Raw genomic sequence first — 56,657 nt, forward strand, 5'->3', positions numbered from 1 at the left:
AAGAATTGCTTGGACTGCTCCGCCCAGTGGCCGATGAACAGGCCACGCACGCAGACGAAGAGGAACAGGCCGACGGTGGCCATGGCACCGATCAGGCCCAGCTCTTCGGCGAGTACGGCGAAGAGGAAGTCGGTATGGGCTTCGGGCAGGTAGAACTGCTTCTGGATGCTGTTGCCCAGCCCCAGGCCGGTCCAGCCGCCACGACCGAAGGCGATCAGCGCCTGGGTCAACTGGTAACCGGAACCGAACTGGTCGGCCCAGGGATCGGTGAAGGTGATCAGGCGCTGCATCCGGTAGGACTGGGTCTGCACCAGGACGAACACCGCCAGCACCGCCAGGGCGACCATCAGCAGGAAGCGGAACAGGCCGACACCACCGAGGAACAGCATGGCGCCGGCAGCGCCCATCATCACTACGGTGGCACCGAAGTCTGGTTCGCGCAGCAGCAGCATGGCCATGGGCAGCAGCACGATGAAGGGCTTGAAGAAGCCCGCCCAGGTGTGGCGCACCTCGTGCTGGCGACGGACCAGGTAGCCGGCCAGGTAGAGCACCACGAAGACCTTGGCGACCTCGGACGGCTGCACGTTGAAGAAGCCGAAGCCGATCCAGCGCAGGGAACCGTTCACCTCGCGGCCGATGCCAGGCACCAGCACTGCCACCAGCAGCAGGAAGGCGATGATCAGCAGCGGAAAGCCGAAACGCTGCCAGGTGGCCATGGGAATCAGCATCACCACGCCACAGGAGACGAAGCCGATGGCCAGGTAGATGAGGTGGCGGTACATGAAGTACAGCGGGTTGCCGGACTGGGCGGCGGCGACCTCGGACGAGGCCGAGGTGACCATCACCAGGCCCAGGCCGAGCAGCAGCAGGCAGCCGGCCAGCAACGGGAAGTCGAGGTCGATACCGTGGCGACTGGCCAGTGGCGAGGGATAGGGACGCAGCAGGCTGAGGATCATGCCAAGTCCCCCACGGCCTGGGCGAACAGGCGTCCACGCTCTTCGAAATTGCGGAACATGTCGAGGCTGGCGCAGGCCGGCGACAGCAGCACGGCATCGCCCGGCCGGCTCAGGGCGCGGCTCTCGCGTACCGCTTCCTCCAGGCTGGCGACCCGCACCTGGTGCACGTCCGCCGGCAGGATCTCGGCGATGCGCTGGGCGTCACGACCCAGCAGCACCACGGCGCGGCAATGACGGCCGATGGGCTCGCGCAGGGCACTGAAATCGGCGCCCTTGCCGTCGCCACCGGCGATCAGCACCAACTGGCCGGCGATGTCGTCGCCCAGGCCTTCGACGGCGGCCAGGGCGGCGCCGACGTTGGTTGCCTTGGAGTCATTGTAATAGTTGACGCCATCCACCTCGCCCACCCACTGGCAGCGGTGCTCCAGGCCAGGAAAGGCGCGCAGGGCGTCCAGCATGGGTTCCAGCGGCAGTCCGGCGGCCTGGCCCAGCGCCAGCGCAGCCAGGGCATTGCTGTGGTTGTGGGTCCCGCGGATCTTGAGTTCCTCGACATCCAACAGGTTGTCGAAGGCCAGCGCCAGGTGGCGGCGGCCCTCCTCCTCGCGAATACCGAAGGCGCGGAAATCCGGGCGTCCCAGGCCGAAGGTCAGGCAGGGCACGCCATCGGCGATCAAGGGCCGCGACAGCGGATCGTCGCGATTCACCACCACCTGGCGAGCCCCGCGGAAGATACGGTGCTTGGCCTGGTGATAAGCCGGCATGCCGGTATAGCGGTCCATGTGGTCTTCGCTGACATTGAGCACCGTGGCCACCTCGGCGTTCAGGCGCTCGCAGGTTTCCAGTTGGAAGCTCGACAGCTCCAGGACGTAGAGTTCGACGTCATCGGCCAGCAGATCCAGCGCCGGGGTGCCGAGGTTGCCGCCAACGGCCACGCGCTTGCCGGCTCGTTGAGCCATGTCGCCCACCAGGGTGGTGACGGTGCTCTTGGCATTGGAACCGGTGATGGCGACCAGGGGCGCCTTGGCATGACGCACGAACAGATCGATATCGCCCGACAGGCGCACGCCACGGGCAGCGGCCTGCTGCAGGGCCGGCGTTTCCAGGGCCAGGCCGGGACTCACGTAGAGTTCGGCGGCGCGGCAGAGGAAGTCGACATCCAGCTCACCGCAACGCACCTCGACCTGGGGATACTGAGTACGCAGGGTCGCGAGTTCCGGCGGCTGTTCCCGCGTGTCGGCCACGGCAAAGGGCACGCCGCGGCGCGCGAGGAAGCGCACCAGCGACATGCCACTCTTGCCGAGGCCGACGACGATACGGAACTGGTCGGAAGCGATGAGCACTGTGATTACCTCAGCTTCAGGGTGGCGAGACCGAACAGCACCAGGATCACGGTGATGATCCAGAAGCGCACGATGACCCGGGGTTCGGGCCAGCCCTTCAATTCGAAGTGGTGATGGATCGGCGCCATGCGGAAGACGCGCTTGCCCGTCAACTTGAACGAGGCGACCTGGATGACCACCGAGAGGGTCTCCATGACGAAGACGCCCCCCATGATGAACAACACCACTTCCTGGCGAACGATGACGGCGATGGTGCCGAGGGCGGCGCCCAGCGCCAGGGCGCCGACGTCGCCCATGAAGACCATGGCCGGATAGGTGTTGAACCAGAGGAAGCCCAGGCCCGCGCCGATCAGGGCACCGCAGAAGACGATCAGCTCGCCGGAGCCTTCCACATAGGGGATCAGCAGGTAGTCGGCGAATTTCACGTTGCCCGACAGGTAGCAGAAGATGCCCAGGGCGCCGCCGACCATTACGGTGGGCATGATCGCCAGGCCGTCGAGGCCGTCGGTGAGGTTGACCGCGTTGCTCGAGCCGACGATGACGAAGTAGGTCAGCACAACGAAGAAAATCCCCAGCGGGATTTCGATGTTCTTCAGCAGCGGCAGGATCAGTGTCGTTTCGATCGGCGCCTTCGCCGTCATGTAGAGGAAGATCGCCGCCCCCAGGCCGAACACCGATTGCCAGAAGTATTTCCAGCGGCTGGGCAGGCCCCGGGAGTTCTTCTCGATCACCTTGCGATAGTCATCGACCCAACCGATGGCGCCGAACAGGAAGGTCACTGCCAGCACGGTCCAGACATAGCGGTTGTGCAGATCGGCCCACAGCAGGGTGCTGATGCCGATGGTGGTCAGGATCAGGGCGCCGCCCATGGTGGGGGTGCCTGATTTGGACAGGTGCGACTGGGGACCATCGTTGCGTACGGCCTGGCCGATCTGGCGGATCTGCAGGGTGCGGATCATCCAGGGGCCGAGCCACAACGACAGCAACAGGGCGGTGAGCACGCCCAGGATGCCGCGCAGGCTGAGGTATTGAAAGACGGCGAAGCCTTTGTAGAACTGTTGCAGGAACTCCGCCAACAGCAGCAGCATCAGTGTTTCTCCTCGGTATTGATGGCGCAGAGCGCCGCGACGACCTTGTCCATCGCGGCACTGCGGGATCCCTTGATCAGCAGGGTGGTTCCGGCCCGGTCCTCGTCCGCCAAGGCCTCGATCAGCTGTTCGCGATCGGCGAAATGCCGGGCCTCGGCACCATAGGCGCGGGCCGCATGGGCCATCGAGGGACCGACGCTGTAGAAGGCGTCCACCTTGCCGCGAGCATGCTCGCCCACCTCGCGGTGCCCCTCTTCGGTCCACTCGCCCAGCTCGGCGATGTCGCCCAGCACCACCACCCGACGGCCCGGCAGGGCGGCCAGCAGGTCGATACCGGCCTTCACCGACGCGGGGTTGGCGTTGTAGCTGTCGTCAATGACCTGGGCGCCGCGCTGGCTGGTCCGGGTCAGGGTGCGGCCCTGGACCGGCGCTGCCTCGGCAAGGCCGTGGGCGACGGTGGGCAGGTCGAGGCCCAGGCTGAGGGCCGCCGCGGCGGCCGCCAGGGCATTGCCGACGTTGTGGGCACCCAGCAGTTGCAGGGTGATGCGCGCCTCGCCTTGGGCGGTGTGCAGGGTGAAGCTCGGACGGCCTTGGCTATCCAGGCTCACCTCGGTGGCCCGGACATCGGCGCGGGCATCCAGGCCGAAGGCGACGACCTTGCGGCCGGCGGCGCGGCGCTGCCAGGTCGCGAAGGCGGCGTCATCGCGATTGAGCACCACGGTGCCCGCCTCGCCCACGCCCTCGATGATCTCGCCCTTGGCCTCGACGATGCGGTCCACGCCACCGAACTCACCCACATGGGCTTGGCCAGCGTTGGTAATGATAACGACATCCGGGCGTGTCAGGCTCACGGTATAGGCGATGTCCCCGACGTGCGAAGCGCCCAGCTCGATGACGCCATAGGCGTGCTCGGCGGCCAGTTGCAGTAGGGTCAGGGGCGCGCCGAGGTCGTTGTTCAGGTTGCCCTGGGTGGCCAGGGTCGGACCCCGCTGACGCAGGACCGCAGCCAGCAGTTCCTTGACCGTGGTCTTGCCACTGGAACCGGTCACGGCGGCAACCTGGCCATGGAAGAGATCACGGTTGAAGGCGCCCAACCGGCCCAGTGCGAGACGCGTATCGGCCACCACCAGTTGGGGCAGATGAACCTCGGGCACCGCGCGTTCGACCAGGGCCGCGGCAGCACCCTGGGCAGCGACGTCCGCCAGGTAGGCGTGACCATCGAAGCGTGGGCCAGTCAGGGCGACGAACAGCTGCCCGGCGACGGCCTTGCGGCTGTCGGTGCCGACGCCGTCGAACAGGGCATCGGCCCCCAGCAGATTGCCGGTCAGCGCCTCGGCCACTTCGGTGAGGGTAAAGGATCTAAGCATGCTGGCACTCCCAGGCGGTCAGGGCCCGCTCGGCCTGGTCGAGATCGGAGAAGGGATGGCGGACGCCAGCGATTTCCTGGTAGGGCTCATGGCCCTTGCCCGCCAGCACCACGACGTCTTGCGGCTTGGCCTCGGCGATCGCCAGGGCGATGGCGGCCTCGCGGCGGCCGGCGAAAAGCACCTGTTCGGGTTGCCGGAAGCCGGCGCGGATATCGGCAACGATGACGGCCGGATCTTCGGTGCGCGGGTTGTCGTCGGTCACCACCACCTGGTCGGCCAGGCGCTCGGCGACGGCAGCCATTTCCGGGCGCTTGCCGCGATCGCGATCGCCACCGCAACCGAAGACGCAGACCAGTCGGCCGGCGGCACCCACATGGGGGCGCAGCGCGGTGAGTACCTTGTCCAGGGCATCGGGGGTATGGGCGTAGTCCACCACTACCAGCGGCCGACCGGCGCCACCCAGGCGCTGCATGCGCCCGGCGGGGCCCTGCAGCTGCGGGAGGATGGCGAGGATGTCATCGAGCCGATGACCCAGCCCCAGCAGAGCACCGATGGCAGCCAGCAGGTTGCTCAGGTTGAAGCGACCGATCAGTTGGCTGCGCAACTCGCCTTCGCCTTGGGCGGTGACCAGCCGGGCACGGACGCCATGGTCATCGAACAGCAGATGCTGGCAATGCAGGTCGGCTTTGGGATTGTCCAGGCTATAGGTCAGGGTCCGCGCCGGACTAGGACAAGTCGCCAGCTCGCGGCCGAAGGCATCGTCAAGGTTGAGGACGCGGGTCCCGAGCGTCGGCCAGGCGAACAGCTGGGCCTTGGCTTCGCCATAGGCGGCCATGGTGCCATGGTAATCGAGGTGATCGCGGGACAGGTTGGTGAACACCGCGACCTTGAAGGCTAGCGCTGCCACCCGGCCCTGGGCCAGGCCATGGGAGGAAACTTCCATGGCCACGCTGGCGGCACCAACCGCGGCCAGCTCGGCCAGGGTCGCCTGCAGCTTGAGCGCGTCCGGCGTGGTGTGGCGGCCTTCGGCGAGGGCGCCATAAAAGCCATTGCCCAGGGTACCGACGATGCCGCAACGCTGTCCCAGCAGGTCACAGGCCTGGGCGATCAGTTGGCTGACGCTGGTCTTGCCATTGGTACCGGTGACGCCAACCAGGGCCAGGCGCCGACTGGGTTCGCCATGGAAACGACCGGCGATGGCGGACAGCTGCCCGGCCAACCCCAGGACGGCAACGAGAGGAATATCCAGCGCCGGCAGCTCAGGCGCATTTTCCGCCTCGTAGGCGATGGCCGCGGCTCCCTGCTCGGCCGCAGCGGCGATATGGGCACGACCGTCGCTGTGCAGCCCGGGGATGGCGAGGAACAGGAAGCCCGGCTGGACCTCGCGGCTGTCCAGCGCCAGACCGACGATGTCGACGGCGGCGGTGGCGCCTGGCAGCAGATCGGGCAGCAGACGGCTCATCGATCACGCTCCCCGACCAGCAAGGTCTTGGCGGCCACCTGGGCCTGCTGCTGTTGCACCGGCAGCGGCTGGAGGTTGTCCGGTTGGATGTTCATCAGGCGCAGGGCGCCGGACATCACCCGGCTGAACACCGGCGCCGAGACCACGCCACCGTAGTAGCCGCCCTTGCTGGGGCGATCGATCACCACCACCGCGACCAGGCGCGGGTTGCTGGTGGGGCCGAAGCCGGCGAACAGCGAGCGATAGGAATTCTCGGCATAGCCGCGAGTACCGGTGCTGGTCTTGCGCGCAGTACCGCTCTTGCCGGCGACGTGATAGCCCGGTACCTGGGCGCGGAAGGCACCACCGGGGGCCTCCACCACCTGTTGCAGCATGCCCTGCAGGGTCTTGGCGACGCGCGCTTCCACCACTTGGTCGCTGGCAGGGGCCTTGTCCAAGCGGACCATGGACAGCGGCACCGAACGGCCATCATTGGCCAGCACCGAATAGGCATGGGCCAGCTGCACGGCGGTCACCGCCAGGCCGTAGCCATAGGACAGGGTCGCCGTCTCGGCCGGACGCCAGGTGCGATGGTTGGGCAGGTTGCCGACGCGCTCGCCGGGGAAGCCCAGGCCGGTATCCTGGCCCAGGCCCACGGCGCGCATGGCGTTGTAGATGTTCTCGCCACCGACGTCGAAGGCGATCTTGCTCATGCCGACGTTACTGGACTTGATGAGGATGCCGGTCAGGTCCAGGGCGCCGTCGCTGTGGGAGACGTCCTTGATGGTGTAGCGACCGATCTGCAGCGAGCCGGGATAGACGTTCACCTTGTCGGTGGGCTTCCAGCGACCGCTGGCCAGCGCCGCGGTCATGGAGATCGGCTTCATCACCGAACCGGGCTCCATGACATCGATCATCGCCCGGTTGCGCATGGCGGCCGGTTCGAGGCTGCGACGATTGTTGGGGTTGTAGGTGGGCATGTTGACCATCGCCAGGACCTCACCGGTCTTGACGTCGACGATGGTCAGGCTGCCGGCCTCGGCTTCGAACTGGGTCAGGGCGTTGCGCAATTCGCGAGCCGCCAGGTACTGCAGGCGCAGGTCGATGGACAGCGCCAGGGTGTTGCCCGGCTTGGCGTTCTTGGCGACCTGGACGTCCCGGATCAGCCGACCGCGGCGGTCCTTGACCACCTGGCGCCGGCCCGGCACGCCGGCCAGCCAGTCGTTGAAGGCCAATTCGATGCCTTCGCGGCCGTGGTCGTCGATGTCGGTGAAGCCGACCACATGGGCCGCCACCTCGCCCGCCGGGTAGAAACGACGAAATTCCTCGATGTCGTAGACACCAGGAATCTTGTGCGCCTTGACCTGCGTCATCACCGCCTCGCCCTGCTCGGGTGTCAGCCCCCGGGCGAGGTAGAGGAATTCCTTGTTGGCATTCTGCTCGATGCGCTTGGCCAGCTCCCCCCGAGGTTGCCCGACGGCATCGGCCAGGATCGCCCAACGGTCCTCCGCGCCGATCAACTCCTTGGGATTGATCCACAGGGTGGTGACCGGGGTACTCACGGCCAGCGGCTCGCCGTTGCGGTCGGTGATCAGGCCACGATGTGCGGGAATCGGGATGGTCCGAACGCTACGGGCGTCGCCCTGCCCCTTGAGGAAGGCGCGGTCGATCACGTGCAGGTCGACGATGCGCCAGACGATGGTACCGACCATGGCCAGCAACAGCCCGATGATCAGGCTGAAGCGCCAGGGCAGGCGCGCGATCAGGCCTTTCACGGATTGACCATCCGGATTTCGGTGGGATCGGGAATGCGCATCTGTAGTTGACCGCTGGCCAGGGCCTCGACCCGGCTGTGGGCGGTCCAGGTGCTCTGCTCCAGCAGCAGCCGGCCGTACTCGGCCTGGGCCTTGTCACGGATGGCCATCTCGCCGTAGAGGGTATTGAGCAGTTGGCGATTCCAGTGGGCACTGTAGGCCACCGCCACCGCCGAGAGCAGCACGCCCGCGAAGAGGATCAGCATGACGCTGCTGCCCAAGGGCAGTTTCTTCACGTAGAGGCGGCTCATTTCAGCTTCTCGGCAACGCGCATGACGGCGCTGCGGGCACGGGGATTGGCGGCGAGTTCGCCTTCGCTGGCATAGACCGGCTTGCCCAGCAGACGCAGGGAGGGTTCGAAGACGGTGGCGCGGATGGGTAGGTCGCGCGGCAGTTGGTCGGCCTCGCCCTTGGCCAACCGGCGCATGAATTGCTTGACGATGCGATCTTCCAGCGAATGGAAGCTGATCACCACCAGCCGACCACCCACCGCCAACTGTTCATAGGCAGCCCGCAGGCCCTGCTCCAGATCGCTCAGTTCGCGGTTGATATAGATGCGCAGCCCCTGGAAGGCACGCGTCGCGGGATGCTTGCCCTTTTCCCAGGCCGGATTGGCCTCGGTGAGCACCTTGGCCAGATCGCCGGTACGCTCGAAGGGCTGCACCTCCCGACGCTGCACCACGGCACGGGCCATGCGCTTGGCGAAGCGCTCTTCGCCGAATTCCTTGAACACCTGGGCGATGTCGGCCTCGGGGGCCGTGGCGATCCAGGCCGCGGCGCTCTGGCCACGGGTAGGATCCATGCGCATGTCCAGCGGGCCGTCCTGCATGAAGCTGAAGCCCCGCTCGGGGTCGTCGAGCTGGGGCGAGGAGACGCCAAGGTCCAGCAGCACGCCGTCGACCTGGCCGGACCAGCCGCGAGCGACGAGTTCATCGCCCAGTTCGGCGAAGCTGCGCTGGACGATCTCGAAACGGGGGTCTTCCGCGGCCAGCGCCTGGCCGGCGGCAATTGCCTGGGGATCCTTGTCGAAGCCCAGCAGGCGCCCTTCCCCACCCAGCAGGCGCAGCACGGCCCGGCTGTGACCGCCGCGGCCGAAGGTACCGTCCAGGTAGCGGCCGGCAGGCTGGATCGCCAATGCCTGTACGGCCTCGTCCAGGAGAACGGAGACGTGCTGGAAGACTGGGTTCATGGTCACAGGATCAAATCGCGCATTTCATCCGGCATACCGCCGGGTTCCTTAATTGCCTGGAGATCCGCATCGCACACGGCGCTCCAGGCGTCCTCATCCCATAACTGGAACTTGTTGAGCTGGCCGACCAGCATCACGCGTCGGTCCAGCTTGGCGTAGTCACGCAGACGCGGTGGCACCAGGAAGCGGCCACTGCCGTCGAGTTCCAGGTCCACCGCGTTGCCGATCAGCAAGCGCTGCAAGCGGCGCGTCTCCTCACGTAGCGAGGGCAACTGCCGCAGCTTGCTTTCGATGATTTCCCATTCGGGTAGTGGATAGACGCAGAGGCAGGGGTCGACAGCATCGATCGTCACGATGAGCTGGCCGGCACAACGCTCCATGAGCTCGTCGCGATACCGGCTCGGCATCGCGGCGCGCCCTTTGGCGTCGAGACTGATGGCGTTCGCTCCCCGGAACAATTTCGCGTCCTCTAATAGGCTGTCCTTGCCATTTAATCCCACTTCGCCCCACTTCGTACCACCGGACGCCACTATATTGAGGAGGCCCACTTTCAGTCAAGGTAAGTGAAGGGGTTCCCAGGCCGCGTGGGACGCGGATTTCAAGCAAATTGCACGAGTTCACGGCCAAGACGGACGACATCGATTTCCGACAAACGGAAATGAAGTCAATCAATTGGCGTAATTGATTAAAGTGATGTGTGAAGAGGGAGTTTTGACGCCAGGCGCAGGGGCCTGGGGAGAGGGAGTGCGAGAGCCGACCTGTAAGCCGGGTTCTGTCGAGGACAGTCATTCCTCTGGGACAACCATCGCTGGTTGCCTCTAGCGACCTACCCGAATCCAGCGCGGGCCACGCCTATGGATTCCTATTTGGTCTTGCTCCAGGTGGGGTTTACCTAGCCACGAACTGTTGCCAGCCGTGCGGTGCGCTCTTACCGCACCTTTTCACCCTTACCGGCGCTTGCGCGCTTAGGCGGTTATTTTCTGTGGCACTTTCCGTAGGCTCACGCCTCCCAGGCGTTACCTGGCACCTCGCCCTATGGAGCCCGGACTTTCCTCCCTCGCGATCCTTGCGGATCACGACAGCGACTGCCCGGTCGGCTCTCGCGGCGCAAGGGTATAGAGACTGGTGCCGGATAACAAGGAAAGATGTCCAGGAAACGCCAGTCACTCGGCTTTGCGTTCCAGGGCCAGTTGGTAGAGCAGGTTCTTGCGCGCGCCGGTGATCTGCGCCGCCAGGGCCGCGGCGCGCTTGATCGGCAGCTCGGCCAGCAGCAGGTCGAGGACCCGCAGCGTCTCGGCATCGACCTCGGCATTCTCGGGCGCCGCCCAGCCAGCCACCAGCAGCACGCATTCGCCGCGCTGCTGATCCAGGTCCTGGCGAATCCAGGCGAGCAGTTCCTCGGCGGGCAGACCCCGTAGGGTCTCGAAGGTCTTGGTCAGCTCGCGGCCGAGCACGAGGTGCCGGTCGGGGCCGAAGATGGTCGCCATGTCGGCGACGCACTCTTCGAGCCGATGGGGCGCCTCATAGAAGATGAGGGTGCGCGGATCTTCGCGCAGCGCGGCCAGTCGCCCCTGGCGCCCCACCGCCTTGGCCGGCAGGAAGCCCTCGAAGCTGAAGCGATCCGACGGCAGTCCGGCCGCCGACAGCGCCGCGATCAGAGCACAGGCACCCGGTATCGGCGAGACCTTGATGCCCTGGGCACGGGCCGCCCGCACCAGGTGGAAGCCCGGATCGGAGATCAGCGGCGTGCCCGCGTCGGAGATCAGAGCGACATCGTCCCCCGCCTGCAAACGGGTGATGAAGCGTCCGCCGGCATCGCGCTCGTTGTGATCGTGGCAGGCCGCCAGCGGCGTTTCGATGCCGAAATGACGCAGCAAGCGGGACGAATGCCGGGTGTCTTCGGCGGCGATCAAGGCCACTTCGCGCAAGACCTTCAGCGCGCGTGCGGTGATGTCGTCCAGGTTGCCGATGGGGGTGGCAACCACATAAAGAGTACCCGGCGAAATCATGATGAAACCTGATGGACTGGAAATAGCCCAACAGTGTACGCCGCTCTCGCCCTCGGCGTTCGCAGCACCCGGGTGCTGTGAGACAATCGGCCTCTTTCCCGACCCTTGCTCAGGAACCACCGCATGAAGTTCCGCCTGCGTCCGCTGCTCTGCGCCACCGCCTTCGCCCTGCTCGCCGCATGCAGCAGCACGCCCATGACGAGTACTCTCGGAGAGTTGCCTCAGCCGAGCCAGGCCAGCATCGAGCAACTGCTGAACCAGGCCGGCGCGAGCCAGTCCGAGCAGGCCAACCTGCTGCGCCTGACCGCGGCCGACAAGGCCTATGCCCAGCAGAATTCCCGCGAGGCACGGCAGATCCTCGGCTCCATCAATCTGGAAGGCCTCAAGCCGGCGCAGCAGATGTTCGCCCAGACCCTGCTGGCCCAGCTCGACCTGCTGGACAAGCAGCCGGCGCAGGCGCTCAAGCGTTTCGACCACCCGAGCTTCGCCCAACTGGGCGAGTTGCCGGCCCAGCAGCAGATTCGCAGCGGCCTGACCAAGGCCGATGCCCTGGTGGCCAACAACCAGGCGCTGGCCGCGGCCCAGGAACGGATCTTCCTCGGCCCGCTGCTCGACGGCGATGCCGCCCACGACAACCGTGAGCAGATCTGGCAACTGGTCACCAGCCTGCCGGACGCCCAGTTGCGCCAGAGCGTCAAGGACGCCGACCTCAACGGCTGGCTGGCCCTGGCCGCCGCCACCCGCGGCAACCTGGCCCTGGACCAGCAACTGGCCGCCATCGAGGAATGGCAGAAGCAGCATCCCGGCCATCCCGCCGCCCGGCAGTTGCCCGATGACCTGGAGCGCCTGAAGACCCTGGCCCGCGAGCCGCTCAACCGTGTCGCCCTGCTGCTGCCGCTGCAGGGGCAGCTTGCCGGGGTCTCCCGTGCCCTGCAGGACGGCTTCATGGCCGCCCGCTACGAGGCGCTGGCCGCCGGCCAGACCGCACCGGCCGTGACCGTCTACGACAGCTCCCAGATCGGTACCCTGGACAACTTCTATCGCCAGGCCCAGGCGGCGGGCATCCAGCTGGTGGTGGGCCCCTTGGAGAAGAACCTGGTCAAGCAGCTGAGCGATCGTCCGCAGTTGCCGATCAACACCCTGGCTCTGAACTATGGTGACAGCCAGGGCGCCCAGCCACCGCAGCTCTTCCAGTTCGGCCTGGCCGCCGAGGACGAAGCCCGCGAAGCCGCGCGCCGGGCCTGGGCCGATGGCAAGCGCAGTGCCGGCGCCATGGTGCCCCAGGGTGACTGGGGTACCCGCGTGCTGGCCGCCTTCCAGGACGAATGGCAGAAATTGGGTGGGCGCCTGGTCGCCGCCGAGCGGGTCGGCCAGCCGGTGGAGATCGCCAACCGCATCACCAGCCTGCTGCAGATGCGCCAGGGCATGGACTTCATCTTCCTCGCCGCCACGCCGGCCCAGGCACGGCAGATCAAGCCCATCCTGGCCTACCAGAACGCCCGCGACCTGCCGGTGTACGCCACCTCGAACCTCAACAGCGGGGTGAACGAGCCGGGCGTCAACCAGGACCTGAACGGCATCCTGTTCTGCGAAACGCCCTGGCTGCTCGACCCGAGCAATCCGCTGCGTGCCAAGATCACCGCCCAATGGCCCCAGGCCGGCACCAGCATCGGGCGCCTCTACGCCATGGGCGCCGACGCCTACCTGCTGGCGCTGCACCTGCAGCAGCTCAAGGCACTGCCCAACTCCGAACTGCCCGGACTCTCCGGCAACCTCAGCGTCGCGGCCGATCAGCGTGTGGTGCGCCACCTGCCCTGGGCGGAGTTCCGCAACGGCACGGCCCAGCCGCTGCCCGCCGGCACCGCGCCGCTGCCGGCCACCGATGTGCCGCCGTCGCTCAGTACGCCGTGACCGAGGCCCCGCATCTCAAGCGCGGCAGGCAGGGCGAAGAACGCGCCCTGCACTACCTCCAGGCACGCGGCCTGCAACCGATCGCGCGCAACTGGCGCTGGCGTGGCGGTGAGCTCGATCTGGTCATGCTCGACGGCGATACAGTAGTATTCGTCGAGGTACGCGCCCGCAGGCACACCGCCTGGGGCGGCGCCGCGGAAAGCATAGATGCCCGCAAGCGGCAGCGACTGGTCAACAGCGCCGCCCTCTTTCTGCAATCCGAAGCGCGCTGGGCCAAGCGGCCCTGCCGGTTCGACGTGATCGCGATCGGCCCCGCGGCCGGCGCATCCCCTCAGGCTCTCGAATGGATCAAACAGGCCTTCGAGGCCTGAGGCCCTCCACTGCACAGGTCAAAGATATCGCGATGGACACCCACGCCCGCATCCAGAAACTCTTCCGGGACAGCATCGAAACCAAGCGTCAGGCCATGGAAGTCCTGATTCCTCATATCGATCTGGCCAGCCAAGTCATGGTTGCGGCCCTGCTCAACGAAGGCAAGATCCTCACCTGTGGCAATGGTGGCTCAGCCGGCGACGCCCAGCACTTCTCCTCCGAACTGCTGAACCGCTTCGAACGCGAACGCCCCAGCCTGCCCGCCTTGGCGCTGACCACCGATACCTCGACGCTGACGTCCATCGCCAATGACTACAGCTACAACGAGGTGTTCTCCAAGCAGATCCGCGCCCTGGGTCAGCCCGGTGACATCCTCCTGGCCATCTCCACCAGTGGAAATTCGGCCAACGTCATCCAGGCGATCCAGGCCGCCCACGACCGCGAGATGACCGTGGTCGCTCTCACCGGCCGCGACGGCGGTGGCATGGCCTCGCTGCTGCTGCCCGAAGACGTCGAGATCCGCGTGCCGTCCAAGGTCACCGCCCGCATCCAGGAAGTGCACCTGTTGGTGATCCACTGCCTGTGCGACCAGATCGATCAGCAACTGTTCGGAAGCGAAGAATGAAGAAAGCTCCCCTGCTCGCCCTCCTGGCGCTGTCCTTCGTCGTGGCCGGCTGCAGCAACGTGGTCACCGCCAGCCGCGACAAGCCCATCGACGACAACCGCGGCACCCGAACCCTGGGCAGCACCGTGGACGATGCCCTGATCGAGACCAAGGCCTCGGTCAACATATCCAAGGCCAGCCCAGATCTCGCCAGCTCGCACATCGTGGTGGTGAGCTACAACGGCGTGGTGCTGATCGCCGGCCAGACGCCGCGGGCCGACCTCAAGGCCCTGGCCGAGCAGGCGGTGCGCAGCGTGCAGCGGGTCAAAACGGTCCACAACGAACTGCAGGTGACCGCCAACTCCTCGCTGCTGGCGCGTAGCAACGATTCCTGGCTGACCACCCGCATCAAGACCCAGATGTTCGCGGACGAGGACATTCCCGGCTCGCGCATCAAGGTGGTGACGGAAAACGGCATCGTCTACCTGCTGGGCCTGGTGACCCAGCAGGAAGCCAACCACGCCGTGCAGCTGATCCAGAGCGTCTCGGGTGTCCAGCGCATCGTGAAGTTGTTCGAATACATCAACTGAGCTGGTGTAGCCCATGAAAAAGCCCCGCTCTGGCGGGGCTTTTTCATGGGCGGCTGCAGCTATCAGGCAGCCTGCCACTCGCGCTCGGCTTCATCGCGCGTCTTGACCAGGCGTACCTGGGTACCTTCCACCGACTTCACCCAGCTCAGCGGAATGTAGTGATGCTTGCCCTGGGCGTCTTGATCGCGCTTGGTCAGCTTGATGCGATCGGCGCCTTCCAGATGATCGACGGTGCCCACGTGCTGACCGTCCGAACCGACGACTTCCGCATGCTCTTTGATCTGGGTTGCATCTACCATGGTCGTTTCTCCGGCAGTTTGAAGGGAAAGGCCTCTTGCAGAGCGCCTGCAAGATAGGAGGCGCGGAGCGCCACCGGGGTTCGCCTCTTGCCGACGAAAGGCCAATGACATGGTCATAAGCTCAGAACACTTCGAGGATCCTGCCATGAGCGACGAGCCGAGCAAACTGACGCGCTCCAAGGAACGCTGGGCCCAGGAGGGGCGCTTTCTCACTGGCCACAGCGCGCGCCCGGACAGCGAGCGCCTGCCGCCCGGCCAGCACAGGGTCAACAACTGGCCGGTACTGGACCTGGGCGTGCGGCCGGAGGTCAGTCACGCACGCTGGCAACTGGCGGTGACCGGGGCGGTCCAGCAGACGCTGCGCTGGGACTGGGAGACCTTCGCCGCGCGCGCTACCACCCAGGCGGTCAGCGACATGCATTGCGTCACCACCTGGTCCCGCTACGACAATCGCTGGGTCGGCCTGCCGGTCAGCGAATTGCTGGAGGAAGTCCAGCCGCGGAACGAAGCCACCCATGTACTGCTGCACAGCTACGATGGCTACATCACCAACCTGCCGCTGGCGGACTTCGCTGCGCCGGGCGCCATGCTGGTGCGCAGCTGGGAAGGTCAGCCGCTGACCGCCGAGCACGGCGGCCCGGTGCGGGCGCTGATCCCGCATCTCTATCTGTGGAAGAGCGCCAAATGGCTGCGGCGCATCGATTTCCGGGTCGGCGATACGCCAGGCTTCTGGGAGATGCGCGGCTACCACGACCGTGGCGATCCCTGGCAGGAACAGCGCTACTCGGACGACGCCTGACGCCCACCCGGAGCGTCGCGAGCCAGAAAACGAAGAAGGCCTGGGAGCAAACTCCAGGCCTTTCTCGAGGGCGTCTTCGACTAGGCGTTCAGGGCGCCGCCGGAGCCAGTTGCAGTTCCACCGGCTCGCCGGGATTGAGACTGCGGATGCGGAATTCGTCGCGCTTGAGGCTGAGGATCTCAGTCGGGTAGGTGATGCCTTCCTCGATGAGGTTCAGACCCTTCTCGGTACGCGCCCAGCGCCCCAGCGAGGGCTGGCTGCTCGGCGAGGCCATCACCAGGGTGCCGTCGCTGAGGAAGACGTACAGCATGCCCGGCTCGATGCTGTTGCTGGTCTTGATCTGCCATACCTTGTTGACGAAGCTTTCCTGGGCGGTGCCGGACTTGTCACCCCCGCTCTGACCATAGCCGATCAGGCCCGCCACGACGCACAGGGCGCCTATCGCCAGTACCACTACACGCCAGTAGCGGCGCGCCTTGTCCTGCAAACTCATGTCACTCCTTGGGTGTTCTTCAGGCTGGCCAGATAACTGCCCAGCGGTGGCCGCTCCTGGAAGTAGCCGTGCAGGCCGGCGAAGATCGAATCGGCCAGCTGCTTCTGGTGCCGGCTGTCGAGCAGGCGGCGGCAGTCGCGATCATTGGAGATGAATCCCGTCTCGACCAGGATCGAGGGGATGTCCGGCGATTTGAGCACGGCGAAGCCCGCCTGCTCCACTCGTTTCTGGTGCAGGTTGGTGATGCTCGACAATTGCCCCAATACCTTGTGGCCCAGATCCAGGCTCGAGGAGATGGTGGCGTTCATCGACATGTCCAGCAGCACGCCGGCGAGCATGGGGTCGCGCCCCTTGAGGATTTCGTTGGCGCCGATCAGGTCGACGTTGTTCTCGCTGTCGGCGAGGAAGCGCGCCGTGGTGGAGGTCGCACCGCGCTCGGACAGGGCATAGACCGAGGCGCCGTAGGCCGTGCGCCGCGGCGCCGCGTCGGCGTGCACCGAGACGAACATGTCGGCGTTGTAGCTGCGGGCGACCTCGACGCGCTTGCGCAGCGGCACGAAGAAGTCGTCGTTGCGCACCAGCTTGGCCTTGAAGCCCTTCTGCAGGTTGATGCGGCGCGCCAGGTTCTGCGCCACGATCAGGGCGATGTCCTTCTCGCGATCGCCGCGGGCGCTCAGGGCCCCGGGGTCCTTGCCACCGTGGCCGGCATCGACCACCACCACGATGTCGCGCCCGGTGGCGAGGCCCTTGCCGCGCTTCACTTCCAGCGGCGGCTCGGGATCGACCGGCTTGCGCGCCGCCACGGCCGGTGCACCGGCGCGCTTGAGATCCAGCACCAGGCGATTGGCCGCGCCTTCGCCCGGGCCGAGGATGAAGCTTTCCATTTCCACCGGATGCGCCAGCTCCAGCACCACGCGGGTGTCCTGGGCGCCATAGTGGGCGCTGCGCACGGCCTTCACCGGCGAACCCTGGAGTGCCAGATGGTTGAGCACCGCGGGCGCCTGGGTATCGGCGAGATCGAGAATGATGCGATCCGGTGCCACCAGGGTGAAGGTCTTGTAGCGCACCGGCCCGGTGAGATCGAAGACCAGGCGCAGCTTGTCGGCATCCTGCCAGGCCCGGGCCCCTTTGAGCTGCTGACGCGCAGCAAATACCGGCAGCCCAACGGGCAAGGTCATGCCGGCCAGGATCAGATTGAGCAGACGACGGCGGTTCATGGAGTCCTCGCGAGAAACGAGAAACAGCGAAAGGGGTTACAACATAACGGCAAAGATCGCTCGCCGCCGGTCTCCTGTCAACTGCCATTCGGACAAAATACTCCTTAGAAAACCGTCAGATAGCGTTCGTTTGCAGAATCAGCTTTAGATACAGTCACTTGCCGGGGCGGCAGATGACCCGGTGCCAGGGAAGAACGGCGAGAAGTGCGGCGGAGAGCGAATTTATCGGCGCCGTCATCGTCGAAGGGTCAGGCACTTTCGCCTTTGAAGGGATCATCACCATGAACAAAAAGATTGCAGTCGCGACCGCCTTGTTGGCTGGCACCGTCCTGGCCGGTTGCGCCTCGGTGAAGAACACCACCGACTACACCGTGGGTCGCGTCGAGTTTCGTGAGCAGCCCCTGGTGAAGCAGGTGGAAAAAGGTATGCCCAAGGCCGACGTCCTGCGCATTGGCGGTACCCCGTCGAGCACCTATACCCGCAAGTATCGTCCGGGCACTTGCAACAACTATGTGCTCAACAAGGACGGTAAGGAGCAGGTCTACTCGATCGGCTTCGACAGCATGAACCGCGTCGACAGCAAGGATTTCGAGACCTGCGAAAGCGCCGACCGCGCCTGAGGCCTGGCTCGGACCGGCCATTCGGGCCGGGTGTCCTGAAGGACGCTGGCGGCGTCTGATGGACAGGACGGGAGAGCGGTATCACCATGGGCTCTCCCGTCCACGACCGTTGCGCCGATGTCCTGCACTGCGGAGCGACGCGTGCTCGGCCAACGCCGCCAAGCTTCACCCATCGTTCCAAGGAATTCAGGCATGTCCAGACGTCACCTCATACTCACAGCTGCGGTGCTTTCCCTGACTGGCTGCGGTGGCTATGACTACAGCTGCGATGCGGCCAAGACCGCCGAACAGGTTCGCCAGCAGTACGCCCAGACCATCAACGAGATCTATGCGGACGACATCGCCGCCGGCCAGCCGCCGCTAGATGCCGGCCAGGTCTCGCTGGTGGACATCAAGACCCAGGAAGAACCCTCGGACAGCGGCGATGCGGGCTTCTACACCTGCAATGCCACCGTCGAGGCGACCTGGCCCAAGGCCGCACTGGAGCGCTTGACGCCGGCGGCGCCCCAGTTGGCCAGCGTCGGTGCCATCCTCGAGAACGGCCACCTGCGCCATGCCCTCAGCTACGAATCTTCCCTGGAAGGCGGCGACAAGCAGCGGGTCGACATCACCCTACCCGAGGCCGTGGAGCTGAGTCTGAAGACCCTGGCCGGCCAGGAGCCAATGGACGAGTACCTGGAAGACGCTCCCGACGGTGAACAGGAAGCCCCCTAGGCTTTGCCTTAAAAGTGCCTGACCTTCGCTCGGCGACTTTTTAGACAAGTCCTATCCCCCTGGCGCCGGCCTGCTGTGCAGTTCTGGCGCCCGCGTGTATGATCACGAGTCCCCTCGCCAGCATCCTCCGGCGGGTTCGTGAGCCTGGTGCTCCCTGCGGAGATCCCGCACGGCGTAGCCGCCCTCCGGCCCGGCATTCGTCACTCCGCGTTTGCACCGAGCCCCGCCTGCGCTCACGATGAACTGAACCGTGATCTAGAAAGCCGCCTCGGAGTGCCGCTTCATGCCTGACTATCGCTCGAAAACGTCCACCCAGGGCCGCAACATGGCTGGCGCCCGGGCCCTCTGGCGCGCCACTGGGATGAAGGACGAAGATTTCAAGAAGCCGATCATCGCCATCGCCAACTCCTTCACCCAGTTCGTGCCCGGCCACGTCCATCTCAAGGACCTCGGCCAGCTGGTCGCCCGGGAGATCGAGAAGGCCGGCGGCGTGGCCAAGGAATTCAACACCATCGCCGTGGACGACGGCATCGCCATGGGCCACGACGGCATGCTCTATTCGCTGCCGAGCCGCGAGATCATCGCCGACGCCGTGGAGTACATGGTCAACGCCCACTGTGCCGATGCCCTGGTGTGCATCTCCAACTGCGACAAGATCACCCCCGGCATGCTGATGGCCGCGTTGCGCCTGAACATTCCCGTGGTGTTCGTCTCCGGCGGCCCCATGGAAGCCGGCAAGACCAAGCTCGCCAGCCACGGCCTGGACCTGGTGGACGCCATGGTCATCGCTGCCGACAGCTCGGCCAGCGACGAGAAGGTCGCCGAGTACGAGCGTAGCGCCTGCCCCACCTGCGGTAGCTGCTCGGGCATGTTCACCGCCAACTCCATGAACTGCCTGACCGAGGCCCTGGGCCTGGCGCTGCCGGGCAATGGCTCGACCCTGGCCACCCATGCCGATCGCAAGGAGCTGTTCCTGCAGGCCGGCCGTACCATCGTCGAGCTGTGCCGCCGCTACTATCAGGAGAACGACGAGTCGGCGTTGCCGCGCAACATCGCCTCCTACGCGGCCTTCGAGAACGCCATGACCCTCGACATCGCCATGGGCGGCTCGACCAACACCATCCTGCACCTGCTGGCCGCGGCCCAGGAAGCCGAGGTGGACTTCGACCTGCGCAACATCGATACCCTGTCGCGCAAGGTGCCCCAGCTGTGCAAGGTGGCGCCGAACATCCAGAAGTACCACATGGAAGACGTGCACCGCGCCGGCGGCATCTTCAGCATCCTCGGCGAGCTGGCCCGGGGTGGCCTGCTGCACACCGACCTGCCCACCGTGCACAGCCGTACCCTGGGCGAAGCCATCGAGAAATGGGACATCACCCTGACCCAGGACGAGGCGGTGAAGACCTTCTTCCTCGCCGGTCCGGCCGGCATCCCGACCCAGGAAGCCTTCAGCCAGGCCACCCGCTGGGACAGCCTGGACGACGACCGTGCCGAGGGCTGCATCCGCAGCGTCCAACATGCCTACTCCCAGGAAGGCGGTCTGGCCGTGCTCTACGGCAACATCGCCCTGGACGGCTGCGTGGTGAAGACCGCTGGCGTGGATGAATCCATCCATGTATTCGAGGGCAACGCCAAGGTGTTCGAGAGCCAGGATGCCGCGGTAAGGGGCATTCTCGCCGACGAGGTCAAGGCCGGCGACATCGTCATCATCCGCTACGAAGGCCCCAAGGGCGGTCCGGGCATGCAGGAGATGCTCTACCCCACCAGCTACCTGAAGTCCAAGGGCCTGGGCAAGCAGTGTGCCCTGCTCACCGACGGTCGCTTCTCCGGGGGTACCTCGGGCCTGTCCATCGGCCATGCCTCGCCGGAAGCAGCGGCAGGCGGCGCCATCGGTCTGGTGCGCGACGGCGACAAGGTGCTCATCGACATTCCCCAGCGCAGTATCAACCTGCTGGTGAGCGACGAAGAGCTGTCTCATCGCCGCATCGAGCAGGACAAGTTGGGCTGGAAACCCGTCCAGCCCCGTGCCCGCCGCGTCACCACGGCGCTCAAGGCCTATGCCCTCCTGGCCACCAGCGCCGACAAGGGCGGGGTGCGTGACAAGGCCCTGCTCGGCTGACCGCTCCACCCGGGCGACGGCACCCGCCGTCGCCCTTCCCCTCGCCCTCTCGTGTTTCCCCCACCCGCCTTAGCCTCTCCTTTCGGCGTCGCTCGATGCGCATCCCAGAGCGGTTTCACCGTTGCTTGGCTAGCTATGCGTGTAGAAGCGCGACCTGTGATTCAGCTCACATTTCCTTTTTAGCTGCCCGCTAGGCCGTTGAGTGATCAAAGGCTACCCTCCGTCTGCCGCTGAATTGATTCAGCGACCGGTTTGTAGTCTGGTTACCGCCAATGGTCACACCTTAGAGCTGCTTCAGGAGCACAACTCGGCGTGACCAGGCTGCACTGCTGAACACAAAAACAATAAATTCAGGGAAAAACATGAATAAGAAAAAGGCTATCCCGCTGGCCAGGGTTTCTGCTGCGTCCCTTCTAGGTACTCTCCTCCTCGTCCCCACCGTTCACGCCTTCGAAACCACCGGCTACTTCCGTACCGGCCTGGGTGATTCATCCGGTTCCGATTCGATGCGCTGCTTCAAGTTGCCGGGTGCCCAATCCAAGTACCGTCTGGGTAACGAATGTGAGCAATACGGCGAATTCGCCGCCAAGCAGGACGTGCTGACGCTGGACGATGGCTCCGCCGTCGGCGTCTATGGCATGGCCAGCCTGTACAACCAGTACGACCGCACCCCGACCTTCCACGGCGACAACGGCCAGATCCGTCTGCCCCAGGCCTACGCCTACTGGAACAACGTCGCTGCCCTCAACGGCGGTAACGTCTGGGCCGGCCGCCGTTATTACAAGCGTAACGACATCCACATCTCCGACTTCTTCTACTGGAACCAGAGCGCCACCGGCGGCGGTATCGAGGACGTCAACATCGGCGGCCTGAAATACAGCGTGGCCTTCTCGCGCAAGGACAACCAGAACCAGAAGGACTTCCAGAACCGCTTCGACTTCAACGTCGCCGGCTTCAACACCAACCCCAATGGTTCGTTGGAGATCGGCGTCAGCTACCTGGACAAGCCCACCAACCAGCCCAATGCCAACAGCGGCATCGCGGTGACCCTGCAGCACAAGCAGGCCAACTTCCTGGGCTGGGGCGGCGTCAACACCTTCGCCGTTCAGCGCGGCCAGGGTCCGGGCACCGCATTGGGCAGCACCGGCGATCCGACCCTGAGCAGCTCGGACGTCTCCTACCGGGTAGTGGACTTCTTCGATTGGCAGATCAGCCGCTACTGGGGCGGCCAGGTGGCCGCGGTGTATCAGAAGGACGAACGACCCAACGGCAACGACCTGCGCTGGACGTCCCTGGGTGGCCGACTGGTGTACGGCATCAGCGACCAGTTCAAGTTCTCCACCGAACTGGGCCACGACCAGGTGGAAGCGCCCGGCGGCACCCGCAAGCTGACCAAGCTGACCCTGGCACCCACTTGGTCGCCCAAGGGACCGGAGTTCAAGAGCCGGCCGGAATTCCGCCTGTTCTACACCTATGCTGTGTGGAACCGGGCGGCGCAGAACGCGGCCGACCAGTTCGATCCGGGTTCGGCGCTGTCCAGCACCGGCACCTTCGGCAACGATCTGCATGGCTCCAACGTCGGCTTCCAGATCGAGCAGTGGTGGTAGCCACTCGGCGGCGACCGGCGCCTTCCGCCGGTCGCCCTCTCTTCGTCCCATCCGAGCGTACAACAATGAAAAGAACCGTCTCCCTGTCTTCCTTCGCCGGCTGTGTGCTGGTAGCGGCCCTGAGCGTCGGCACCGCTCAGGCGGCTCCGGTTTCTGCCTGCCTCATCACCAAGACCGACACCAATCCCTTCTTCGTGAAGATGAAGGAAGGCGCCGCCGCCAAGGCCAAGGAACTGGGCATGACGCTCAAGACCTACGCCGGCAAGATCGATGGCGACAGCGAAAGTCAGGTGGCCGCCATCGAGACCTGCATCGCCGATGGGGTGAAGGGCATTCTGATCACCGCTTCGGACACCAAGGGCATCGTGCCCAACCTGCAGAAGGCCCGTGAGGCCGGCATCCTGGTGATCGCCCTGGATACGCCGCTGGACCCGGCGAGCGCCGCCGACATGACCTTCGCCACCGACAACCTGATGGCCGGCAAGCTGATCGGCGAGTGGGCGCGGGATACCCTGGGCGACAAGGCCAAGGATGCCAAAGTGGCCTTCCTCGACCTGAACGCGTCGCAGCCGTCGGTAGACGTGCTGCGTGACCAGGGCTTCATGATCGGCTTCGGCATAGATCCCAAGGACCAGACCCGCATCGGCGACGAGACCGATCCGCGCATCGTCGGCCACGACGTGACCAACGGCAACGAGGAAGGCGGCCGGGCGGCGATGGAGAACCTGCTGCAGAAAGACCCCAACATCAACGTGGTGCACACCATCAACGAACCGGCCGCCGCCGGCGCCTACGAGGCGCTCAAGGCCGTCGGCCGCGAGAAGGACGTGCTCATCGTCTCCATCGACGGCGGCTGCCCAGGCGTGCGCAACGTGGCGGACGGCGTGATCGGCGCCACCTCCCAGCAGTACCCGCTGCACATGGCGGCACTGGGCATCGATGCGGTGAAGACCTTCGCCGACACCGGCGCCAAGCCGGTCCCCACCCAGGGCAAGGATTTCGTCAACACCGGTGTCCAGCTGGTAACCGACAAGCCGGTGCCCGGCGTGCGCTCCATCGACAGCAAGACCGGTTTGAAGAAATGCTGGGGTTGATGCCCCGTCGTTCCAGCTGACCGGAACGGTCGCCCACGCCGAACGCGTTGGCGCGGACGACCGTCCCTCGGCCGTGTTCCCGCTATCAGGAGATTGCCATGAGCGATCCGATCCCGCCCTCCTCGGCCGGCCAGCCGTTCGAGCAGGTGCTCAAGCACAGTGCGACGGAGGTCGCCTCCTTCCACCGCGACGAACGCAGCGCGCTGCTCAGATTCCGTCACTTCCTGCATTCGCGCCCCTCGGCGGTCTCGCTGCTGGTGCTGCTGCTCTCCCTGGGCATCTTCGGGGCGTTGCTGGGCGGTAAGTTCTTTTCCGCCTTCGCCCTCACCCTGATCCTGCAGCAGGTGGCCATCACCGGCATCGTCGGCGCGGCCCAGACGCTGGTGGTCATCACCGCCGGCATCGACCTCTCGGTAGGCGCCATCATGGTGCTGTCCTCGGTGATCATGGGCCAGTTCACCTTCCGCTATGGCCTGCCGGTTGAGCTGTCGATCCTCTGCGGCCTGGCGGTGGGCGCCCTGTGCGGCATGGCCAACGGCTGGCTGGTGGCACGCATCAAGCTGCCGCCCTTCATCGTCACCCTGGGCATGTGGCAGATCGTGCTGGCGGCGAACTTCCTCTATTCGCGCAACGAGACCATCCGGGCCCAGGAGATCGGCGCCACGGCACCGCTGCTGCAGCTGTTCGGCGAGAATTTCCGCCTGGGCGGTGCCGTCTTCACCTACGGCGTGATCGCCCTGGTGGCGCTGGTCGCCCTGCTCTGGTACGTGCTCAACCACACCGCCTGGGGCCGTCATCTCTACGCCGTGGGCGACGACCCCGAGGCCGCGGCCCTGGCCGGGGTCAATGTGCGGCGCATGCTGATCACCGTGTACGGCCTGTCCGGCCTCATCTGCGCCTTCGCCGGCTGGGTCCTGATCGGCCGCATCGGCTCGGTCTCGCCCACCGCCGGCCAGTTCGCCAACATCGAGTCCATCACCGCCGTGGTGATCGGCGGCATCTCGCTGTTCGGCGGGCGCGGTTCGATCCTCGGCATGCTGTTCGGCGCCCTGATCGTCGGCGTCTTCGCCCTCGGCCTGCGCCTCCTGGGCACCGACGTGCAATGGACCTATCTGCTGATCGGCACGCTCATCATCGCGGCCGTGGCTATCGACCAATGGATCAGAAAGGCGGCCAGCTGATGACGACCGAACCTCTCCTCATGGCGCGTGGCCTGGTGAAGCGCTACGGCCGTGTCACCGCCCTCGACCACGCCGATTTCGACCTGCTGCCCGGCGAGATCCTCGCCGTGATCGGCGACAACGGCGCCGGCAAGTCTTCCCTGATCAAGGCCATTTCCGGTGCCCTGCGCCCGGACGAGGGCGAGATCCGTTTCGAAGGCCGGCCGATCCAGTTCGCCTCGCCCATCGACGCCCGGCGCGCCGGCATCGAGACGGTGTACCAGAACCTGGCGCTGTCACCGGCGCTGTCCATCGCCGACAACCTCTTCCTCGGTCGCGAACTGCGCAAGCCGGGGCTGCTGGGCGGACTGTTCCGCACCCTGGATCGCAAGACCATGGAACGCATCGCCCGGGAAAAGCTCTCCGAACTGGGGCTGATGACCATCCAGAACATCAACCAGGCAGTGGAGACCCTGTCCGGCGGCCAGCGCCAGGGCGTGGCGGTGGCGCGGGCGGCAGCCTTCGGCTCCAAGGTGATCATCCTCGACGAACCCACCGCGGCGCTGGGAGTGAAGGAAAGCCGCAAGGTACTGGAACTGATCCTCGACGTCCGCGCCCGCGGCATCGCCATCGTGCTGATCTCCCACAACATGCCCCATGTGTTCGAGATCGCCGACCGCATCCACATCCATCGGTTGGGCCGCCGGCTGACGGTGATCGACCCGCGCGAGCACTCCATGGCCGACGCCGTGGCGCTGATGACCGGGGCTCAGACGGTGGCGGCCTAGACCGCACGCCAGGAGCGCCATCCGGACATCGGATAGCCGCCGGTCCGGGATGGCGCGCTCCTGGGTACATGGCCGCACCCTTGGTAGGCCGCCGGCTGCCGCCCACCGCGAGCGCGTGCCATCGTGCAGGCGAGACCGGCCGTCGCGTCTCTCTGGATTGCTTTCGGAACCCAGGCATAAAACGTCTGATAGCTCGCTGAGAATCTTGATCGAGACACCTTGATGAAAGGATTCAGCCTATGAAAAAAGCTGACAAAACGCTTCAAGTCGTCGCGCCCTCCAGTCGATAAAGGGGCAATGAAAACCAACAATATCGAGAGGTCTGGCCATGCCCTTCGCTCTGTCTCTGAAACAGAAACTTTCGCTGTCCGCCACCGCCGCAGTACTGGTGGTGGGCGTCGGGTTGACGACCATCAACTTCATCGGCACCAAGGCGGCGCTCGAAGCCTCGACGGTCGAACAGCTGAAGACGGTCAGCTTCGTCTTCAACGGCGGAGTGAAGCAGTGGCTCGATGGCAAGGCCGCCGCCCTGAGCGCCCTGTCGGCAGAGACCCAGGACGCGAATCTTCCTGCCAGCCTCAACCAGGTGAAGCTGTCCGGTGGCTTCGATAACGTCTTCTATGCCCGCGACGATGGCAGCCAGGTCAATGCCAATGGCGTCCAGCTGCCGCCGGACAACAACGATCCGCGCAAATGGCTGTGGTACCAGAAGGCTCAGCAGGTGCCGGGCAAGGTGTTCTTCTCCATCCCGACCGTGGCGGCGGCGACCAAGCAGAACGTGCTGTCCCTGGGCTGGGCCCTGCAGGCGGGCGGCAAGACGGGCGCGGTGGTCGGGGCGGATGTGAGCATCCGCGACATCCTCGAGCAACTCAAGCGGGTACAGATGCCGGGCGATGGCAGCGCCGTGCTGGTCAACGGTCAGAATATCGTGCTTGGGCATGAGGACGCCGGCCTGCTGGCCAAGCCACTCACCGAACTCTATCCGATGCTCACCGAGGACACGGTCCGACGCCTGGCCCAGGCACCAGGCGAAAGCTACGTCAAGACTGACGCCGGCAAGCGCCTGTACGCCGCGCCCATGAATCGCGACGGCGAGACCCTGATCATGATCGTCGACGACGGCGTGCTCCTGGCCCCGTTGCAGCGACAGCTCTGGATCAGCATCGCCATCCTGGCCGTGGTGCTGGGCGCATCGCTGGTACTCATCAATCTGCTGTGCAGCTACCTGCTCAAGCCCTTGGGCGTGGTATCGGCGGGCCTGCAAGTGATCGCCGAGGGCCAGGGCGATCTCACCCGACGGATTTCCGTGCAGAGCACCGACGAGGTCGGCGGATTGGCGAGTCATTTCAATCAGTTCGTCGCCAGCCTGCACGGCCTGATCAGAGGCATTCGTCAGCATGCCGAGAACGTGGACGCGGAGTCGCAGAAAGTCCTGCAGCGCAGCGCCTCTTCGACCCAGGAACTCGGGCGCCTGCAGCAGGAGATCACCCTGGTGGCCACCGCCGTCACGGAGATGTCTTCCGCGACCCAGGAAATCGCCCGCAATGCCGAGCAGACGGCCAACGCCATCCGCCAGTCTTCCGAGAGCACCACCCAGGGTCTGAACCTGGTGCAGACCAGCAAGCTGTCCATCAACAGCCTGGCCCGGGAAGTGGACGATGCAACCCGGGTGATCGGTGACTTGGATCATCACTCGCAATCCATCGCCAAGGTGCTTGAAAGCATCCAGAGCATCGCCGAGCAGACCAACCTGCTCGCCCTGAACGCGGCCATCGAGGCGGCCCGGGCCGGTGAGCACGGTCGCGGCTTCGCGGTGGTCGCCGACGAGGTGCGTACGCTGTCACAGCGGACCCAGGCGTCGACACGGGAAATCAACGAGACCATCGGCGCGCTCCAGCAGATGACCCGCCAGGCGGTGCAGCGCATGGACAGCAGCAAGGACATCGCCGAACGCAGCGTGGCCGACGTGGAACGGGCCTCCAGCGCGCTGGAGGAGATCGCCCAGAGCGCCGGGGTCATTTCCGAGATGTCCCTGCAGATCGCCACCGCCGCCGAGGAACAGACCTCGGTGACCGAGGAGATCACCCGCAATGTCATCACCATCAAGGCACTCGGCGATACCCTGGCCAGCGGCGCCCAGGATTCGGAACGGCAATCGCGCTCGCTGCAGCATCACGCCGCCGATCTAAACCGCGACGTGGCGCGCTTCATTCTCTAGGGCGCCCTGGACACCCGCCTGCCATGCTGGCAGGCGGGTATCTTGCCGGTGGAGCTCGGTCGCGGCTGCTGCCGACCAGGCGACGCCCAGGGACGTGCGCATCCGGTAAGATCGGCGCTTTGCCGCGACGACCCGCCCATGTCCCAGTCCCCTCGCTCCGAATTGCTCTACGGTCCCGCAGACCGGCCGCGCCCGCTGATCGCCCTGCTCGCCGCCATCCAGCATCTGCTGGCGATCATCGTGCCCATCGTCACCCCCGGCCTGCTGATCTGCCAGGCGCTGGGCGTCGCCCCGCGCGACACCAACCTCATCGTCTCCATGTCGCTGGTGATCTCCGGCGTCGCCACCTTCGTCCAGTGCCGTCGCTTCGGCCCCTTCGGCGCCGGGCTACTGATCGTCCAGGGCACCAGCTTCAACTTCGTCGGCCCGCTGATCGCGGGCGGGGCCCTGATGGTGAAGAACGGCACCCCGGTGGAAGCCGTGATGGCCGCCATCTTCGGCGTGGTCATGGCCGGTTCCTTCGTCGAGATGGGCGTCTCGCGGGTGCTGCCCTTCGTCAAAAGACTCATCACGCCGCTGGTGACCGGCATCGTGGTGCTGATGATCGGCCTGACGCTGATCAAGGTCGGCCTGATCAGCATGGGCGGTGGCTTCACCGCCCTGGGCAACGGTACCTTCGCCAACGGCGAGAACCTGCTGCTGTCGGGCACGGTGCTGGCGACCATCGTGGTGCTCAACCGCCTCCCGCTACGCGGCCTGCGCAGCAGCGCCATCGTCGTCGCCCTGCTGCTGGGCTACGCCCTGGCCGCCTGGCTGGGTCGGCTGGACTTCACCGGCATGCGTGAAGCGGCCTGGGTGCAGATCCCCACGCCGCTGCATTTCGGCCTGGGCTTTTCCTGGTCGCTGTTCGTGCCGCTGCTGGTGATCTACCTGGTGACCTCCCTGGAGGCCATCGGCGACATCACCGCGACCAGCAAGGTCTCCCGCGAACCGGTGGAAGGCCCGCTGTGGATGCAGCGGATCAAGGGCGGGGTGCTGGTCAACGGCGCCAATTCGCTGCTGGCTGGGCTGTTCAATACCTTTCCCAGCTCGGTGTTCGCGCAGAACAACCGGGTGATCCAGCTGACTGGCATCGCCAGCCGCCACGTCGGCCTGTGGATCGCCGTCATTCTGGTGCTGCTGGGGCTGTTCCCGGCAGTGGCCGGGGTCATCCAGGCGGTGCCCGAGCCCGTGCTCGGTGGCGCGGCCATGGTGATGTTCGGCGCGGTGGCCGCTTCGGGCATCAATATCCTCGCCGGGGTCGAGCTGGATCGCCGCGCGTTGCTGATCATCGCGGTGTCCCTGGCCCTGGGCCTGGGCATCTCCCAGGTGCCGGAATTCCTCGCCCACCTGCCGGCCGGTCTGCGCGCCGTGCTGGAATCGGGCGTGGCCACCGGCGGTCTCTGCGCGCTGCTGCTGAACTGGTTCCTCCCGGAAGCCGCCAAAGCCGCTGACTAGACGAACTTTTTCATCCCGGCGCTGAAGTTCCAAAAAGAGGTGCCGATAGCTTGGGCAAGTCACCTGTGGACTCGCCCACGCGCGTCGTTTCGCGCACCGGCGCGCCACCCAGCAGAGCGCCCATGATCAGCCCGGATGTTCCTGTCGTTAAGGTCCCGCTGCGCGAATATGCGGCCCTGGCGCGCGCCATGGGCGCCACGGTCTTCGCGCAGAACCTTGAGAAGCAGCCCGGTGAACTGGTGGGTTGGCGCTTTCCCAAGGGCTGCTTCGTACAGAAGGCGCATTTCCAGCGGCTGCTGGGACGCCAGCCGGACACCCTCTAGGCGCCGGCTTCCAGCTCTGCCAGCGCCCGCTGCGCCGCGGCCAATTCGGTCTCGTTGAAGACAGAGACCCCAGCGCGCTTCAAGGCCGCCGCCGTGACCCCCTCGCCCGCGACCCGGATACCGCTGAAGCTGCCATCGTAGTTTTCCAGGTTGCCGCAGGACGGACTGCGCGCCTTGAGTACCGCCAGGCGGATGCCGTGACGAGCGATCAGTTCGAGGGCGGCTTCGGCACCGGCGACGAAGGCGGCGGTCACGTCCGCGCCGCTGTCGGTCATGACCGGCCGCTGGCCATCCAGCACCTCCCCACCCTGGCCGCCGGGGATCTCCGCCGGCGGGCGCGGCGTGGACAGGCCACCCGCCACTTCCGGGCAGAGGGGTACGATGCGGCCTTCGGCCTGCCAGACACCCAACAGATCGAAGGGGCCGTGGGCGCCGCCGTCGTAGCGCACCCGGTGCCCCAGCAGGCAGCGACTCACCAGAATCTTTTCCATGCGTCCTCCACGAGCAGACGCCAGTGTACGCCTCAGCCCTGCAGCGGGTTGTCGCCACGTCGGCGGAACCAGCCGGTGAGCGACAGTCGCTCGCGGGTGGCGGGCAGCACCTCATGGGGCAGTTGGCCGGACAGGAAGCACACCAGGCTGCCGCCCAGGGGTAGCACGTCCTGGTGACGCTGCGCGTCCAGGTAAAGACGCAGCTCGCCGCCCTGCTCCGGCAACCAGGCGTCGTTGAGATAGAGCACCAGGGAGACCATGCGCCGGTCATCGTCGCGGAAGCGATCCAGATGGCGGGCATAGAAGGCGCCGGGTGGATAGAGGGCGAAATGGCTCTCATAGTCCTCGAGACCGAGGAACAGGGTGCGGTTGAACGCCTCGCGCAGGGTGTCCATGAATTGCAGATAGCGCTGCACGCCCGGATGGGCGTCGTCCGGCTCCAGCCAGGCGATGTGGTCGCCACGCACCCCTTCGCGAATCAGCGGACTCTCGCCGCGGCCGATGCCGGCGCGTTCCAGTTCGCCCCGGGCGTGGCGCAGCCGGCATTCGGCCGCAAGCTCAGCGGTCAACTCCAGGGGCAGGAAGATGCTCTGCCGTGACCAGCCATGCTCGGCGAGATCGTCGACGATACGTTGCAGCAGGGGATGCTCGGGGTGCAGCGCCATCGGGAAAACCGTGCGGGACCGGACACAGCCGGCGGGAAGGAGAGTGTAAGAGAAGTCCGCCGCTCCTGCGCGCCTGCCAGGACCAGGCGACGAATGCCCGGGACGAGCGCCTCGACAGTCAGCCTGGGGTTGCCGACAATGGCGGACTTTCCGGCTCTGCGCCGCTGTTCGAGGTGTCCATGCGCGTTCTGTTCGCTTCCCTGCTTTTCGCCGTCGCCCTGCCGACCTTCGCCGACGATGCGGTCAGTCTCTACCAGGCCGCGGGCTGGCCCGAGCAGCGCGGACACTTCCGCGACGCCCTGCAGGCCGCCCAGCAACGCTACCAGAACAGCCTGCCGCCGGCGCTCTACCAGAGCCTGGTGGACAACAGCAACAAACGCTACACCGCCGCGGCCATCGACCAGCGCGCCCTCGCCGCCCTGCGGCAGAACCTGCCGGCGGAAGGGCCCGCCCTGCAGTTCTTCCAGTCGCCGGTGGGCCAGAAGGTGGTCGCGGCGGAAATCGCCGCCACCCGCAGCGACCAACTGGCAAAGAACGCCAACGGCGTCCCCCAGATGCAGGCCAGCCCGGCGCGCCGGGCCCTGGCCAAGCGCCTGGCCACTGCCCTGCCAGTGCGTGAGGCCGGCGCCGAGGTGAGCGTGGCCCTGGCGGGCCTCGCGGCCGACAGCCTGAGTTCGATGCTGCCGGGCCTGCTGGGCCAGCAGCAGTCCGGCGGGATGATTGAGCAGCAGCGCCAGAGATTCATCCAGCAGATGAACGCCGGTGACCTGGAAAATACCCTGCTCTATGTCTATCGCACCCTGAACGACAACGAACTCGGCCAGTTCGCCGACTTCGCCAGTTCGCCCGACGGCACGACCTACTACCGGGCGGCGGTGGCCGCCCTGCGCGCCGGCCTGGGTGGCGGCGGCCAGTAGGACGGCTCAGGCGAGGCGCTCGTCCAGCCAGCGGAAGTAACGCCGGCGCAGCGCCTCGGTCTCGTTGACCAGGTGGTGCCGTGCCTCGGGCAGGCGCAGCACCTCGGGCCGGGCGAACTTGGTCTCCAGCACCCCCAGGTTGTGGCGCCAATCGACGGTGAAGTCCTGCTCGCCCTGGATCACCAGGGGCGTGCGGGTGCTGGGGGACGCCGCCTCCAGTTGGGGAATCCAGCGCGCCAGGGCGCCGACCCACTGGGCGGGCAGCTCCCGGGGTTGCAAGCTATCCTGTTGCAGAAACTCGAGAAAGGCCGGATCGCCGGAATTCACCGAGAAACGCCGCGGCAGGGCCCGCACGAAGGGTTTGACCAGGCGATAGGTCCACAGCCCCTGCCGCCAGGCATGGGGGCGTACCAGGGGCGCCAGCAGAACCGTCTCCCCCACTTCCGGCGCCGGCTCTCCCCGTAGCAGATAGTCCAGCAGGATGGCGCCGCCGGTGCTCTGGCCGAGCAGATGCCAGGGCCGCGGCAGGTCCAGGCGACGCGCCTCGGCGATCAGCGCCGCCAAGGCGCTCTGGTATTCGGCGAAGTCATTGATGCTGGCGCGCGCCCCGCTCGACAGCCCATGTCCGGGCAGGTCGCAGGCCAGTACCGCCAATTGGCGCGACAGTGCCCAGTCCACCACGTGGCCATAGAGCCCCATGTGATCGTAGTAGCCGTGCAGCAGCAGCACGCTGCCCCGCGGCGCGGACGGCCACCAGCCCTGCACCGCGAGCTGGTAGTCGCCCGCGGCCAGGCTGCCCAGGGCCACCGTCACCTCCGGTCGCACCAGGCTGTCGGTGAGCCGGTAGTAGCGGCGGTAGCCCTGGTGCTCGGCATCGGGCGGCAGATCGAAGCGCAACGGCACCAACGCCTGGCGCAGCCGGTCTAGATCGAAGGAAGCGGTCATCGCAGCGGATCGTTCAGGCAAGGGCCGACCATGATCGGTGGCCGGGACGGGCGACGACAAGCCCCGGCGACAACCATTACCAATTGTTTCATTAATCGTAAGACAGTTGCCCGCAATGATGACTGAATATTTCACTGCCTAGGCAGTATTCTGGAACCGCTTGATTGCCTGGGCAGATACTGCAATGTCACATTTCGACCGTAGCAACTTTCCCCTGCGCTACTCCGTAGGCCATCTCATCCACCTGGCGAACCAGTACAAGGATCGCCTGCTGGACAGTCACCTCGCGCCGTACGACATCACCGCCGCCCAGTTCAAGGTGTTGCTGCTACTCGCCCGCGACCTGACCGATACCCCGGCCGAACTCAGTCGCTGCCTGTCCCTCGACAGCGGCGCCATGACCCGCATGCTCGATCGCCTCGAAGCCAAGGACCTGCTGCGCCGGGTGCGCAGCCTGAGCGATCGCCGCCAGGTACGCCTGGAGCTGACCGACCAGGGCAAGGCGCTGAGCAGCGAACTCATGCAGATCGGCGTGGATGCCCTCAATGACCTCACCCAATGCCTGGACCGCCAGGAGCTGGATGAACTGGAACGCCTGCTGCACCGGCTGCTCGGCCCCTCCGGCCTGTTGCCCGAGCCCACTGGAGACCTCTGACCCATGACCTTCCGCCTGCCGTTGACCGCCCTCTGCACCGCCCTGCTGCTGGCAGGCTGCGTGTCGTCCGCGGGTCTGAATCCCCAGGGGCACGCCGTGGACCCGGCGACCCTCAAGGGTGAGGCCACCTTCGCCAGCGACCGTCTCTCGCCTGCCCAGTGGCCGAGCGCCGACTGGTGGACCCGGCTCGGCGATCCGCAACTGGACAACCTGATTCGCGAGGCCTTGCGCGACAGTCCGTCGCTGCAGGAAGCCGACGCCCGCAGCCGCCAGGCCGATGCCGCGGTGCTGGCCGCCGATGCCGATCGCTATCCGCAACTCGACGCCAATGCCGGAGTGACCCGCTCGCGCCTGGCGCGGCCGGACGATCCCGCGGGCCAGGGCGACCGCTATAGCACCCTGCGCCAGCTGGACCTCAGCGGCAGCTATAGCTTCGATCTCTGGGGTGGCCAGCGCGCCGCCTGGGAAGCGGCCCTCGGCCGGGCTCGCGCCGGCGAAGTGGATCGCCAGGCCGCCCGCCTGACCCTGGCCGCCAACGTCAGCCGCGCCTACAACCAGCTCGGCCTCGCCTATGCCAACCTGGACGTGGCCCAGCAGGACCTGGACCGCACCCGCGGCATGCTCGACCTGGCCCAGCGCCGGGTGGACGCCGGCCTCGACAGCGACTACCAGCTGCAGCAAACCCAGAGTCTGGAAGCCAGCGCGGCGTCTTCGCACACGGCCGCCGAGCAGCAGGTGCGCAGTGCCCAGATCCGTCTCGCCGTGCTGCTGGGCAAGGGACCCGATCGCGGCGCCGAAATCCCGCGACCCAGGCTGATCGCCCCCACCGCGGTGAGTCTGCCGGCACAGCTGCCCGCCGAACTGGTCGGGCGCCGTCCGGATCTGATCGCCGCCCGCTGGCGCGTGGAGGCCGCGAGCAAGGACATCGCCGCGAGCAAGACCAACTTCTATCCCAACCTGAACCTGACGGTGGCCGCCGGCAGCAAGGCCATCCTCGGCGATGCCTTGTTCGGCGCCCCGGCGCGCTTCTTCAACGTCGGTCCGGCGCTGTCGCTGCCGATCTTCGACGGCGGTCGCCGCCGCGCCGATCTCGCCAGTCGGGATGCCGACTACGACCTGGCCGTGGCCCAGTACAACCAGACCCTGGTGCAGGCACTGGGTGACATCGCCGATGCCATCACCCGCCAGCGCTCGTTGGACCAGCAGCTGGTCGACCAGCAGCGGGCAAGGGACATCGCCAAGAGCTCCTTCGACATCGCCATGCAGCGCTATGGCGCCGGCATCGGCAACTACCTCGACGCCCTGACCGTCGAGCAGCAATTGCTGCAGGCCGACCGCCAGCTCGCCAGCCTCCAGGCCGACCGCATCGACAGCGGTGTGCTGCTGATGCAGGCCCTGGGTGGCGGCTTCCAACCGTCCACACTGCCGCCGGCGCCCACCGCCGCGGCCACTCACTGATACCGAGGTCGCGATCATGGCCGATTCTGCCGCAACCCCCCAAGACAATGCCCAGGAGCAGAAGCCGCAGCGCTCCGGCAAACGCAAACTCTTCCTGCTGCTGCTACTGCTGTTGGTGATCCTGGCTGGCGTGGGCGTCTACTGCTACCACCTGTTCTATGGCCGCTTCCACGCCAGCACCGACGACGCCTACGTCAATGGCAACCTGGTGCAGATCACGCCCCAGGTCACCGGCACCGTGACCCGCATCGCCGTGGACGATGGCGACTATGTCAAACAGGGCCAGATGCTGGTGGAGTTCGATCCCAGCGATACGGCGGTCGCCCAGCAGAGCGCCGAGGCCAACCTGGCCAAGACCGTACGCCAGGTGCGCGGCCTGTACAGCAACGTCGACAGCTACAAGGCCCAGGTCGCCGCCCGCCGCGTCGAGGTGGACCGTGCCCGCGCCGACTACGCCCGGCGCCAGCAACTGGCCAAGGGTGGCGCCATCTCCAAGGAAGAGCTGGCCCACGCCCGGGACACCCTGGTAGCGGCGCAGAGCTCCCTGACCTCCGCCCAGCAGCAACTGGACACCAACCAGGCACTGGTGGACGACACCGAGATCGCCTCGCACCCGGACGTCAAGGCCGCCGCCGCCCAGCTGCGCCAGGCCTATCTCAACCACGCCCGCAGCACCCTGGTGGCGCCGGTCAGTGGCTACGTCGCCAAGCGTTCCGTGCAGGTGGGCAGTCGCGTGCAGCCCGGCGCGGCGCTGATGGCCGTGGTCCCCCTGGACCAGATCTGGATCGACGCCAACTTCAAGGAAACCCAGCTCGCCGAAATGCGCATCGGCCAGCCGGTGGAAATCCACTCCGACCTCTATGGCGACGACGTGCGCTATCGCGGCACCGTGGAGAGCCTGGGCGTGGGCACCGGTAGCGCCTTCTCGCTGCTGCCGGCACAGAACGCCACCGGCAACTGGATCAAGATCGTCCAACGCTTGCCGGTGCGGATCCACCTGGAGGCAGACAACCTGGACAAGCATCCGCTGCGCATCGGCCTGTCGACCATCGTCGATGTCGACCTGCATGACCAGGACGGCGCTCGCCTGCCCACCACCACCCCGCAGCAGCCGCGCTACAGCACCGACGTCTACGATCACCAACTGGCCGATGCCGACCAGCTGATCCAGCAGATCATCCACGTCAACGGTCCGGCGGCGCGTGCTGCCGGCGTCGCCAAGCGCTGAAGTCCTGGAGGCTCGTCGGCGAGCCTCCCCGCCCACCCTTCTGGTAACCCGTCATGAGCGATAACGCCTTTCGCCCGGCGAGCCTGGTGCTCGCCACGGTGGGCCTGTCCCTGGCCACCTTCATGCAGGTGCTCGACACCACCATCGCCAACGTCGCCCTGACCACCATTTCCGGCAACCTCGGGGTGAGCTCGGAACAGGGTACCTGGGTCATCACCGCCTTCGCCGTGAGCAACGCCATCGCCCTGCCGCTGACCGGCTGGATGGCGCGGCGCTTCGGCGAGGTGAAGCTGTTCATGGCCGCCGTGGTGCTGTTCGTCATCACCTCCTTCCTCTGCGGCATCGCCACCTCCATGCCCGAGCTGGTGATCTTCCGCGCCATGCAGGGCTTCGTCGCCGGTCCGCTCTACCCCATGGCCCAGACCCTGCTATTGGCGATCTTTCCCGCCGCCAAGCGCGGTATGGCCCTGGCGCTGCTGGCCATGGTGACGGTGGTGGCGCCCATCATCGGGCCCATCGCCGGGGGCTGGATCACTGACAACTACAGCTGGCCCTGGATCTTCTTCATCAACATTCCCATCGGCATCTTCGCCACCTTGGTGGTCTGGAGCCAACTGGGCAAGAAGCCGGAAAAACTGGTGAGCCAGCCCATCGACTACGTCGGGTTGATCCTGCTGGTGATCGGCGTTGGCGTGCTGCAGGTGGTGCTGGACAAGGGCAACGACCTGGATTGGTTCGAATCCAACCTGATCTGCCTGGGCGCCGCCCTCTCCGCCGTGGCCCTGACCGCCCTGGTGATCTGGGAGTTGACCGACAAGCACCCCATCGTCAACCTGCGGCTGTTCCGCTATCGCAACTTCAGCTTCGGCACCCTGGCGCTGGTGCTGGGCTATTCGGGCTTCTTCGGTATCAACCTGCTGCTGCCCCAATGGCTGCAGACCCAGCTCGGCTATACCCCGGTATGGGCAGGCCTGGCCGCGGCGCCCATCGGCATCCTGCCGGTGATCCTCTCACCGCTGGTGGGCAAGTTCGCGCACAAGACCGACCTACGGCTGCTGGCCGGCGGCTCCTTCCTGGTGATCGGGGCGTCGTGCTTCATGCGCGCCACCTTCAACAACGAGGTGGACTATCGCCACATCGCCGAGGTGCAGACCTTCATGGGCCTGGGCGTGGCGCTGTTCTTCATGCCCACCACCAGCATCCTGCTGTCCAGCCTCAAGCCATCGGAACTGGCGGACGGCGGCGGCCTGGCCACCTTCCTGCGGGTCCTGGGCGGCAGCTTCGCCTCCTCCCTGACCACCTGGCTGTGGCAGCGCCGCGCCATCCACCACCATGCCCAGCTGACCGAGGACGTGACCGTCTACAGCCCGGCTACCCAGCACTACCTGGACGCCCTCGGCGGGCCGTCGCAACAGGCCTATGCCCAGCTGGACAAGGTGGTGGAGAGCCAGGCCTACATGCTCTCCACGGTGGATTACTTCACCCTGCTCGGCTGGATCTTCATGGGGCTGTTCCTGATCATCTGGCTGGCCAAACCGCCCTTCGCGGCCAAGCCGGGAGCAGGTGGCGGAGATCATTGATCAGGGGGCGGCATGCTGCGTTTGCAGGTAGTCGGCGATGTCGCGCAGGTCCTCGGCGTCGCCGATGCCCCAGAATCTCATCTTGGTGCCCGGCACCTTCGCCTCGGGATCCCGAAGAAAGGCCGCCAGGGCCTCGCGATCCCAGGCGAAACCGGCCTGGCGCATGGCTTCGGAATAGTTGTAGCCGGTCAGGCCACCCGCCTGGCGGCCGAAGAGGTCGTTGAGCTGAGGACCGAAGCCAGACTGGGCACCCGGCCCGACGGAATGGCAGTTGTGGCAACGCCGCAGGAAGAGGTTGCGGCCGTTGTCGGCATCGGCCCAGGCCGCTTCCCTGCCCAGCAGCATCAGCAGGACCACCCCGGCCAGGGTCTTCACCGCTGGCATTTCCGGCAGTAGACGCTGGCCCGCTGGCCGAGGCGGATCTCCTGCAGGCCGGTGCCGCAGAGCTTGCAGAATTCGCCCTTACGCCCGTAGACGAACAGCTCCTGCTTGAAATACCCCGGCGCGCCGTCGCCGCCGATGAAGTCGCGCAGGGTGGTGCCACCGCTTTCGATGGAGCGCGCCAGCACCTTCTTGATCTCTTCCGCCAGGCGATCGTAGCGTGCCCGGGAAATGCTGCCAGCAGCGCGGCGAGGATCGATACCGGCGGCGAACAGCGCTTCGGCGGCGTAGATGTTGCCCACCCCCACCACCACGGCATTGTCCATGATGAAGGGCTTGACCGCCATGCTGCGCCCGCGCGACAGCTCGAACAGCCGACCGCCGTCGAAGGCCGCGGTCAGCGGCTCGGGCCCCAGCTTGCTGAGCAGCACATGGGCGTGGGGGTCCTGGGTCCAGAGCAGCGCACCGAAGCGGCGCGGATCGGTGTAGCGCAGCGACAGGCCGGACTCCAGCTCGATGTCGACGTGCTCGTGCTTGGCCGGCGGCTGGTCGGCGGGAACCAGGCGCAGGCTGCCGGACATGCCCAGGTGACCGATCAGGGTGCCGCTCTCGGCACGGATCAGCAGGTACTTGGCACGGCGTTCCACGGCCTCGATGCGCTGGCCGGACAGGCGCACGTCGAGATCCTCGGGCACCGGCCAGCGCAGCCGGGCATCGCGGACGATGACCCGGCGCACGCGCTGACCGACGACATGGGGCTCGATGCCGCGGCGGGTGGTTTCGACTTCAGGTAATTCGGGCATGGGGATCCAGGAGGGTTATTCCAGAGATTTGGCTTAAAAGGCGCCGAGCGAAGGTCAGGCAAGGCGCAACGACCAACGGGAGTAACAGCCGAAGGCTGGCCCGAAGGGTGAGCGCCAGCGAATCAAAACAGCGAGGAAGCGGACCGGGCTCGCGCACGAGTTTACAAAGGGTAAATGAGCATTCCGAGCTGGTTTTCAACGCCGCATGGCCGAGCGCAGGCCCTTTTAACCAAATCTAGTAATTGATCCGACCGCTGCCCATCTCAAGGATCGTCTCCTTGACCGACTCGAAGTCGTACTCGGACAACCCGACGTGATCCAGCACCCGCGGGGCGATGGCCTGCCACTCGCGATCCTCGTCCTGGCTGCCCAGGGCTCGATAGCAGCCGCAGACGTGCTCGGCCATCTTCAGCAGGGCCAGCAGATTCTTGATCTGGATGTCGGTGGTCGACTCCTCGTCGAACACCGACTGGGCATTGTGGTGGTTGGCGATCGCCTGGCCAACGTGTTCCGGCAGGCGCCAGGAGCGCGAGATGAAGTAGCCCACCACGGCATGGTTGGTGTTGAACAGGCGGTTCTCCACGTCCACCACCCGCACCTGCTCGTTGACGCTGGCGTAGGCCTCTTCCAGCACCGCCATGTAGTTGGGGAAGCGCTTGAGCATCAGCGGGATGCCGCAGTTGTGGAACAGCCCCAGGGCATAGGCCTCGTCAGGGGTCGGATAACCGGTCTTCTTGGCCAGGCTCAGGCAGGTCTCGGCCACGTCCTGGGCGGTATCCCAGAAGCGGTTGAGGATGACGATGGTCTCGTCGGTGAGTTCGCCCTTGATCGACTGGGCGTTGATCAGATTGATGACCGACTGGCTGCCCAGCAGATTGACCGCACGCTGGATGGAGGTGATGCGGTTGCTCAGGCCGAAGTACGGCGAGTTGACCAGCTTGAGCAGGGCGCCCGACAGCCCCGGGTCCTGCCCGATCAGACGGGCGATGACCTTGAGATCGGGGTTCGGCATGATCTGCTCGAGTTGCAGGTCCACCATGATCTGCGGTTGCGGCGGGATGCTGATGCCTTGCAGAGCCTGGCGGATCTGCTCCTCGGTCAGTTGGGGGGAGGCTTGGGACATGGGGACTACTCTGCGATGGATGTCGCAAATTTACCCCGCGGCACGGCCGGATGCCATCGGGCGCGACGAAGGAACTTCGTCTGGCCTGCCGTGGCCGGAATGAAGGGCGCCGGCAAAAGGCCAGCCCCTACCGAATTCCGACCCGAGGTATCCACAACCATGGCTACATCCCTGAACGGCAAGAAGATCGCCATCCTGGTCACCGACGGCTTCGAACAGGCCGAACTCACCGGCCCCAAGCAGGCCCTGGAACAGGCAGGTGCCCAGACCCACATCATTTCCGCCGAATCCGGCCAGGTGCAGGGCTGGAACCATACCGATCCGGCCGACTCCTTTGCGGTCGACCTGACCTTCGACGCAGCCAATGCCGGTGACTACGATGCCGTGCTGCTGCCCGGTGGCGTGGTCAACGCCGACACCATCCGCACCGATGCCAAGGCCCAGCAGTTGACCAAGCAGATCGCCGACGCCGGCAAACCGGTTGCCGTCATCTGCCACGGCGCCTGGCTGCTGATCTCCGCTGGCCTGGTGCAGGGCAAGACCCTGACCAGTTGGCCATCGCTGACCGACGACCTGAAGAATGCCGGTGCCACCTGGCAGGATCGCGAGGTCATCGTCGACGGGACGCTGGTCAGCAGCCGCAAGCCAGACGACATCCCGGCCTTCAATCGCGAATTCATCAAGCTGCTGGCGGGCTGATGCTGAAGAATGGCACTTTGATCTCATAAGACTGAACTCGTGGCAAAGTGCCAAGTCTTATCGAGTGCCCCCAAAGCACTTTTAGCCCGCCCTGCCCGGCGGGCTTTCTTTTGCCCGGCGTTTGGATTCAGGCCTGAAAGTCACCCTGCAAGTCCACCAGGTGACGCTCGATGTCGGCCAGGCGCTGGCCCTGGTCGTTCATGCCCAGCCAGGCCAGCTTGAGGCGCGCCTCGAAGGGCAGCAGATAGGCCAGCTGGCAGCCCAGGGCTTGGCGGTCGGCGACCTCCCCGCCCATGCCCAGGCCGGCCACCATGGGATGCTCGGCCAGGGCGACCAGCAGCGCCAGCAGATCGCCATCGGCATCGCGCAGGGGCTGAGGGGCCGCCTCGGGTAGCCACTCCACCTCGCCCACGACCAGATGATCGACCTGCTCCTCCTGGCTCAGCAGGCGAAAGCGACGCCCGCCCTCGACACGGATGCCGAGCAGGCCGTTGCTCTGCTGCTGCCAGTCACGGATCAAGGCCTCGCAACCGTAGGTACCCAGCCGATCGGGCGCCGCGCCGGTCTCGCGGCCTTCGAGGATGGTCACCACGCCGAAGCCGGTACCCTGCTTGAGGCAGCGACCGAGCATGTCCAGGTAACGGGCCTCGAACAGCTGCAGATCGAGACGGCAGCCGGGAAACAGCGTGGTATTCAGCGGAAACAGGGGGAGCGACATGGAACCTCCGAGGACAGCTGGTCCTGCTGGATGGATCGTCGAACGCCACGAGCATTCCCCACGCGGCGACGCGCGGGGAATGCCGGGTCAGAAGCGGTAGACCTCGGCGCCGGTACGAATGGGCACCACGGCCGGCAGGGTCGGCTTGGCCTGGGCCTCTTCCACGAGTTTCTTCGGCTCCTTGCGGGCCGTCTCGCTGTCACGCCTGCTGCGCTGGGCCACCTTGGTGAGATCGGTGGCCAGCCGCGCCGCCAGCTGCTGCAGCAGATCACCCTGGGCGCGTACCTGGGCCGCGCGATCACCGGCATGGCGGGCCTGCAGATGGACAACCTGGGTATCCAGCAGCTTGCCCTGGGCATCGCGCAACTGCCAGCCGGCATCCAGCACGGCCGCTGCGCGGTCGCCCGCATCGAGGCGGGTGACGTTGAGTTCCAGCCGGTACTGCGGCTCGAAGCCTTCCGGCGGTTCGCCCACCACTACCCGGCCGCTGTTCAGGCGACTGGCGAGTTGGCGTTGCAGCAACTGGCGCATGTTGGCATTGAGCGGACCGGCCCAGTGATCGCGAGTGGTCGCCAGGCTGCCATCGGGCTGACGCTCCAGCAGCACGTCACGCTGCAGGTAGTCGGCCAGTTGCAGGCTTTCGATCCATACCGCGACACCCCTATCCTTGCTGGCAGGCGCTCGAACGTTGCCGCCATCGAGCTGGTAGTAATGAGTGGGGCCGAGGCTGGCGCAACCACCCAGGCCAGCCAGCACAGCCACCAACGCCAACCTGGCGAGACGCATCCGTTTCATCGAAGATCGCTCTCGACGGGCCCAGTGGCCCTGCGAGTCCTGGTCGAAAAAATCGGGCCTATGCTAGCGGTTGACCGCAGGCGGCTCAAGTTTCCACCTGTAGCGAGTCCACCCGTTGGAAGCCACGCGGCAGCTTGTTGCCGCGCCGGCCCCGCTCGGCCCGATAGTGTTCCAGGTCGCTGCCCTTGAGGGTGTAGGGCCGTTTGCCCGCCTGCAAGGTGAGGGACGCCCCGGCCGGTACCACGGCTAGGTCGACCACGTATTCCTCGCGCTTGGCGACTCGTTCGCCGGGGATGGAGATCAGCTTGTTGCCCTTGCCCTTGGCCAGTTGCGGCAGCTCGCTGATGGCGAACACCAGCAGGCGGCCTTCGTTGGTGACCACTGCGATGGAAGTGTCTTCCAGGGAGGCCACCGGCTTGGGTGGCAACACCTTGGCGCCATTAGGCAGGCTGATCAGTGCCTTGCCGGCCTTGTTCTTGGCCTGCAGGTCTTCGCCCTTGACCACGAAGCCATAGCCGGCATCAGAGGCGAGCACATAGAGGCCGGTGTCGTCGGGCAGCAGCAGGCATTCGAAACTGGCGCCCGGCGGTGGCGTCAGGCGTCCGGTCAGGGGCTCGCCCTGCCCCCGCGCCGAGGGCAGCGAATGCGCGGCTACGGAATAGCTGCGCCCAGTGGAGTCGATGAACACCGCGAACTGATTGGAGCGCCCCAGGGCCGCCACCTTGAAACCGTCTCCGGCCTTGTAGGACAGCCCGGTCGGGTCGACGTCGTGACCCTTGGCCTGGCGCACCCAGCCCTTCTCGGAGAGCACCACGGTGACCGGCTCGGTAGGCATCAGCTCGGTTTCGGACAGCGCCTTGGCCTCGGCGCGCTCGACGATGGGCGAGCGACGTTCGTCGCCATAGGTCTCGGCGTCCTTGAGCAGTTCGTCACGGACCAGGCCGCGCAGCTTCTTGTCGCTGCCCAGCAGGGTCTGCAGGCGCTTCTGCTCCTTGAGCAACTCGGCCTGCTCGCCGCGGATCTTCATCTCCTCCAGCCGCGCCAGTTGCCGCAGCCGGGTTTCGAGGATGTAGTCGGCCTGTTCCTCGGAGAGCTCGAAGCGGGCCATCAACGCCTGCTTGGGATGCTCTTCGGTACGGATGATGTGGATCACCTCGTCGAGGTTGAGGAAGGCGACCAGCAAGCCGTCCAACAGGTGCAGGCGGCGCTCGACCTTGTCCAGGCGGAATTGCAGGCGGCGGCGCACCGTGCCGATACGGTAGATCAGCCACTCCTGGAGAATCTGCCTGAGGTCCTTGACCTGGGGCTTGCCATCCAGGCCGATGACATTGAGGTTGACCCGGTAGCTGGACTCGAGATCGGTGGTGGCGAACAGGTGCTGCATCAACTCGTCGGCATCGATGCGGTTGGAACGCGGCACGATGACGATGCGGGTCGGATTCTCGTGGTCCGACTCGTCGCGCAGGTCGGCCACCATGGGCAGCTTCTTGGCCTGCATCTGGGCGGCGATCTGCTCCAGCACCTTGGAACCTGAGACCTGGTGCGGCAGCGCGGTGATGACCACGTCGCCGTCTTCGCGGCGGTAGACGGCGCGCATGCGCACCGAGCCGCGGCCGGTCTCGTAGATCTTACGGAGGTCGGCGCGCGGCGTGATGATCTCGGCTTCGGTGGGGAAGTCCGGCCCGGGCACGTGTTCGAGCAGTTCCGGCACTCCGGCGATGGGATCGTCCAGCAGGCGAATGCAGGCGGCCGCCACCTCGCGCAGGTTGTGCGGCGGAATGTCGGTGGCCATGCCCACGGCGATGCCGGTGGTGCCGTTGAGCAACAGGTTGGGCAGCCGCGCCGGCAGCACCGCCGGCTCGTTCAGCGTGCCGTCGAAGTTGGGCACCCAGTCCACCGTGCCCTGCCCCAGTTCGTTGAGCAGCACCTCGGAATAGCGCGACAACCGCGCCTCGGTGTACCTCATGGCGGCGAAGGACTTGGGATCGTCCGGCGCCCCCCAGTTGCCCTGGCCGTCTACCAGCGGATAGCGGTAGGAGAACGGCTGGGCCATGAGCACCATGGCTTCGTAGCAGGCAGAGTCGCCGTGGGGGTGGTACTTGCCGAGCACGTCACCCACGGTACGGGCGGATTTCTTGTGCTTGGCGTCGGCGTCCAGGCCCAGCTCGCTCATGGCGTAGACGATGCGACGCTGTACCGGCTTGAGACCGTCGCCGATGTGCGGCAGGGCACGGTCCATGATGACGTACATGGAGTAATCCAGATACGCCTTCTCGGTGAAGTCGGCCAGCGAACGGCGTTCGACGCCATCCAGGCTCAGGTCGAGGGGTGCACTCATGGGAATCCTTTGGTGTTACGTCTTTGATCGGGGGCCCGGTCCATCGCGGTCATGGACCGCTCCTACAGGGGCTCGATACACCTGTAGGAGCGACCCATGGCCGCGATAGGCGCAGCCAACCTATTTAGATCAGCACTTCGGCGCGGTCGCCCTTGGACTCCAGCCAGCTCTTGCGATCGCCGGATCTCTTCTTGGCCAGCAGCATGTCCATCATCTCGAGGGTAGCGGGCACGTCGTCGAGGGTCAGTTGCACCAGGCGCCGGGTGTTGGGGTCCATGGTGGTCTCGCGCAACTGCAGCGGGTTCATCTCGCCGAGGCCCTTGAAGCGGGTCACCTGCGGCTTGCCGCGCTTCTTCTCCGCCGCCAGTCGATCGAGGATGCCATCCCGCTCGGCTGGATCGAGTGCGTAGTAGACCTCCTTGCCGAGGTCGATGCGGTACAGCGGCGGCATGGCCACGTAGACGTGACCGGCATCCACCAGCGGGCGGAAATGCTGCACGAACAGGGCGCACAGCAGGGTGGCGATGTGCAGGCCGTCGGAGTCGGCATCGGCGAGGATGCAGATCTTGCCGTATCTCAGGCCGCTGAGGTCGGCGCTGCCCGGATCGATGCCGATGGCCACAGCGATGTCGTGCACCTCCTGGCTGCCCAGCACCTCGCTGCCGTCCACCTCCCAGGTGTTCAGGATCTTGCCGCGCAACGGCATGATGGCCTGGAATTCCTTGCTGCGCGCCTGCTTGGCGCTGCCGCCGGCGGAGTCGCCCTCCACCAGGAACAGCTCGGATCGCATCGGGTCCTGGCCGGCGCAATCGGCCAGCTTGCCGGGCAGCGCCGGGCCTTGGGTGATCTTCTTGCGCTCGACCTTCTTGCCCGCCTTGAGGCGGCGGCCGGCGTTGTTGATGGCCAGTTCGGCGATCTGCTGGCCCAGCTCGGGATGGGCGTTGAGCCAGAGGCTGAAGGCGTCCTTGACCACCCCGGCGACGAAGGCGGCGGCCTCGCGGGAGGACAGGCGCTCCTTGGTCTGGCCGGAGAACTGCGGCTCCTGCATCTTCATCGAGAGAACGAAGGCGATGCGCTCCCAGACATCTTCCGGCGCCAGCTTGAGACCACGCGGCAAGAGGTTACGGAATTCGCAGAATTCGCGAATGGCATCCAGCAGGCCCTGGCGCAGGCCGTTGACGTGGGTGCCGCCCTGGGCGGTGGGAATCAGGTTGACGTAGCTTTCCTGTACCGACTCGCCGCCCTCGGGCAGCCAGAACAGGGCCCAGTCCACCGCTTCCCTGGCCGAGGCCAGGCTGCCGTGGAAAGGCGCCTCGGGCAGCCGCAGGGCGTCGCCTACGGTGTCCACCAGGTAGGATCTCAGGCCGTCCTCGTAGTGCCATTCGCTGCGCTCACCGCTGGCTTCGTCGTGGAAGCTCACGGCCAGGCCTGGGCAAAGCACCGCCTTGGCCTTGAGCACGTGCTTGAGGCGGCTGACGGAGAACTTGGGTGAATCGAAATACTTGGGGTCCGGCCAGAAATGCACGCTGGTGCCGGTATTGCGCTTGCCGACGCTGCCGACCACGGCCAGTTCGCTGGCCTTGAAGCCGTCGGCGAAAGCCATGGCGTATTCGCTGCCCTCGCGCCTGACGTGCACCTCGACGCGGGTCGACAGCGCATTCACCACGGAAATGCCCACGCCGTGCAGACCACCGGAGAACTGGTAGTTCTTGTTGGAGAACTTGCCGCCGGCGTGCAGCTTGGTGAGGATCAACTCGACGCCGGAAACGCCCTCTTCCGGGTGGATGTCCACCGGCATGCCACGGCCGTCGTCGATCACCTCGAGGGAATTGTCGGCGTGCAGGATCACCTGCACCGAACGCGCATGACCGGCCAGGGCCTCGTCGACACTGTTGTCGATGACCTCCTGGGCCAGATGGTTGGGCCGGGAGGTGTCGGTGTACATGCCGGGGCGCTTGCGCACCGGGTCGAGTCCGGAGAGGACTTCGATGGCGTCGGCGTTGTAGGCGTTTTGCGTGGCCATGGGGTCTCTATTCGAAGGTGTTGAAATCCAGATCGCGCCAGAGCGCCGGGTCGAAGCCGGCCAGTTCCAGCAGCAGCGGCAACTGGCGTTGGAAGCCCTGGAAGCCATGGTCGCCGCCCTGCTCGATGCGCAGGGTACAGGCACCGTAGTAACGCTCGGCGTCGCGGTAGTCGAGGGTCTCGTCGCCGGTCTGCAGCCACACGTGGAACCGCTCCGGGTCCACCGGCGCGGCGACCTCCAGTGCCCGCAGAGCCTCGACATGGGCCTCGGTGAGGGTCCAGGTCTCGCCGGTGTAGTGATTGCGCTGCGGCCCCAGGTAGTGCTCCATGAAGCGCCAGGGACGGACCGCGGGGTTGATCAGCACGGCCTTGAGCCCGTGGCGCTCGGCCAGGACGGTGGCATAGTAGCCGCCCAGGGAGCTGCCGACCAGCAAGGGGGCGTCCAGCTCGGCCAATTGGCGCTCCAACAGGGTGCAGGCGGCGCTGGCGTCGTTGGGCAGCGCAGGGGCTCGCAGCCAGTCGGCCAGACCTAGCCGGGCCATGCAGGCGGTCAGCTGCTGCGCCTTGTGGGAAGCGGGTGAGCTGTTGAAGCCATGGATATAGAGGATCGACGGCATCGGGCCGCTCCTACTGGATAAAAAAACAGGTAAAAGAGTAACCCGTTTCGACTCCGACACCAAGGTGGCCGATCCGCATCGGCCTGGAACCCGTTCGCTATGCCAGCGCCCGAGCGAAGCCGCTCGTCTCAGTAGCCCGCCGCGCTGTGGTCCACAGTGAACCCGTGCTGTTGCAGGCGCGAGACACCGGTCTCCAGCTCGCCATTGGGCAGCAGACGCAACCAGCGATAGCCTGGCGCCTGGTCGCCGGCCTTGAAATCCTGGCTGCCAGGCTCGAATTGCAGACCGGTAGAAGGCGAGGCCAGCAGCCGTACCCCGTTACGGAACTGATCGAATTCCTGGTGGATATGGCCCCAGAGCACCACCTTGACCTGCGGGTGCCGATCCAGCACGGCGAACAGCTCGTCCGGGCGATGCAGGCCCAGGGGTTCCATCCAGCCGCACCCCACGGGAACCGGGTGATGGTGCAGGCAGATCAGCGCCGGCCGGTCAGGCGCGGCGGCCAGAGCCTGGTCCAGGGTCGCCAGTTGCGCCTGACCCAGTTCGCCGAACACGCAGCCACGCACGGTGCTGTCGAGCAGGATGAGGCGCCAGGCACCCAGGTCGGTGACCGTCTCCATGAAGTCGCGGTCGCCGCAGGCCTTGGCCATGGGCGCATTCTCGTCGTGGTTGCCTGCCAGCCAGCGCATGGGCGCGGCGAGGGGATCGGTCAATTCGCAGAAGCGTTGGTAGGAGGCCACCGAACCGTCCTGGGAGAGGTCACCACTGGCCAGCAGCAGGTCGATGCGTGGCTGTTCCGCCATCACTTGAGCGACGACCTGCCGCAGGCTAGCGGCGGTGTCGATGCCCAATAACTTGCCATCCGCCCGGGCGAACAGATGGCTGTCGGTCAATTGGACGACGAGGGGAGCGTTGACACTATCCGGCGAACTCACCAAAGCCTCCTAGGCAAAGAGAACAACGAGCGCAGGCAGGGTGCAGAAAAGTTCCCGGGAACTTGCGTGCACAGATCACATTTTCGCAGCTTGGTTATTGCGATGGAAGATGCGGCTGTCGGCGTTGCGCTTTGGTGCTCACCGCTGCAGGATCGGCTCGGCTTCATGGCCGCAGGCGAGGCAGTGACTGAGCCACTCGCCGAGGAACAGGTTGAGCTGGCTCTTCTCGTCCGGCTGGTGCATCGCCTGGTTCGGATAGGGATAGCGCCCGAGCAGGTGCCGGGAGGCGCCGGCCGATACCACTTCCGCCATGCGGGCGTCGTGATACACCCGTACTTCGAGTTCGGGAACCGGCAGCCAGGGCAACCCCAGTTCCTGGCGCACCCGCAGCGCCGTCGTGTAGGGACAGGCCTCGGTGACCTCCAGCGCCAGCACCCCCAGCGGGCGCTCGCCTTGCGACAGCATGACGCGCCGCGATATCACGGCCTCGCGCATCTTGGGCAGAAGCCGCATCAGCCGCACGTAGTTGGCCTCGCACGTGGCCTGCAGGCCCGGCAGGTCAACCCGGTAGCGATCTCGCAGTTTCAGCCCCATAACCCTCTTACCTCGACGCGATTGAGCGCCAGCCATTGCAGGGCGATGATCGCCGCCGCGTTGTTGATTCGACCGTCTCGTACCCCCGCCAGTGCCTCGTCCAGGGACCAGACATGCACGCGAATGTCTTCGCCCTCCTCTTCCAGGCCGTGGACGCCACCGGCCTGGGTAGTGCTGCAACGCCCCAGGTAAAGATAGACCTGCTCGTTGCTGCCGCCGGGCGAAGGGAAGTAGGTGGAGATGGGCCAGAGTGATTGCAAGGTCAGGCCGGCTTCTTCCTCGGCTTCCCGATGAGCGACCGCCTCGACGGCTTCGCCCTGCTTGTCCACCAAGCCTGCCACCGGCTCAAGCAGCCAGGGATGAGCGGTCTTTTCCATGACGCCGACGCGAAACTGCTCGATCAGCACCACCTCGTCGCGCACGGCGTCGTAGGGCAGCACGCAGACGGCATCGGGCCGCTCGAAGACCTCCCGCTCCAGTTCGGGCCCCATTCCGCCGGAAAATTGCCGGTGACGCAGCCGGAAACGGGCCATGCGGTAGAAGCCCTGGAAGCAGACCTCGCGGCTCAGGATTTCGACGGCGGGCGCCTGGGACTCGTTGGCTTCGTTCATGGGCGCTCCAGCGCTGGTGACAGGTAATCAGATCATCCTAGCGCGCCGCTTGCACTCGTGCAGCCCCTGGCAGGACAAGTCGCGAAACGGGCAACAAGCCGGGAATCCTGCGCCCGGTCCTGGCAAACTTATGGCGCCAGACGGGTTCGAAAGCCGTCGCGCCCTGTTTCGCCAAAAAAGGTTTCAACGAAAAGGAATCCCATGCGTATCCGCCCGCTCCTCCTGCTCGCCGGCCTGCTGCTCGGTGGTTGCCAAAGTGCCTTCGGTCCGAACCTCGACAAACCCCTCACCCCGCGCCACCAGGCCTGGGAGCATCGGCCTGCCGGCTGCCAGGGTGACGAATGCCCACTGGTCAACATCGACTACGTGGAATTCGGCGAACCGGCGCTGGACGCCCTGGTGCAGCGCCACCTGCTGGGCCTGGCCCGGGCCGAGCCGGGTGCGCCCATCCCCGCCTCCCTGGCGAGCTATGAGCGTGATTTTCTCAGTAAGGCCCAGCCGCGCTGGAGCAGCTACCTGCAGGCCAAGGTGCGCGAACAGCATGACGGTCTGGTGATCATCGAGTTCTCCAGCTACCTGGCCAATGGCGGCGCCCATGGCCTGGCCGGGCGCGATTTCGTCACCTGGGATCGCCATCTGAATCGGCAGATCACCCTGGGCGACATGCTGGTCCCCGGGCAGGAAGCCGAGTTCTGGCGGCTGGCGCAGCTGTCACGCGAGGCCTGGATGCTCAGCAACAACGTCGGCGACGCCGAGTTCCGCCAGCAGTGGCCCTTCCTCAAGACCAACAACGTGGCCCTGGACTTCGGCGCCCTGACGCTGAAGTACGACATCGGCAGCATCGCGCCCTACGCCATGGGCCATCCGGAGCTGAAGATCCCCTATCCTAAGCTCAATGGCATTCTCAAACCGGACTACTTTCCCGGGCGCGGCAAGGCGCGGCAGCCGTAACAGCGGACCTTGATGGTCGTGATCGGCGACGGCTCGGACAGCTTGCCGGCACCTGACTGCAATCGCGGCCATGGGCCGCTCCTACTGGCGTCTCGCTGCACGTCGTAGGAGCGGCCCATGGCCGCGACAAGTAGTAGGGTGGATGACGGCGCAGCCTCATCCACGCGGGCTCGACACCCGTGTGGAAAACGCCTGGCGGTTTTCCACGCTACGGGCTCACGCCCGCTTCAACCCCAACGCCGCCTGCGCCGTGCCGGCCACCAGGATGGCCGGCAGGGTCGCGCCCCAGGCCGGGAGCAGCGTCGGCAGCAGGTGGTAGACGGCCACGCCCAGCGCCCAGGCGATCAGGGATTCCAGGCGCAGCGCCTTCACCTGCTCCGGGGCCCTGCGGCGGCGCAGCAGGAAGTGATCCACCAGCACCACGCCGAACAACGGAGCGAATACCGAACCGATCAGCAGCAGGAAATGTTCGTACTGCGCCAGGGGCACCAGCAGCGCCAAGAGGGTACAAAGAATGCCGATGGCCAGGGTCAGCTGCCAGATCTTCACCTGGGCGAGGAATCCCGTGGCCACCGCAGCCGAATGGTAGGCAGCGAAGGCGTTTTCCGACTCGTCCAGCAGGATCAACAGCAGTGGCAGACCCAGGCCGGCCACCGCCAGGGCGCGCAGCAGGGCGTCTGCCTCGCCGCCGCTGGCGAAAGCCAGGGTGTAGGCGAAGCCCAGGCCCATCAACCAGAGGTTGCCGCAAAAGTAGCCCAGCATGACACCGCGCCCGGCGCTGCGGCCGGTGCGGGCGAAGCGGGTGTAGTCGGCGATCACCGGCAACCAGGACAGTGGCATGGCCACCACCAGGTCGAAGCCCAGCGCCTGGGTCAGGGAACCGTCACCGGGTCTCTGCCAGAGTGTGGCCAGATCGGCGCGCAGGAAGAGATCCAGGGTCAGCCAGGTGCAGGCGCCGAGCAACAGCCAGATGCCCCAGCGGCTGAGAAAACGGCGCACGAAGGTCAAGGGACCGGCCACCGCCAGGGCCGTGGCCAGGGCACCGAAGACCAGGGTCCAGAGCACCGGCGAGGCCCAGCCCTGCAGGCCCCAGCTGCCCAGCAATACGCTGGCCGCCTCGCGCATCACCACCAGTTCGAAGGCACCCCAGCCGATCAGTTGGGTGATGTTGAGCACCGCCGGCAACAGCGCGCCGCGCTGGCCGAGGCTCTGCCCCAGGGCGGTCATGCCGGCGAGACCAGTGTCACTGCCCACCAGGCCGGCAGCGGCCAGCAGCAGCACCCCGACGAGGGTGCCGAGCACCAGCACCAGCAGGCCATCGGCCAGACCCAGCCCGGGCGCCAACAAGGCACCGGCCTGGGCCACCATCAGGCCGATGCCGAGGGAGAACCAGAGGGTGAAGAGATCGCGCCCGCCGAGGACGCGGCGGTCCGCCGGAACGGGGATGGTGGGGGTATAGAGGCCGGGGGCCTGAGCCATGATGAATCTCGTGAAAGAGGGATTAGGAAAAATACAGGTCGGCGCGAAACAGCCCCCTCAAGCCTGCTACCTCGGGCTCGAGGGGGCCTGTCAGGCTGCGCCCAGCCCTGCCTAGGAAACAACCAGCGGCTTCATCCTTGAAGCCCGCCAATGCCTTAACGAGCGTCCGATGACACGGGACGCGGCTGGGCCTGGCTCAGCCCAGCCAAGCAGCGTCAGACCTGTTTGTAGATCACCCCGCCTTCGTCCTTGAAGCGCGCAGCCTGTTCCTGGAAGCCGGCCTCGATGGCCTTCTGCTCGTCGGTCAGGCCGTTTTCCTTGGCGTAGTCGCGGACTTCCTGGGTGATCTTCATGGAGCAGAACTTGGGCCCGCACATGGAGCAGAAGTGCGCCACCTTGGCCGAGTCCTTGGGCAGGGTCTCGTCGTGGAAGGCACGTGCGGTGTCCGGGTCCAGGCCCAGGTTGAACTGGTCTTCCCAGCGGAATTCGAAGCGCGCCTTGGACAGGGCATTGTCGCGGATCTGGGCGCCGGGATGCCCCTTGGCCAGGTCAGCGGCATGGGCGGCGATCTTGTAGGTGATGATGCCGGTCTTGACGTCGTCCTTGTTGGGCAGGCCCAGGTGCTCCTTGGGCGTCACGTAGCAGAGCATGGCGCAGCCGAACCAGCCGATCATGGCGGCGCCGATGCCGCTGGTGATGTGGTCGTAGCCGGGGGCGATGTCGGTGGTCAGCGGGCCGAGGGTGTAGAACGGCGCCTCGTCGCAGCACTCCAGCTGCTTGTCCATGTTCTCCTTGATCAGCTGCATGGGCACGTGGCCCGGGCCTTCGATCATGGTCTGGACGTCGTGCTTCCAGGCGATCTTGGTCAGCTCGCCGAGGGTTTCCAGTTCGCCGAACTGGGCGGCGTCGTTGGCATCGGCGATGGAGCCCGGACGCAGGCCGTCACCCAGGGAGAAGCTCACGTCGTAGGCCTGCATGATCTCGCAGATGTCTTCGAAGTGGGTGTAGAGGAAGTTTTCCTGATGGTGCGCCAGGCACCACTTGGCCATGATGGAACCGCCGCGGGAGACGATGCCGGTGACGCGCTTGGCGGTCAGGGGCACGTAGTGCAGGCGCACCCCGGCGTGGATGGTGAAATAGTCCACGCCCTGCTCCGCCTGCTCGATGAGGGTGTCGCGGAACAGCTCCCAGGTCAGTTCCTCGGCGACGCCGCCGACCTTTTCCAGGGCCTGGTAGATGGGCACGGTACCGATGGGGACCGGCGAGTTGCGGATGATCCACTCGCGGGTCTCGTGGATGTGCTTGCCGGTGGACAGGTCCATCACGGTGTCGGCGCCCCAGCGGATGCCCCAGGTCAGCTTCTCCACCTCTTCCTCGATGGAGGAACCCAGGGCGCTGTTGCCGATGTTGCCGTTGATCTTCACCAGGAAGTTGCGGCCGATGATCATCGGCTCCAGCTCCAGGTGGTTGATGTTGGCGGGGATGATGGCACGGCCGCGAGCCACTTCGTCGCGAACGAACTCCGGCGTGATTTCCTGGGGAATGCTGGCGCCGAAACTCTGGCCGCGGTGCTGGTTGCCGAGCAGACCGGCGGCGCGGGCCTCCTGGAGCTTCATGTTCTCGCGGATGGCGATGTATTCCATCTCCGGGGTGACGATACCCTGGCGGGCATAGTGCATCTGGGAGACGTTGCGCCCGGCCTTGGCCCGGCGCGGCTGGCGCGCCAGGTCGAATCTCAGGGCGGCGAGGCTTGGATCGGCGAGGCGTGCCTGGCCGAATTCGGAGGTCAGCCCGGCCAGCAGCTCGGTATCACCACGCTCTTCGATCCAGCGCGAGCGTACGTCCGGCAGGCCCTTGCGCAGGTCGATGCGCACCGCCGGATCGGTGTAGGGACCGGAGGTGTCGTAGACGCACACCGGGGCGTTCGCTTCGCCACCGAAGGCGGTGGGGGTGTCGGCGAGGGAGATTTCCCGCACTGGCACGCGGATGTCGGGACGCGAGCCGGTCAGGTAGACCTTGCGCGAGTTGGGCAGCGGCTGGGTGGACTGGCGGTCGACGCGGGTGAAGTCGGTGACGTTGTTCTGCTTGTTCATCGAGGCTCTCCTGGTGGGCGCGTTGCCGAGGGAAGAACCTGGACGAAGGGGTGGGCACGCAAGAAGAGGCAAGCCCGGACGGATGGCGACCACGGAATGAGACTGCGGACGCCCTCTTGTTCCCTACGCAGGTTGACGCACCGCCATGCGGCGCGCCTAGCCTGATCAGGTTCAACGGGATCCGGGACTACCCGATCTCAGCGCCTCGTAGCGCACCCCGACAAGAACGCGCCCAGTGTAAACCCAGACTGGCAGAAACTTCGACCGCTATTTCCTCTCCTATGGCGGATTCGGACGAAGCCACTACACTGGCGCGGTCCCTCAAGGAAGGCTCCAAGAATGCGAAGATTCCTGCTGCTCGCGGCGCTCTGCACCACGGCCGGCCTGGCCCAGGCCCAGGTGGCCGGCAGTGGCCTGCTCGACGTCTATCGCGAGGCGCTGGACAACAACGCCGACCTGGCCGCCGAGCGCGCCGGGCTCGGTGCCCAGCGCGAGGCGGTGCCCCAGGCGCGGGCCGGCCTGCTACCGCAACTCGGCCTCGGTGCCCAGTTCAACGACACTCACACCAGCCTCCAGCTCAAGGACAATCCGGCGCTGGGCGTCGAGGGTGGTCGCTACAGCAGCGATCGCAGCAGCCAGTTGATCCAGGCCACCCTCAGCCAGCCGCTGTTCCGCGCCGACCGCTGGTTCCAGCTCAAGGCCGCCCAGGCCGCCACCGAGCAGGCCGAACTGCAGTTCTCGGCTGCCCAGCAGCAACTCATCCTGCAGACCGCCGAGGGCTATTTCAGCGCCCTGCGCGCCCAGGACGCCCTGGCCACCGCCCGTGCTGAGGAAAAGGCGCTGTACCGCCAGCTGGACCAGTCCCGCGAGCGCTACAAGGTCGGCCTGACCGACGACACCGACGTGCTCCAGGCCCAGGCCAGCTTCGACAACGCCCAGGCCAACCGTTCGCAGAGCGAGCAGCAGGTGGCCGATGCCTTCCAGGCCCTGACCCGGCTGACCGATCGTGACTACGGCAGCATCGCCGGCATTCGCCACGACCTGCCGATCCTGCCGCCGCAACCCAACGATGCTCGCCTGTGGGTGGACACCGCCATGCGCCAGAACCTGCAGCTGCTGGCCGCCGGCCAGGGCGTCAACGCCGCCCAGGAGACCTTGCGCCAGCGCCGCGCCGGGCACCTGCCGACGGTGGACGCGGTGGCGCGCTACAGCCACAGCGACAACGACGCGGTGAATCTGCCCAACGCCGAGCAGCTGTCCCTGTTCGGCAGCCCGGTCAACAGCCGCAGCATCGGCATCCAGGTCGAGGTGCCGCTGTACAGCGGCGGCGCCACCAGCTCCCAGGCACGCCAGGCCTATCAGCAACTGGACCAGAGCGAGCAGCGCCAGGAAAGCCTGCGCCGCCAGGTGGTGCAGAACACCCGCAACGCCCACCGCGCGATCAACACCGACATCGAGCAGGTGCGCGCCCGGCGGCTGTCCATCGCCTCCAGCCAGCGCGCCCTGCGCGCCACCGAGATCGCCTACCAAGTGGGCAGCCGCACCATCGTCGACGTGCTCGACGCCCAGCGGCTGCTGTACAACGCCGTGCGCCAGTACAACGACGCCCGCTACAACTACATCCTGGATACCCTGAGACTCAAGCAGGCGGCCGGCACCCTGGCGCCCAACGACCTGCTGGCGCTGTCCGGCTATCTCGATCCCCACTACGACCCGGATCGCGACTTCCTGCCGCCGGACCTGGCCAAGACCCGCGCCGACGTGCTGCCGACGCGCTCCGCTCAGGGCGTGAGCAATTTATCCAGTCCGGAGAGCAACCGCTCCAGCGCGCCCTGATTGGCGGCCAATACCGCCAGACCCGCCTGACGGCGCCGCTCGGCTTCCGCCGGCTCGGCCCAGAGCCGGCTCACGGCCGCGGCGATGGCCGGGGCTTCCGCCACCGTTTCCAGGGCTCCGGCCTCGCGCAACTGGGCGACGATGTCGAGGAAGTTGAACACGTGCGGGCCGCTGAGCACCGGCAGGCCCAGGGCCGCCGGCTCCAGCGGATTATGGCCGCCGCGCTCGATCAGGCTACCCCCGACGAAGGCGACGTCGGCCAGGGCATAGAGAAACAGCAACTCGCCCATGGTGTCGCCCAGCAGTACCTGGGTCTGCGGCTGCACCGCCTCCCCCGTCGAGCGCTGCACCACGCTGAAGCCTTCGCGACGTACCTCGGCCAACACCTCGGGGAAGCGCTCGGGATGACGTGGCACCAGGATCAACAGGGCATCGGGCCGGGTGGCCAGCAGTTGGCGCTGGGCCTGGAGCAGGATTCCATCTTCACCGGCATGGGTACTGGCAGCGATCCATACCGCTCGGTTGCCCCAGCCCTGCCGCAAGGCGGCGGCGCGGGCCGGCAGCTCGGGATCGATGCGCAGGTCGAACTTGATGGAGCCGGTCACCGTGACCCGTTCGGCGCGAGCGCCAAGGGTACGGAAGCGCTCGGCTTCCACTGGCGTCTGCACGGCGAGCCAGGCCAGCTCCGCCAGCATCGGCCCGGTCACTCCGCCCAGTTTTCCGTAGCCGCGAGCGGAACGTTCGGACAGCCGACCATTGGCCAGGGCGATGGGAATACCGCGGCGCGCCGCCTGGTGGATGAGGTTGGGCCAGAGTTCGGTCTCCATCACCACCCCCAGGCTGGGCCGCAGCCGGTCGAGGAAGCGCCCGGCCAGCCAAGGCAGGTCGTAGGGCAGATAGCAATGCTGGACGTCATCACCGAACAGGGCGCGGATGCGCTCCGAGCCGGTGGGCGTCATGCAGGTCACGATGATCGGCAGTCCGGGATGGCGCTGGCGCAGGGCACGGATCACCGGCGCGGCGGCGATGCTCTCCCCCACCGACACCGCATGCACCCAGATGCCGCCGGGCGGCACCTTTGGCAAGCCCAGCGC

General features: G+C 66.2%; 53 protein-coding genes, 1 other RNA gene and 1 riboswitch (2 of these 55 cut by a window edge). Of the genes, 23 read left to right on the forward strand and 31 right to left on the reverse strand.

The window, feature by feature from the left end; translation table 11 throughout:
• The 11 genes from ftsW to rsmI all read right to left on the reverse strand — a co-directional run.
• Positions 1-953, reverse strand: the 5' portion of a protein-coding gene (gene ftsW, locus RND78_RS21220) for a putative lipid II flippase FtsW (protein ID WP_153014266.1). It extends 247 nt beyond the left edge of the window; only the first 953 of its 1,200 coding nucleotides appear in the window; it begins with the start codon at positions 951-953; its stop codon lies beyond the left edge, outside the window.
• The gene (gene murD / locus RND78_RS21225; RefSeq protein WP_312731913.1) at positions 953-2,296 is read right to left on the reverse strand and encodes a UDP-N-acetylmuramoyl-L-alanine--D-glutamate ligase; all 1,344 of its coding nucleotides are present in this window, start codon (positions 2,294-2,296) and stop codon (positions 953-955) included. Before murD ends, ftsW begins: the two co-directional genes overlap by 1 nt.
• Positions 2,297-2,301: 5 nt before the next feature.
• A complete protein-coding gene (mraY, locus tag RND78_RS21230) occupies positions 2,302-3,384 on the reverse strand; it encodes a phospho-N-acetylmuramoyl-pentapeptide-transferase (protein WP_059230300.1) in 1,083 nt (360 codons plus the stop codon).
• Positions 3,384-4,751, reverse strand: a complete 1,368-nt coding sequence (gene murF, locus RND78_RS21235; protein WP_312731915.1) for a UDP-N-acetylmuramoyl-tripeptide--D-alanyl-D-alanine ligase — start codon at positions 4,749-4,751, stop codon at positions 3,384-3,386. The genes mraY and murF overlap by 1 nt, the downstream gene beginning before the upstream one ends.
• Entirely contained in the window at positions 4,744-6,213 is a 1,470-nt protein-coding gene (locus RND78_RS21240; protein ID WP_312731916.1) for a UDP-N-acetylmuramoyl-L-alanyl-D-glutamate--2,6-diaminopimelate ligase, read from the reverse strand. The genes murF and RND78_RS21240 overlap by 8 nt, the downstream gene beginning before the upstream one ends.
• Positions 6,210-7,904: a peptidoglycan D,D-transpeptidase FtsI family protein gene (locus tag RND78_RS21245; RefSeq protein ID WP_409457094.1), complete on the reverse strand. Its 1,695-nt coding sequence runs from the start codon at positions 7,902-7,904 to the stop codon at positions 6,210-6,212. Before RND78_RS21245 ends, RND78_RS21240 begins: the two co-directional genes overlap by 4 nt.
• A 59-nt stretch (positions 7,905-7,963) precedes the next feature.
• The gene (ftsL, locus tag RND78_RS21250; protein WP_312731918.1) at positions 7,964-8,257 is read right to left on the reverse strand and encodes a cell division protein FtsL; all 294 of its coding nucleotides are present in this window, start codon (positions 8,255-8,257) and stop codon (positions 7,964-7,966) included.
• Positions 8,254-9,195, reverse strand: coding sequence for a 16S rRNA (cytosine(1402)-N(4))-methyltransferase RsmH (gene rsmH, locus RND78_RS21255; protein WP_312731920.1), 942 nt, complete (start codon positions 9,193-9,195; stop codon positions 8,254-8,256). Before rsmH ends, ftsL begins: the two co-directional genes overlap by 4 nt.
• A 2-nt stretch (positions 9,196-9,197) precedes the next feature.
• Entirely contained in the window at positions 9,198-9,653 is a 456-nt protein-coding gene (gene mraZ, locus RND78_RS21260; RefSeq protein ID WP_058763651.1) for a division/cell wall cluster transcriptional repressor MraZ, read from the reverse strand.
• A 287-nt stretch (positions 9,654-9,940) separates the two neighbouring features.
• Positions 9,941-10,296, reverse strand: an RNA gene (rnpB, locus tag RND78_RS21265) — RNase P RNA component class A.
• A 62-nt stretch (positions 10,297-10,358) separates the two neighbouring features.
• Entirely contained in the window at positions 10,359-11,201 is an 843-nt protein-coding gene (rsmI, locus tag RND78_RS21270) for a 16S rRNA (cytidine(1402)-2'-O)-methyltransferase (RefSeq protein WP_409457095.1), read from the reverse strand.
• Between the two features lie 126 nt (positions 11,202-11,327).
• Here rsmI and RND78_RS21275 point away from each other — a divergent pair, with 126 nt between their 5' ends.
• From RND78_RS21275 to RND78_RS21290, 4 genes are read left to right on the forward strand one after another with little or no spacing between them, the layout of a single operon-like run.
• Positions 11,328-13,115 (forward strand): penicillin-binding protein activator, encoded by a 1,788-nt coding sequence (locus RND78_RS21275; RefSeq protein WP_312731923.1) that lies wholly within the window; start codon positions 11,328-11,330, stop codon positions 13,113-13,115.
• Complete coding sequence (locus RND78_RS21280) at positions 13,112-13,486, forward strand: YraN family protein (RefSeq protein ID WP_312731924.1); 375 nt, start codon at positions 13,112-13,114, stop codon at positions 13,484-13,486. The genes RND78_RS21275 and RND78_RS21280 overlap by 4 nt, the downstream gene beginning before the upstream one ends.
• Positions 13,487-13,518: 32 nt before the next feature.
• Positions 13,519-14,112, forward strand: coding sequence for a phosphoheptose isomerase (locus tag RND78_RS21285; protein ID WP_058763660.1), 594 nt, complete (start codon positions 13,519-13,521; stop codon positions 14,110-14,112).
• Positions 14,109-14,681 carry a BON domain-containing protein gene (locus RND78_RS21290; protein WP_059230309.1) on the forward strand — a complete coding sequence of 191 codons (573 nt, stop codon included), beginning with the start codon at positions 14,109-14,111 and terminating at the stop codon, positions 14,679-14,681. The genes RND78_RS21285 and RND78_RS21290 overlap by 4 nt, the downstream gene beginning before the upstream one ends.
• 62 nt (positions 14,682-14,743) lie before the next feature.
• On the opposite strand, the gene RND78_RS21295 is transcribed toward RND78_RS21290, so the two are convergent.
• Positions 14,744-14,980: a DUF2171 domain-containing protein gene (locus RND78_RS21295; protein ID WP_312731930.1), complete on the reverse strand. Its 237-nt coding sequence runs from the start codon at positions 14,978-14,980 to the stop codon at positions 14,744-14,746.
• A 145-nt stretch (positions 14,981-15,125) separates the two neighbouring features.
• On the opposite strand from RND78_RS21295, the gene RND78_RS21300 reads away from it, so the two are divergent.
• Positions 15,126-15,779 carry a sulfite oxidase-like oxidoreductase gene (locus RND78_RS21300; protein WP_312731931.1) on the forward strand — a complete coding sequence of 218 codons (654 nt, stop codon included), beginning with the start codon at positions 15,126-15,128 and terminating at the stop codon, positions 15,777-15,779.
• Positions 15,780-15,867: 88 nt separating this feature from the next.
• Here the strand turns inward: RND78_RS21300 and RND78_RS21305 are convergent, their stop codons facing one another.
• Both RND78_RS21305 and RND78_RS21310 read right to left on the reverse strand, forming a co-directional pair.
• Positions 15,868-16,272, reverse strand: coding sequence for a hypothetical protein (locus RND78_RS21305; RefSeq protein WP_312731932.1), 405 nt, complete (start codon positions 16,270-16,272; stop codon positions 15,868-15,870).
• On the reverse strand, positions 16,269-17,489 hold the full coding sequence (locus RND78_RS21310) for an N-acetylmuramoyl-L-alanine amidase (protein ID WP_312731933.1): 1,221 nt from the start codon (positions 17,487-17,489) through the stop codon (positions 16,269-16,271). The genes RND78_RS21305 and RND78_RS21310 overlap by 4 nt, the downstream gene beginning before the upstream one ends.
• Positions 17,490-17,770: 281 nt before the next feature.
• Here RND78_RS21310 and osmE point away from each other — a divergent pair, with 281 nt between their 5' ends.
• From osmE to RND78_RS21360, 10 genes are all read left to right on the forward strand, one after another.
• Complete coding sequence (osmE, locus tag RND78_RS21315; RefSeq protein WP_312731934.1) at positions 17,771-18,109, forward strand: osmotically-inducible lipoprotein OsmE; 339 nt, start codon at positions 17,771-17,773, stop codon at positions 18,107-18,109.
• A gap of 192 nt (positions 18,110-18,301) precedes the next feature.
• Positions 18,302-18,823 (forward strand): hypothetical protein, encoded by a 522-nt coding sequence (locus RND78_RS21320; protein WP_312731935.1) that lies wholly within the window; start codon positions 18,302-18,304, stop codon positions 18,821-18,823.
• Between the two features lie 283 nt (positions 18,824-19,106).
• Positions 19,107-20,942, forward strand: a complete 1,836-nt coding sequence (gene ilvD / locus RND78_RS21325; RefSeq protein ID WP_312731936.1) for a dihydroxy-acid dehydratase — start codon at positions 19,107-19,109, stop codon at positions 20,940-20,942.
• Between the two features lie 362 nt (positions 20,943-21,304).
• A complete protein-coding gene (locus RND78_RS21330; RefSeq protein WP_312731937.1) occupies positions 21,305-22,549 on the forward strand; it encodes a carbohydrate porin in 1,245 nt (414 codons plus the stop codon).
• A 65-nt stretch (positions 22,550-22,614) separates the two neighbouring features.
• On the forward strand, positions 22,615-23,643 hold the full coding sequence (locus tag RND78_RS21335; RefSeq protein ID WP_312731938.1) for a sugar ABC transporter substrate-binding protein: 1,029 nt from the start codon (positions 22,615-22,617) through the stop codon (positions 23,641-23,643).
• Positions 23,644-23,741: 98 nt separating this feature from the next.
• Entirely contained in the window at positions 23,742-24,824 is a 1,083-nt protein-coding gene (locus RND78_RS21340) for an ABC transporter permease (RefSeq protein WP_312731940.1), read from the forward strand.
• A complete protein-coding gene (locus RND78_RS21345) occupies positions 24,824-25,591 on the forward strand; it encodes an ATP-binding cassette domain-containing protein (RefSeq protein ID WP_312731941.1) in 768 nt (255 codons plus the stop codon). Before RND78_RS21340 ends, RND78_RS21345 begins: the two co-directional genes overlap by 1 nt.
• Positions 25,592-25,919: 328 nt before the next feature.
• A complete protein-coding gene (locus tag RND78_RS21350; protein ID WP_312731942.1) occupies positions 25,920-27,809 on the forward strand; it encodes a methyl-accepting chemotaxis protein in 1,890 nt (629 codons plus the stop codon).
• A gap of 138 nt (positions 27,810-27,947) precedes the next feature.
• Entirely contained in the window at positions 27,948-29,306 is a 1,359-nt protein-coding gene (locus RND78_RS21355; protein WP_312731943.1) for a uracil-xanthine permease family protein, read from the forward strand.
• A 122-nt stretch (positions 29,307-29,428) separates the two neighbouring features.
• Positions 29,429-29,629: a hypothetical protein gene (locus RND78_RS21360; protein ID WP_059230077.1), complete on the forward strand. Its 201-nt coding sequence runs from the start codon at positions 29,429-29,431 to the stop codon at positions 29,627-29,629.
• On the opposite strand, the gene RND78_RS21365 is transcribed toward RND78_RS21360, so the two are convergent.
• Positions 29,626-30,120, reverse strand: coding sequence for a DUF523 domain-containing protein (locus RND78_RS21365; RefSeq protein WP_312731946.1), 495 nt, complete (start codon positions 30,118-30,120; stop codon positions 29,626-29,628). The two genes, RND78_RS21360 and RND78_RS21365, sit on opposite strands and share 4 nt — an antisense overlap.
• A 32-nt stretch (positions 30,121-30,152) precedes the next feature.
• Positions 30,153-30,785, reverse strand: coding sequence for a 2OG-Fe(II) oxygenase (locus RND78_RS21370; protein ID WP_312731947.1), 633 nt, complete (start codon positions 30,783-30,785; stop codon positions 30,153-30,155).
• Positions 30,786-30,964: 179 nt separating this feature from the next.
• On the opposite strand from RND78_RS21370, the gene RND78_RS21375 reads away from it, so the two are divergent.
• Positions 30,965-31,702 carry a DUF2059 domain-containing protein gene (locus RND78_RS21375; RefSeq protein ID WP_312731949.1) on the forward strand — a complete coding sequence of 246 codons (738 nt, stop codon included), beginning with the start codon at positions 30,965-30,967 and terminating at the stop codon, positions 31,700-31,702.
• Positions 31,703-31,708: 6 nt separating this feature from the next.
• Here RND78_RS21375 and RND78_RS21380 read toward each other — a convergent pair whose 3' ends face one another.
• A complete protein-coding gene (locus RND78_RS21380) occupies positions 31,709-32,647 on the reverse strand; it encodes an alpha/beta hydrolase (protein WP_312731951.1) in 939 nt (312 codons plus the stop codon).
• A 184-nt stretch (positions 32,648-32,831) separates the two neighbouring features.
• Between RND78_RS21380 and RND78_RS21385 the strand changes: the two genes are divergently transcribed.
• From RND78_RS21385 to RND78_RS21400, 4 genes are read left to right on the forward strand one after another with little or no spacing between them, the layout of a single operon-like run.
• Complete coding sequence (locus tag RND78_RS21385; RefSeq protein ID WP_059230082.1) at positions 32,832-33,302, forward strand: MarR family transcriptional regulator; 471 nt, start codon at positions 32,832-32,834, stop codon at positions 33,300-33,302.
• A gap of 3 nt (positions 33,303-33,305) precedes the next feature.
• On the forward strand, positions 33,306-34,760 hold the full coding sequence (locus RND78_RS21390; RefSeq protein WP_312731952.1) for an efflux transporter outer membrane subunit: 1,455 nt from the start codon (positions 33,306-33,308) through the stop codon (positions 34,758-34,760).
• A 16-nt stretch (positions 34,761-34,776) separates the two neighbouring features.
• The gene (locus tag RND78_RS21395; RefSeq protein ID WP_312731953.1) at positions 34,777-35,988 is read left to right on the forward strand and encodes an efflux RND transporter periplasmic adaptor subunit; all 1,212 of its coding nucleotides are present in this window, start codon (positions 34,777-34,779) and stop codon (positions 35,986-35,988) included.
• A 53-nt stretch (positions 35,989-36,041) separates the two neighbouring features.
• Positions 36,042-37,568: a DHA2 family efflux MFS transporter permease subunit gene (locus RND78_RS21400; protein ID WP_059230085.1), complete on the forward strand. Its 1,527-nt coding sequence runs from the start codon at positions 36,042-36,044 to the stop codon at positions 37,566-37,568.
• Here RND78_RS21400 and RND78_RS21405 read toward each other — a convergent pair whose 3' ends face one another.
• The 3 genes from RND78_RS21405 to RND78_RS21415 all read right to left on the reverse strand — a co-directional run bounded on the left by RND78_RS21405 (position 37,569) and on the right by RND78_RS21415 (position 39,812).
• Positions 37,569-37,943 carry a c-type cytochrome gene (locus RND78_RS21405; protein WP_312731954.1) on the reverse strand — a complete coding sequence of 125 codons (375 nt, stop codon included), beginning with the start codon at positions 37,941-37,943 and terminating at the stop codon, positions 37,569-37,571.
• Complete coding sequence (mutM, locus tag RND78_RS21410) at positions 37,940-38,752, reverse strand: bifunctional DNA-formamidopyrimidine glycosylase/DNA-(apurinic or apyrimidinic site) lyase (protein ID WP_312731955.1); 813 nt, start codon at positions 38,750-38,752, stop codon at positions 37,940-37,942. The genes RND78_RS21405 and mutM overlap by 4 nt, the downstream gene beginning before the upstream one ends.
• 235 nt (positions 38,753-38,987) lie before the next feature.
• Positions 38,988-39,812: an HDOD domain-containing protein gene (locus RND78_RS21415; protein ID WP_312731983.1), complete on the reverse strand. Its 825-nt coding sequence runs from the start codon at positions 39,810-39,812 to the stop codon at positions 38,988-38,990.
• Between the two features lie 222 nt (positions 39,813-40,034).
• Here RND78_RS21415 and RND78_RS21420 point away from each other — a divergent pair, with 222 nt between their 5' ends.
• Positions 40,035-40,574: a type 1 glutamine amidotransferase domain-containing protein gene (locus RND78_RS21420; RefSeq protein WP_312731956.1), complete on the forward strand. Its 540-nt coding sequence runs from the start codon at positions 40,035-40,037 to the stop codon at positions 40,572-40,574.
• A 127-nt stretch (positions 40,575-40,701) separates the two neighbouring features.
• Here the strand turns inward: RND78_RS21420 and RND78_RS21425 are convergent, their stop codons facing one another.
• The 8 genes from RND78_RS21425 to RND78_RS21460 form a co-directional block, all read right to left on the reverse strand.
• Positions 40,702-41,292 carry an LON peptidase substrate-binding domain-containing protein gene (locus tag RND78_RS21425; protein ID WP_312731957.1) on the reverse strand — a complete coding sequence of 197 codons (591 nt, stop codon included), beginning with the start codon at positions 41,290-41,292 and terminating at the stop codon, positions 40,702-40,704.
• 87 nt (positions 41,293-41,379) lie between these two features.
• Positions 41,380-42,087, reverse strand: a complete 708-nt coding sequence (locus RND78_RS21430) for an LPS assembly lipoprotein LptE (RefSeq protein ID WP_312731958.1) — start codon at positions 42,085-42,087, stop codon at positions 41,380-41,382.
• Between the two features lie 85 nt (positions 42,088-42,172).
• A complete protein-coding gene (gene parC, locus RND78_RS21435; RefSeq protein ID WP_312731959.1) occupies positions 42,173-44,425 on the reverse strand; it encodes a DNA topoisomerase IV subunit A in 2,253 nt (750 codons plus the stop codon).
• A 124-nt stretch (positions 44,426-44,549) separates the two neighbouring features.
• Positions 44,550-46,448, reverse strand: a complete 1,899-nt coding sequence (gene parE, locus RND78_RS21440; protein WP_312731960.1) for a DNA topoisomerase IV subunit B — start codon at positions 46,446-46,448, stop codon at positions 44,550-44,552.
• A gap of 7 nt (positions 46,449-46,455) precedes the next feature.
• Positions 46,456-47,064, reverse strand: coding sequence for a YqiA/YcfP family alpha/beta fold hydrolase (locus tag RND78_RS21445; RefSeq protein ID WP_312731961.1), 609 nt, complete (start codon positions 47,062-47,064; stop codon positions 46,456-46,458).
• Positions 47,065-47,192: 128 nt separating this feature from the next.
• Complete coding sequence (gene cpdA / locus RND78_RS21450; protein WP_312731962.1) at positions 47,193-47,999, reverse strand: 3',5'-cyclic-AMP phosphodiesterase; 807 nt, start codon at positions 47,997-47,999, stop codon at positions 47,193-47,195.
• Positions 48,000-48,137: 138 nt separating this feature from the next.
• Complete coding sequence (locus RND78_RS21455; RefSeq protein WP_059230096.1) at positions 48,138-48,593, reverse strand: DUF1249 domain-containing protein; 456 nt, start codon at positions 48,591-48,593, stop codon at positions 48,138-48,140.
• A complete protein-coding gene (locus RND78_RS21460; protein WP_312731963.1) occupies positions 48,584-49,204 on the reverse strand; it encodes an NUDIX domain-containing protein in 621 nt (206 codons plus the stop codon). The genes RND78_RS21455 and RND78_RS21460 overlap by 10 nt, the downstream gene beginning before the upstream one ends.
• A gap of 201 nt (positions 49,205-49,405) precedes the next feature.
• Between RND78_RS21460 and RND78_RS21465 the strand changes: the two genes are divergently transcribed.
• The gene (locus tag RND78_RS21465) at positions 49,406-50,155 is read left to right on the forward strand and encodes an RsiV family protein (RefSeq protein WP_312731964.1); all 750 of its coding nucleotides are present in this window, start codon (positions 49,406-49,408) and stop codon (positions 50,153-50,155) included.
• A 216-nt stretch (positions 50,156-50,371) separates the two neighbouring features.
• Here the strand turns inward: RND78_RS21465 and cytX are convergent, their stop codons facing one another.
• Both cytX and thiC read right to left on the reverse strand, forming a co-directional pair.
• Complete coding sequence (gene cytX, locus RND78_RS21470) at positions 50,372-51,634, reverse strand: putative hydroxymethylpyrimidine transporter CytX (protein ID WP_312731965.1); 1,263 nt, start codon at positions 51,632-51,634, stop codon at positions 50,372-50,374.
• A gap of 215 nt (positions 51,635-51,849) precedes the next feature.
• Positions 51,850-53,727, reverse strand: coding sequence for a phosphomethylpyrimidine synthase ThiC (gene thiC / locus RND78_RS21475; protein ID WP_312731966.1), 1,878 nt, complete (start codon positions 53,725-53,727; stop codon positions 51,850-51,852).
• A gap of 103 nt (positions 53,728-53,830) precedes the next feature.
• Positions 53,831-53,957, reverse strand: a riboswitch (TPP riboswitch).
• 109 nt (positions 53,958-54,066) lie between these two features.
• On the opposite strand from thiC, the gene RND78_RS21480 reads away from it, so the two are divergent.
• Positions 54,067-55,563 carry a TolC family outer membrane protein gene (locus tag RND78_RS21480; protein ID WP_312731967.1) on the forward strand — a complete coding sequence of 499 codons (1,497 nt, stop codon included), beginning with the start codon at positions 54,067-54,069 and terminating at the stop codon, positions 55,561-55,563.
• Here RND78_RS21480 and waaA read toward each other — a convergent pair.
• Positions 55,509-56,657, reverse strand: the 3' portion of a protein-coding gene (gene waaA / locus RND78_RS21485; RefSeq protein ID WP_312731969.1) for a lipid IV(A) 3-deoxy-D-manno-octulosonic acid transferase. It continues 117 nt past the right edge of the window; 1,149 of the gene's 1,266 nt are visible here — the last part of the coding sequence; its start codon lies off the right edge, out of view — the gene reads right to left on this strand; the stop codon is at positions 55,509-55,511. The genes RND78_RS21480 and waaA overlap by 55 nt on opposite strands.

Origin of the sequence: Pseudomonas oryzihabitans, from assembly GCF_032027545.1 — a bacterium.
GTDB classification, from domain to species: Bacteria; Pseudomonadota; Gammaproteobacteria; order Pseudomonadales; family Pseudomonadaceae; genus Chryseomonas; species Chryseomonas oryzihabitans_F.

Coding starts and splice junctions, on each gene's coding strand:
- mraY (WP_059230300.1), bottom strand. CDS start 3,384: ATGCTGCTGCTGTTGGCGGAGTTCCTGCAACAGTTCTACAAAGGCTTC.
- murF (WP_312731915.1), bottom strand. CDS start 4,751: ATGCTTAGATCCTTTACCCTCACCGAAGTGGCCGAGGCGCTGACCGGC.
- RND78_RS21240 (WP_312731916.1), bottom strand. CDS start 6,213: ATGAGCCGTCTGCTGCCCGATCTGCTGCCAGGCGCCACCGCCGCCGTC.
- RND78_RS21245 (WP_409457094.1), bottom strand. CDS start 7,904: ATGGTCGGTACCATCGTCTGGCGCATCGTCGACCTGCACGTGATCGAC.
- ftsL (WP_312731918.1), bottom strand. CDS start 8,257: ATGAGCCGCCTCTACGTGAAGAAACTGCCCTTGGGCAGCAGCGTCATG.
- rsmH (WP_312731920.1), bottom strand. CDS start 9,195: ATGAACCCAGTCTTCCAGCACGTCTCCGTTCTCCTGGACGAGGCCGTA.
- RND78_RS21275 (WP_312731923.1), top strand. CDS start 11,328: ATGAAGTTCCGCCTGCGTCCGCTGCTCTGCGCCACCGCCTTCGCCCTG.
- RND78_RS21285 (WP_058763660.1), top strand. CDS start 13,519: ATGGACACCCACGCCCGCATCCAGAAACTCTTCCGGGACAGCATCGAA.
- RND78_RS21290 (WP_059230309.1), top strand. CDS start 14,109: ATGAAGAAAGCTCCCCTGCTCGCCCTCCTGGCGCTGTCCTTCGTCGTG.
- RND78_RS21295 (WP_312731930.1), bottom strand. CDS start 14,980: ATGGTAGATGCAACCCAGATCAAAGAGCATGCGGAAGTCGTCGGTTCG.
- RND78_RS21300 (WP_312731931.1), top strand. CDS start 15,126: ATGAGCGACGAGCCGAGCAAACTGACGCGCTCCAAGGAACGCTGGGCC.
- RND78_RS21305 (WP_312731932.1), bottom strand. CDS start 16,272: ATGAGTTTGCAGGACAAGGCGCGCCGCTACTGGCGTGTAGTGGTACTG.
- RND78_RS21310 (WP_312731933.1), bottom strand. CDS start 17,489: ATGAACCGCCGTCGTCTGCTCAATCTGATCCTGGCCGGCATGACCTTG.
- osmE (WP_312731934.1), top strand. CDS start 17,771: ATGAACAAAAAGATTGCAGTCGCGACCGCCTTGTTGGCTGGCACCGTC.
- RND78_RS21320 (WP_312731935.1), top strand. CDS start 18,302: ATGTCCAGACGTCACCTCATACTCACAGCTGCGGTGCTTTCCCTGACT.
- ilvD (WP_312731936.1), top strand. CDS start 19,107: ATGCCTGACTATCGCTCGAAAACGTCCACCCAGGGCCGCAACATGGCT.
- RND78_RS21330 (WP_312731937.1), top strand. CDS start 21,305: ATGAATAAGAAAAAGGCTATCCCGCTGGCCAGGGTTTCTGCTGCGTCC.
- RND78_RS21335 (WP_312731938.1), top strand. CDS start 22,615: ATGAAAAGAACCGTCTCCCTGTCTTCCTTCGCCGGCTGTGTGCTGGTA.
- RND78_RS21340 (WP_312731940.1), top strand. CDS start 23,742: ATGAGCGATCCGATCCCGCCCTCCTCGGCCGGCCAGCCGTTCGAGCAG.
- RND78_RS21345 (WP_312731941.1), top strand. CDS start 24,824: ATGACGACCGAACCTCTCCTCATGGCGCGTGGCCTGGTGAAGCGCTAC.
- RND78_RS21350 (WP_312731942.1), top strand. CDS start 25,920: ATGCCCTTCGCTCTGTCTCTGAAACAGAAACTTTCGCTGTCCGCCACC.
- RND78_RS21355 (WP_312731943.1), top strand. CDS start 27,948: ATGTCCCAGTCCCCTCGCTCCGAATTGCTCTACGGTCCCGCAGACCGG.
- RND78_RS21360 (WP_059230077.1), top strand. CDS start 29,429: ATGATCAGCCCGGATGTTCCTGTCGTTAAGGTCCCGCTGCGCGAATAT.
- RND78_RS21365 (WP_312731946.1), bottom strand. CDS start 30,120: ATGGAAAAGATTCTGGTGAGTCGCTGCCTGCTGGGGCACCGGGTGCGC.
- RND78_RS21370 (WP_312731947.1), bottom strand. CDS start 30,785: ATGGCGCTGCACCCCGAGCATCCCCTGCTGCAACGTATCGTCGACGAT.
- RND78_RS21375 (WP_312731949.1), top strand. CDS start 30,965: ATGCGCGTTCTGTTCGCTTCCCTGCTTTTCGCCGTCGCCCTGCCGACC.
- RND78_RS21380 (WP_312731951.1), bottom strand. CDS start 32,647: ATGACCGCTTCCTTCGATCTAGACCGGCTGCGCCAGGCGTTGGTGCCG.
- RND78_RS21385 (WP_059230082.1), top strand. CDS start 32,832: ATGTCACATTTCGACCGTAGCAACTTTCCCCTGCGCTACTCCGTAGGC.
- RND78_RS21390 (WP_312731952.1), top strand. CDS start 33,306: ATGACCTTCCGCCTGCCGTTGACCGCCCTCTGCACCGCCCTGCTGCTG.
- RND78_RS21395 (WP_312731953.1), top strand. CDS start 34,777: ATGGCCGATTCTGCCGCAACCCCCCAAGACAATGCCCAGGAGCAGAAG.
- RND78_RS21400 (WP_059230085.1), top strand. CDS start 36,042: ATGAGCGATAACGCCTTTCGCCCGGCGAGCCTGGTGCTCGCCACGGTG.
- mutM (WP_312731955.1), bottom strand. CDS start 38,752: ATGCCCGAATTACCTGAAGTCGAAACCACCCGCCGCGGCATCGAGCCC.
- RND78_RS21420 (WP_312731956.1), top strand. CDS start 40,035: ATGGCTACATCCCTGAACGGCAAGAAGATCGCCATCCTGGTCACCGAC.
- RND78_RS21425 (WP_312731957.1), bottom strand. CDS start 41,292: ATGTCGCTCCCCCTGTTTCCGCTGAATACCACGCTGTTTCCCGGCTGC.
- RND78_RS21430 (WP_312731958.1), bottom strand. CDS start 42,087: ATGAAACGGATGCGTCTCGCCAGGTTGGCGTTGGTGGCTGTGCTGGCT.
- parC (WP_312731959.1), bottom strand. CDS start 44,425: ATGAGTGCACCCCTCGACCTGAGCCTGGATGGCGTCGAACGCCGTTCG.
- parE (WP_312731960.1), bottom strand. CDS start 46,448: ATGGCCACGCAAAACGCCTACAACGCCGACGCCATCGAAGTCCTCTCC.
- RND78_RS21445 (WP_312731961.1), bottom strand. CDS start 47,064: ATGCCGTCGATCCTCTATATCCATGGCTTCAACAGCTCACCCGCTTCC.
- RND78_RS21455 (WP_059230096.1), bottom strand. CDS start 48,593: ATGGGGCTGAAACTGCGAGATCGCTACCGGGTTGACCTGCCGGGCCTG.
- RND78_RS21460 (WP_312731963.1), bottom strand. CDS start 49,204: ATGAACGAAGCCAACGAGTCCCAGGCGCCCGCCGTCGAAATCCTGAGC.
- RND78_RS21465 (WP_312731964.1), top strand. CDS start 49,406: ATGCGTATCCGCCCGCTCCTCCTGCTCGCCGGCCTGCTGCTCGGTGGT.
- cytX (WP_312731965.1), bottom strand. CDS start 51,634: ATGGCTCAGGCCCCCGGCCTCTATACCCCCACCATCCCCGTTCCGGCG.
- thiC (WP_312731966.1), bottom strand. CDS start 53,727: ATGAACAAGCAGAACAACGTCACCGACTTCACCCGCGTCGACCGCCAG.
- RND78_RS21480 (WP_312731967.1), top strand. CDS start 54,067: ATGCGAAGATTCCTGCTGCTCGCGGCGCTCTGCACCACGGCCGGCCTG.